This window comes from Corallococcus sp. EGB, from assembly GCF_019968905.1.
Taxonomy (GTDB): Bacteria; Myxococcota; Myxococcia; order Myxococcales; family Myxococcaceae; genus Corallococcus.
Genome location: NZ_CP079946.1, coordinates 4,910,990 through 4,968,660, shown reverse-complemented (window position 1 = coordinate 4,968,660; position 57,671 = coordinate 4,910,990). Strand labels below are relative to the sequence as shown.

Here is a 57,671-nt window from a genome sequence, read left to right as displayed (position 1 = left end):
GGTCCGTGATGAACACCTCGCCCTCCGCCACCGACACCCGCGCGTGCTGGCGGCTCACCGACGCGTCCTCCACCACCACGTCCACCCCCGCCGCGCGGCCAATCACCACCTCCCCCTCCCGGGGCAATGGCACCACCGTGGAGGTGTTCCCCTGGAAGAGCAGCAGGTACAGCCGGTCGTTCGAGGCGGCGCGGGAGGGCCCCCGGCGCGAGTCCTCGGTCTCCTTCGGGTCGCGTGGCTCCATTCCCTCAGAGAATGCACGGACCGTTGAATTCCGGGCAACACCGGGAGCACTCATTGATTTGCGGGTCAGGCCACGCGCGGTCCATGCTCCCACCCCGGAGGCGAGGGACTTTCATGGCCAAGATGCTGAAAGAAGGGGACGCGGTTCCGGATGTCACCCTGCAGGGGCCTGGCGGCGTGCCGGTGCGCCTGCGTGACCTGTTGGGCGACAAGGCGCTGGTCATCTACTTCTACCCGCGGGACGACTCCCCGGGATGTACGGTCCAGGCCTGCAGCCTGCGCGATCAGTACCAGGACTTCACGGACGCGGGCGCGGACGTGGTGGGCATCAGCAGCGACTCCGCCGAGTCCCATGAGAAGTTCGTCGCCAAGTACCGGCTCCCCTTCCGTCTCCTCAGCGACCCGGATGGCGCGGCGCGCAAGGCCTTTGGCGTGCCCACCAACTTCCTGGGGTTGTTGCCCGGGCGGGTGACGTTCGTCACGGACAAGGACGGCACCATCCGCTACGCGTTCGAGTCGCAGATCCAGGTGAAGAAGCACGCCGAGCACGCGCTGGACGTCGTCCGGTCGCTCACGGGTCAGGGGGCCGCTCCCACCCGTCCTGCCTGACAGGCGCGTTTGCCACGCGTTTCCCGGTAGACTGATTCCTGACGTCCTGGCCGTGGGAGCCGGGACGTCGTCCCCCTGTCGCGAGCAACATCGGGACACGTCGGGTGGGCCGGAGGACACGCCATGCGGTTGCACTGGTTGCTGGGACTGTCGTTGTGCGTCGGCGGCTGCACGAGCCTGACGAAGGACCTCCATGACGAGGGCCCGGGGGACGAAGAGGTGCCCACCGAGGAGACGGTGTACCTCGTGCCGCTGGACGAGGCCCTCTTCACCATGCGGCGCGTCTTCGAGGAGCAGCGCTACGACGTCTTCGAGCGCGCGGAGCAGCACGAGCTCTACACCTCCGCGCACGAGCCTGGGCTGAACCTCCCCGGCAACCGCACCTTCGAGCGCTACTTCGTGAAGGGCGCGGCGTTGGGCCCCCGCCAGTCCGTCATCCGCGTCTTCCGGCTGCGCTACCGCGAGCAGGACACGAACATCGAGGTGAAGCCCAAGTGGCTCAACGAGCGCATCCAGGACGAGGAGAAGTACCTCGCCCGGAAGACGTTCGAGCGCTTCACGTTCGACGGCGTGCCGGACATGGAGGGCTTCAAGATGGTGCGCGGCACGCGCGACCTGCCCGTGGAGCGCAAGCTGCTGGCGAGGCTGGAGATGGTGCCGTCGCTGGAGCTGGTGGGCGGCAAGACGTCTGCGCCCGTGCGCGCCGTCAAGGTGGAGGGCTGGGAAGACGACGCGCCCCAGACGCCACCCGTGCAGTGCGGCGAGCCGTTGCAGGGCGTGGAGCCGCTCATGACCGCCGGACATACAGTCCTGGTGGGTGATCCGCTGGGCACCCGTGAGCTGCCGGAGGTGGCCACGCGGATGCTGTGCGACGCGGTGGAGAAGAAGCTGCCGGTGGCGCTGGCGCTGTCCATGCCGTCCGAGGACCAGGGCGCGCTGGACGACTATCTGGCCAGCGAGGGCCACGGCCCGGACCTGGAGCGGCTGCTGGTGGTGAGCTCCTTCTGGCGCCGCGTGTACCAGGACGGCCGCAGCAGCGGCGCCCTGCTGCGTCTCATCGAACAGGCCCGCCGGTTGCGCGCGCAGGGCAACGCGGTGGCGGTGCTCGCGTTCGACTCGAACAGTGCCTCCGGCAACGCGCGCGAAGCCGAGATGGCGAAGAACCTCATCGCGTACCGCCAGGCGAACCCGGACACGTGGCTGCTGGCGCTCGCGGGCGACGTGCACGTGCGCACGAAGCCGGTGAGCTGGAACAAGGACTTCGAGCCCCTGGGCGCACGGCTGACGAAGGCCCTGCCCTCCTCGCCGGTGAAGGCGCTGGAGGTGGGCTTCGCGCGAGGTTCGCAGTTCTCCTGCCGCTTCAACGTCTGGGAGCAGGTGGACTGCAACGTCTTCGCGCTCAGCCCGACCCCGGAGCTGCGTCAGGAGCCGGGCACGCCGCGCAAGGTGGCGCTGTTCGACGGGCCCAGCGACAAGGGCTTCCACGGGCGGCTCTGGGTGGGGACGCTCAGCGCCTCCCCGCCGGTCATCCACCGCACCGCGCCGCCCGTGGCCCAGCAGGACTCCGACAAGCCCGAGCACTGACCCGGCAACCGCGCGGGCCCCGGACACACCGGAGCCCGCGCTCGAACATCCGTGCTCGGCTACGGCTGATTCGCCGTGACCTGCACGCCGCTCACCACCAGGGCGTAGTCGGCGTCCACCGCCGGGGTCTCCGTGTGGGCGTCCTGGACGATCTCATCCGCCAGGACCTCCACCTTCCAGGGGCCCGCGGCCGGGTTCGCGAGGAAGACGTTCTCCACGGTGTCCACCTTGTTGGACACGCCTCCGGACGTGGACACGTTGCCCGCAGTCAGGCCGTTATTGCCCCAATACACCGTGCCGTCCGGCGCCGTCACGCGCAGCGACAGGTCGTTGATGCGCGCCTGGGCCGCGCCCACCGTGCCCATCGGATCCGTGTAGACCATCGTCACGTTGAGCTCCGGCTCGCCGCTCGCCACCGTGAACGTGTACGTCTTGGAGGAGAGCGGCGTGAGCAGGTCCGTCTCGTCCACGACGAACGTCTTCGGCGCGCGGTCGTACAGGCGCTTCAGGTCGGACGTGCCCCAGCCCTGCTTGTTGCGGTCGATGTCCGCGTTGGCGCCGCCCGCCAGCCAGTTGTACCTGGCCGCGCCGTTGATCATCAGCGCCTTCGCCGTGGCCATCTGCGGACGGCTGGTGAAGACGTCCGCCTTCTTGCCGTGGCCGGCCCACACGCCCTCGTGCCACATCTGGTGCAGCAGGCCGAAGTGGCCCGACGTCTGCGGCGTGGCGGAGCTGGTGCCGCTGAACTCCGTGTACGCCGAGTCGGACGAGCCCGTCGCGCCCCGGATGCTGTCGTAATAGAACGCCAGGTCCGGCTTGATGCGGCCGTCCGCCGCCGGCCCGATGCTCGCGCCCGTGGCCCAGCGGTCATCCGTGCGCGTCTGCGTGTTGTAGTGCCGGATGCCGCCCACGGAGACGATGTTCTTCGCCCACGCCTGCGGCCGGGAGTTGCGCGTGCCGCTGTTGCTCTGTGACTGCGTGCTCAGCAGGGGCGCCTTGAAGAGGTAGTCGTCCACCTCCGCGGAGAGGGTCGTGTACGCCGTCGTCAAGGTGCTGCCCACGCTGGAGGTCTGGAACACCGCGCGGTACGGACCGCTCGGGTCGAGCAGCTCCTGGTTCATCGCGAGGCGGGACTTCGTGCCGCCGAACTGCGTGGACTCCGAGTAGAGGAAGAAGATGCCCTGCCCGCCCGGCAAGAGGCCCCGGGCCAGCGGATCCACGCCCTTGGCGAAGTTGTGGCTGTAGCAGCTCGTCCCGTGCAGCGAACCGGACGACGTGCCGGTGCTGTGGATGATGGGCGCGGTGGGCCACTCGCGGTGCGTGGTGCGCAGCTCGGTGTCGAAGACCTCGCCGCGCACGCCCTGCCCGTTCCAGCCCTTGAGCCCCTCGATGTAGTTGGCGCCGCCCGTCTCCCGCACGATGTCCATGTCCACCTCGCCGGGTCCACCCCAGCGGTCGATGAACTGCACCTCGTTGGCGCGCACCAGCTGCGCCAGCTGCGCCTGGTTGAGCGTCGCCTCCACGCGCAGGCCCGCCGGCTCCACCAGGTCCACCTTGCCGCCCAGCCGCTGCACCAGCGCCGTCACGCGGGCCTGCCGGGCCGCGCCGGGCTCACCCAGCATGATGGAGTAGCGCTGGGGCTCCAGCGCCGCCGCCCGCCCGAGCAGCGCGTCCCGGAGCACCGGCTCCAGGCGCCACTCCGGGTGGTAGTCCCCCACCCAGCGCACCGCCGGGAGCTGGGCCACGCGCGCGCGGACCTCCGACGGCATCTCCACCAGGTACGTGTGGTCCGACAGGAAGCGCAGCACCTTGCCGCCCGCGTTCTCGATGGTCTCCCGGTACTCCGGCAGCGGCGTGGCGTGGAACTGCACCAGTGACAGGGTGTTGTCCTTGTCCGCCACCAGCGCGTTGCCCAGCAGCGGCGCGGTGCGCGCCAGCGGATCGAACGACGCCTCCGCCAGCCGGATCAGGTACTCCTCCTGCTGCACGCGGCCCAGGAGCGCCGTGCCGCCACGCGTGTATGCGGAGTAGGACCGCTCCGTGCCGTCCGCCTGCCGCTCCCGCCAGACGTGCAGCTGCATGCCGGTGCCCCGCTCCACGTCCAGCGTGCGCAGGGCGCTGACCGGCCGCGCCGTCTGGTGGAACACCAGGCCCGACGCCGTCGCCAGGGTGGCGCCCCCGGACTGAAGCGCCGTCGCCACCGCCGCGCCCGGCGCCGCCTGGGCCCGGGTGGCCACTGAAGGGGGGCGCTCCGCCGCGAGCGCTCCAGCAGGAACCGCCAGGGTGCAGCCCAGCACCAGCGCCGTCACAGGCCGCCAGCCACCACGAGACGACGAGAACCGCTTCCGCATGTTCTGCATATCGTGCACTCCCTTCAAAGTGAGAAAAACAAGTAATACGTATTAAGCTAGTATTTCAAGTCCTTGCCACTGAGTTACAACAGGGCATGCATTTTTGCGGCGGGAGCGTCCTCCTTGGGTGGGTTTGAGTGGGTTTGAGTGGGTGGAGATCCTGCGTTTTCAGAGCGCGAATCCTACACCCCGAGTGGAAACATTCCGTCGGGTAGCGCGATAAACTCAATACACATGACTTCCATCAATTCGAACCGTCCCACTTCGTTCCAGCCGACGCAGTCGACGGTCCCGACCCCGCGCCCGGCGAGCGCGCCGCAGACGCAGGCGCCCGCCGAGTCCCCGGCAGCGCAGGCCGCGACGGAGCGCAACCGGGACTCCTTCATGCTGCGCCCCGAGGGCCGCGCCCGCGTTCGGATGGAGGGCGACAACTTCGTCCTGGAGGCCCGGGGCCAGGTGGGCAACCGCGGCTCGACGCCCCGGGGCGGCGTGCCCACGCGGCTGGGGCCGGTGAGCGCGGGCGGTTCCTTCGGGGTGCAGGGCAGCCTTCGCGTGGAGGTGCCGCGCGGGGCCGCCACGGACGCCATCCGGAACGGTCAGATGCCCGACCCCGCCTCCCCGGAGACGTGGCCGGTGGGCACGCGCGCCAGCACGGAGGTCCAGGCCCAGGCGGGCTTCAACGTGGGCCTGCGCGCGGGCCCGGGCAAGCTGGGCGAGCGGCTGGGACTGAGCACGTCGTACGACCTCAGCCACACGCAGCGCTACGAGTTGCAGCGCACGTCCGAGGACACGGTGCGCGCCACGGTGACGAGCCAGGGCCGCCAGCAGGACGGCGCCACCATCCGCGGCCTGGAGGGCCGGCAGGATCAGCGCCTGGGGCACACGGACTCGGCGGACTTCAACATCCGCACGCCCGAGGGCCGCGCGGCCTACTCCGAGTTCATGCGCACCGGCCAGCTGCCCCGCGCGAACGGCCCGGGGGTGAGCAACGTGCAGCGCACGGACTCGCTGGATCAGACCCGCGAGGGCCGCGTGCTGGGCCAGCAGGTGGCCACCACCGAGCGCCAGACGCGGCTCACGGCGGACGGCGCGGGCAACCAGACCGTGCGCCAGACGGACCGCAACGTGGCGGGCAGCACGCAGACGACGGAGATGCAGGTGGGCGCGGACGGCAACGGCCGGGCGCGCACGGCCATCAACGACTCCGTGGTGGCGACCACCACGACGCGTCCCGGCCAGCCCGCCGAGACGAACTACGAGCTGACCTTCACGGATCCGACCGCGGCGGCCCTCGCGCGCGGCGCGTTCTCCAGCGACGACGCGGCGGCGTCCAACACCGCCCCGTACACGGTGCGCCTCAACGAGCAGCAGGCGCGCGCGCTGGTGGAGCGCACCCTGGGCCCGGGCCTGCAGGGCGGCCAGCAGGCGCTGGACCGCGCCTTCCGCACCCTGTCCACGAACGGGCAGCAGACCTTCGCCACGACGCTCTACAACTCCACGGTGGACACGCAGCACCCCAACGCCGCGCGCCGCCCGCTCGAGTCCACGCCGGCCGAGACCGCGCCGATCCCGTAGTCCCGCCGTCCCGGACGGGGTAAGGGACCTCCTGTCGATGAGGTCCCCTCCCCGCCCCTCGGGTCCGCATGCATGACCTGAACGCCCTGGTCGGCACGCACGACCTGGTCCTCCTCACGCTGGACACGCTCCGCTACGACGTGGCGCGCGAGGAACTGGAAGCAGGCCGCACCCCCACCCTGGCCGCGTTGCTGCCCGGCGGCCGGTGGGAGGAGCGGCACAGTCCGGCGAGCTTCACCTACGCCGCGCACCAGGCCTTCTTCGCGGGCTTCCTCCCCACCCCCGTCACCCCGGGCCGCCACCCGCGCCCGTTCGCCCTGCGCTTCGAAGGCAGCGAGACGACCGGCCCCGGCACCTGCGTGCTGGACGCGCCGGACCTCGTCACGGGCCTGGCCGGGCGCGGCTATCACACGGCGTGCATTGGCGGGACGGGGTTCTTCAACCAGAAGAACCCCCTGGGCCGCGTCCTCCCTGGCCTCTTCTCCGAGGCGCACTGGGACCCCTCGCTGGGCGTCACCGACCCCCGATCCACGGAAAATCAGGTATCACTCGCGGTGAAGATCCTGGGCTCGCGGCCCCGGGAGCAGCGGGTGTTCCTCTTCATCAACGTCTCCGCGCTGCACCAGCCCAACCGGCACCATGTGCCCGGGGCGGCGGAGGACTCGAAGGCGACGCACGCGGCGGCGCTGGCCTACGTGGACCGCCAGCTGCCGCCCCTGTTCCAGGCGCTGCGGCGGCGCGGCCCGGCGTTCTGCATCGTGTGCTCGGACCACGGGACGGCGTATGGCGAGGACGGCTACTCGGGGCACCGGCTGGGGCACCCGGTGGTGTGGACGGTGCCCTATGGCGAGTTCGTGCTGCCGGTAGACTCCGAGCCATGACGCGCCTGGAGTCGATGCTCGAAGGCACGCCGTACGTGGCGTACCTCTACGGCTACCCGCACAAGACGGCCTACCGCCCGCTCACCCCAGCGCTGCCGCTGGAGGATGTCTGGGCGAAGGAGCGGCGGGACGCGCTGTTCCTCTACCTGCACGTGCCCTTCTGCGAGATGCGCTGCGGGTTCTGCAACCTCTTCACCGCCGCGGGTCCGAAGGAGGACGTGGTCCAGGCGTGGCTGGGGGCGCTGAAGCGCGAGGCCCTCCGGGTGAAGGAGGCGCTGGGCCCGGCCACGTTCGCGCGGGCCGCCATCGGCGGCGGTACCCCCACCTTGCTGGAGGTCGCGGGGCTGGAGACGGTGTTCGATCTGGCGGCGGAGCTGGGCGTGGACCCGCGCGACGTGCCCATGTCCGTGGAGGTGTCTCCGGAGACGGTGGACGCGGCCAAGGTCGCGGTGCTGAAGGCCCGGGGCGTGGACCGCGTGAGCATGGGCGTGCAGAGCTTCCTGGAGTCGGAGGTGGCCGCGGTGAAGCGGCCGCAGAAGACGGCGCAGGTGGCGGCCACGCTGGACCTGCTGCGGAGCGCGGGCTTTCCCACGCTCAACCTGGACCTCATCTACGGCATCGAGGGGCAGACGGTGGAGACGTTCCTCCACTCGCTGGAGGCGGCGCTGCGGTACGCGCCGGAGGAGCTGTACCTCTACCCTCTCTACGTGCGGCCCCTCACCTTCCTGGGGAAGAAATCGCGCGCGTGGGACGACCTGCGGCTGTCGCTCTACCGGGCCGGCCGGGACTTCCTCCTGTCGCGGGGCTACACGCAGGTGTCCATGCGGATGTTCCGCGCGGCGCATGCGCCGGCCGCACGAGGCGCGGTGTACCGCTGCCAGGAGGACGGCATGGTGGGCCTGGGCGTGGGGGCGCGCTCGTATACGGGGGCCGTGCACTACTCGTCCGAGTACGCGGTGGCCTCGCGCGAGGTGCGCGGCATCATCCAGGCGTACATCGAACGGGACGCGGCGTCCTTCGGTGAAGTGCGCTACGGCTTCGTGCTGGACGCGGCCGAGCAGCGCCACCGGCACCTGGTGCTGTCGCTGCTGGCCGAGGGCGTGGACGCGGGCGTGTACCGCCAGCGCTTCGGCACGGAGGCGATGGCGGACTTCCCGATGCTCGCGGAGCTGGAGGCGCACGGGCTGGCGCGCGACGTGGACGGCGTGTTCCAGCTCACGGCGGCGGGCGTGGAGCGCTCGGACCTGATTGGCCCGTGGCTGGACTCCGAGGCCGTGCGCGCGCGCATGACGGAGTACGCCTGGCGATGAAGCTCACCGTGCTCTATCGGGGCCCGCTGTCCGGCTGCAACTACGGCTGCGAGTACTGCCCCTTCGGCAAGTGGAAGCAGAGCGAGGAGGAGCTGACGAAGGACCGCGCGGACCTGGAGCGCTTCCTCCACTGGGTGGAGTCGCGCACCCAGGACACCGTGTCCGTGTTCTTCACGCCGTGGGGCGAGGCGCTCATCTGGCCCTGGTATCAGCAGGCCCTGGCGCGCCTGACGCACCTGCCCCACGTGGAGCGCGCGGTGGTGCAGACGAACCTCTCCTGTCGGCTGGACTGGCTGGAGGATTGTCGCGCGGAGAAGCTGGGCATCTGGGCCACGTACCATCCGGAGTGGATGAAGCGGTCGCGCTTCCTCGCGCAGTGCCAGCGGCTGTCGGAGCACGGCGTGCGGCACAGCGCTGGCATGGTGGGCTTCCGGCGCTTCGCGGACGAGGCGGAGGCCCTGCGCCGCGAGCTGCCCGAGGACACGTACCTGTGGATCAACGCCGTGAAGGACGGCCTGGATGCGTACACGGCCGAGGACGTGGAGCGCTTCACCCGCATCGACCCGCTCTTCCCGGTGAACAACACGCGCCACCCCAGCCGGGGCCGCGCGTGCCGGGGCGGCGAGTCCGTGCTGTCCGTGGACGGTGACGGCACCGCGTACCGGTGCCACTTCATCAAGGAGCCGCTGGGGAACCTCTACGCGCCGGACTTCGACGCGGCGTTGAAGCCGCGCCCGTGCTCGAAGGACACGTGCGGGTGCCACATCGGCTACGTGCACCTGGAGTACCTGGAACTGGATCGCGTCTTCGGGTCCGGGCTGCTGGAGCGCGTGCCGGCGACCCGGCTGTGGACGGGCGGCGCTCAGCGCAGTGCTTCGCGGATCTCCCAGTCGTAGACGGACAGGCCGTCGCGCGTGAGGCCGGGGAGCAGGTCCCCGAAGGCGTTCGCCTCCAGCACGCGGTGGCCGTGGAAGAAGTCCTCGAACATCAGGTCGATGCCCACGTGGAGGCAGTCATGCGCGCGGGCCACGGCGCGGCAGCTCTCCAGCGCGGCCTCCAGTTCGCGGGGGGGCACCGCCGCGTGGAAGGCGTCCAGGTCGCCCCGGTAGCCGCCCAGGTGCAGGTTGGTGATGGGCAGGCGGCTCTGGCGCACGACGGTGAAGGCGGGGTCGCCGCGCACCATGAGGATGCGGCAGTCGAACAGGTCCCCGCCCAGCCGGGCCTTCGGCCGGGACTCCTCCACCTGCGAGCCCTCCCGCAGGAGGAAGGACAGCACCGCGTCCACCTCCCGCGCGTCCGTTGCGCGTCGCACCTTGAGGGAGTTGAACCAGCCGGTGGCGCCCCGGTGCAGGCTGGTGAGCAGCGAGCCCGCGTCCCCTTCCGTCCGGCCCGGCCGGTACATGGCGAGGCACGACGCGGATGAGCCGCAGGACAGCTTCACGAACGCCTCGCGGAAGCCGGCTTCCCGCAGGGCGTGGCGCAGCGTCTCCGGTGTGGCGCCCGGGGCCACGTCCAGGAACGGCGGCACGGGGATTCCCAGGGACGCGTACCGGCGCGACGTGATGCGCTTGTCGAACAGGTCCGCGATGGCGCCCGGCGAGGACAGCACGCGCCAACGGGGGCGCTGCGCGAACCGCGCGGACAGGTCCTCCAGCACGCGCAGGAAGCCCAGGTGGTGCTGCCGCGGACACAGCACGCGGCCGTGTTCATCCGGCAGCGCCTCCAGGTGGTCGGGCGTCACGACGTCGCAGCCCGCGCCGAGCGCATCCGCGTAACCTCGCTGGAGGAAGGCGCGCTCCACGGCCGCGTCCTCCCCGGCCGCGTCGATGCGCACGAATCGCTCCGTGTCGGGCAGCTCCAGGAGGACGTCGGGCGTGCGGGCCACGGTCTCCCACGCCACCACTTGCGCGGGTGGCAGCCCGGCGCGGACAAGCGCCTCCTGGAAGAGCGTGACGCGCCGGTTCCCGGGGTTTCCGATGGTCAGGAACGGCGGCACGGTGACGGGTTACTCGCCCACGGCGGCGTAGCGCGACTCCTCGTCGTAGGGCTCGCGCTGGTTGCCACTTGCGACGGTCCTGGCCACGGAGGCCACGGCCTTCTGCCCCGCCTTCGTGAGGAAGTTCTGGGTGACGTCGAGCGCCTTGAGGTGCTGGAAGGCCTTGGCGTTCGCCGCCAGCGTCTCCGCGCCCGCGTCGCTCATCGTGCCCATGGACAGATCCAGCTCTTCAAGCTGGGCGAGGATCTTCGACTGGGGCAGCGCCGCGCACAGCGCGTCGGTGAACTCGGCGTTGCGCAGCCCCAGCTTGCGCAGGGCCGGCACGCCCACCGCGTCGAGCAGGGGCTTGAGCTCCTTCACTCCGCCGCCCGCGCCGTAGTTCTCCTGTCCGAACCAGACCTCCAGCGACTCCAGCTTCGGCCACTTCGCCTTCGCGATTTCCTTCACCGCGCCCTCGTGAAGCCCACCTGTCTCCACGGTGAACGAGCGCAGCTCCGGCAGGTCGATCTTCCCGAACCCGATTTCACCGCCGCGTACACGCAGCTCCTGGAGCTGGGGATAGACCTTGTAGAGCGGCTGGAGGTCGCCCACCTGCGTCCAGGAGATCTCCGTCTCATCGGGGAACTCGAAGTCGCCGATGAACAGCGAGCGCAGCGGCGGCGCGGGCTTCGCCTTCGCGAGCACGCCCAGCGTGTCGTCGTAATCGTTCTCGCCGTCGAAGCTGGCCATGCCCAGTGTCAGACGGCTGAGGAACCGCGCGGACGGATGGGCCAGCAGCTCGGCCAGCAGCTCCGGGATGTCCGCCGTGGAGTCGTAGTCCACCTGACCCAGGCGGGCCTCGCGGATGTAGCCCAGGTGCCACTCCAGCTTGAGGGTCCGGTCGGAGACGGCCTCCGCCAGCGACTCGCCCAGGAACTCACCCGCGTGCTCCTCGATGAACTTCGCCACCTTCTTGCGAGTGGCCGCGGCCTTGTCGGCGGGAACGTCCATTGCGGAGTGCTGGAGCCGGATGAGCTCGGCGCGAGGGTCGCCTTCCCCCTGGAGCCAATCGGCATACGCGAGATAGCCCTTCACGTCGTCGGGCTTCGCGAGGATGGCGGCCTCCAGGTCCGGGTGGACGGCGGACTCGGCGGTGGCCTCTTCGCCGTCGCTGTCCCCGCCTTCAGCGAGCGTGTAGCCCTTGCGCTCCTTCTCACGGACCTGCGCGTCGTAGGCTTTCCTGGCCTCGGCCTTGGAGTCGAACTCCTCGACCTTCTCCTGGCCGTCGGTGCCGATGCGGCCCCAGCGCTTGGTGAGCGTGGTGCCTTCCAGGGTGATCTCCCAGAACTTGCTGGAGCTGCCTTCCGTGAACTCGTAGCGAGGCATCGCGCGCGTCCCCTTGGCGAAGAACGCATGCGACGCTAGAGGAGCCCTCCTGCAACCTCAAGGCTCAGGGCCGCAGCAGCACCAGCTCCACGCGGCGGTTGAGCTCGCGGCCTCGCGGAATCAGGTTGGGGGCCTTGGGGTTGCGGTCGCCCAGGCCCACGGCCTCCACCCGGGACGGGGCCACGCCCGCGCGGATCAGCATGTCGGCCACGGCGCGGGCGCGGGCGTCGGAGAGGCTCTGACGGGCGGGCTCGGGGACCTCGCGCGCGTCGGTGTGGCCCTCGACGCGCAGGCGGGCCTTGGGGTCGCGCACGAGCAGGTCCACCGCCAGGTCCAGGCCGGACAGCGTGGCCTTGGTGGGCACGGGCTTCTTCTCCTCGAAGCTCAGGGGCTCGGGCAGCTCGATGCGGCCCTCCTGCACCTTCGCGGCCTTCGCGGCCTTGGGCGCGGGCACCAGCGTGAAGGCCAGCGACGCATCCGCGCCGGCGGTCAGCTCCACCTGTCGCGTCTGCGCGAGGAAGCCGTCAGCGATGAGGTCCACGGTGTACGCGCCCGCGGTCAGCACCACGTCCTGCGGCTTGCGGCCCTTGGCGGTGGGGACCGTGAGCTTCATGGGCTCGCCCGGGCCGCGCACGAAGGCGGTGGCGGAGGTGGGCTTCTTCGACGTCACCTGAAGGCGCAGCCGGCTGGGCGCCACCGGCGGGCGCTCCACGGGCGGCGTCACGGAGACGACGGTCGTCTGGGGCTTCACGCCCGCATCCGGCACCGCCGCGGGCTGGGCGACGTGCACCGGGGCGCCCGCATCCACCGGGGCCGGCTTCACGGGCGGGGGGGCGGCGACGACGGCGGGCTCGTCCTTCAGCGGCTGGATCATCTCCGCGGTGACGGAGTGGGAGAGCTTGAGCTTGAGGCGCGGATCCGGCGCGTTGGGCACGACGCTGGGGGACGCCTTCACCACCACGCGCAGGCCGCGCTGGGTCTGGAAGCCGACGGAGGCGGTGATCTTCCAGAGGAAGCCGTTGGTCTCGCTGAACAGGCTCCAGGAGCCGTTGGTGTACGTGACGCGCGAGACGAGCGTGTGCTCGCCGGGTTCGACCTTGAGGTTCGCGAGCCGGTGGACGCCGGGCGCGTTGAGCTCCTCCAGCGACGGGACGGCGAGCGGTTCGCCATCCAGGAGGAAGTCGGTCTCCACGAGCCGGTAGCCGTCCTCCGGTTTGAAGCCCGCGAAGAGCACCTGCACTTCCGAGGGGGACTCGGGGACCATGTCGCGCAGCTGGCGTTCCAGCTCCGCGCGCACCAACTCCTCGCGCGTCGGTTCGGCCGCGAACGCGCCCGGGGCGAGGAGTCCGGCGAGGACCAGGGACCCGAATCTGAGCAAGGAGGAATCCACGGGGCGCACGCAGCATGGCACAAGGCGCTCCGGGACGATGCAGGGATACATCCCTGTAGGCCGGGCAGGCAGGCGGGGCCGTCAAGTTTAGGAGCCCGGTTGAGGGCTTCGCGGTGATTCCCGCGTTCCAACCAGTCCTGGCGCGAGGAGGCGGGGATGGATCATCCTCGGTGGCGCATGGATCCGCGACCCGAGTCTCCTCCAACGTCCGCCCCCAACTCTCCCGAGGCAACGTCCCGCTTTTCGCGGCGGGCGTGGGCCTGGAGCGCGGTGGGCGCGGTGCTGACGCTGGCGGTGCTCGCGGGGACGGTGCGGGTGGACCGGGTCGCGCGCGGGCCGGTGCTCGTCCAGCGGGGCGAGTGGGTAGACGTCCCTGCCCCGGCGGCGGGGCAGGTGATGTCGGTGGACGTGGGGCTGGGCCAGCAGCTCAAGGCCGGGCAGGTGGTGGCGCGGCTGGAGACGGCGTCAGGGTCCGCGGAGGTGGTGGCGCCCCTGGCGGCGGTCGTGAGCCAGGTGACGGTGACGAAGGGTGTGCGGGTGGAGGCGGGGCAGCCGGTGGCGGCGCTGTTGAACCGGGACGTGCTGCCGTCGCTCTCCGTGCTGTTCGCGGAGGACGCGCGTCCGGAGCTGGCGCCGGGGATGACGTTGTCGTTCGAGCTGCCGGACATGCCCCACCCGCTCGAGACGGTCATCGAGCAGGTGGAGGGGCCGGAGGAGTCGCTCCAGTTCGCGAAGACGCGGCGGCGGAGCGATGTCACGTACCAGAACGGCGCGGTGCTGGTCCGGGCACACGTGCCGTCCCGGAGCTACGAGCGGGACGGCAAGCAGCGCATCTTTCAGGACGGCGAGTGGGGCCGGGCCTCGGTGAAGCTGGGGACGCAGCGGCTGCTCGTCTCGTGGTTCCCGGGCCTGCGTGATGCGCTGCCCTGAGGTTGCCTGATGCTCAGGCCCCCTGACGCGACAGCCGGCGCTCCAGGCGCTCCAGCCGGAGCTGATGGTCCTCGGGAAGCTCCACGGGGGCCGCGAGCCTGGCGTGATACAGGGCCCGGGGCAGGTCCTTGAGGGAGTGCTCGTAGAGCTTCGTCAGCGACAGGTGCAGCACCGCGCCCTGACCGGGCTTCGCGAACGTGAGCGCCCGCTGCAGGTGCGCCGCCGCCGACTGGCAGTCACCGGAGCGGCGGCAGAGGCGCGAGGCCAGCATCAGCGCTTCGATGCCCACCGGGCCTCCGCCCTCCGCGGCAGCCTTCGCGAAGGACAGCGCCCGCTCCGCGTCCCCTGCCCTCTCCGCCACCTGCGCGAAGCCCAGCAGATCCCTCGGGTCCTGCCGCTCCGTGCCTTCCGCCTGGAAGCGGCGCACCAGGTCGCCCAGCAGCGCCGCCAGGAGCAGCAGATCCTTCTGGTTGTGCTCCAGCACCGGCACCAGCTCCGAGCCGTCCGTGCCTCGCAGGAAGCGGAAGTACAGCTCCGGGATCAGCGAACCATCCACGTCCCCCACCCGGTGATGTCCCAGCACCTTCGACTCCAGGTGCACCAGCCTGGCGCCCTCGCCCCGGTGCTTGAAGACGCGCCGCGCGCAGTGCAGCAGGTCCAGGTGCGGCAGCTCCTTCGGCACCGGCACCCGGTTGAGCACGAAGCGCGTGCGGAGCAGCGGCCAGTCGAAGCTCTTGCCGTTGTACGTGACGAGGCAGGATGACTCCGCCATGCGCTCGGCCAGCAGGCGCAGCATGGGCGCTTCCTCTCCCATGCGCCGCAGGAAGAGCTGCTGCACGCGCAGCGCGCGGTCCTCGAACCAGCCCAGGCCCACCAGGAACGGCACCGTGCCCGTGCCTCCCGCGAGCCCCGTCGTCTCCGTGTCCAGCAGCAGCATCCGCGTGAAGTCCACCGACTCCAGCGCGGGATGCAGCGCCAGCCCCGCGACCAGCCGCGCCTCCACGTCGAGCGCCGCCGCCACCGGCGCCGTACCGTGCCGGTGATCCGGTGCGTACACCTGCTCGGCCACGTGCACCGTGCCATGGGGCGTCGACCGCGCCTCCACCGGCAACGCCCGGGGCTCGGGGACCGGCGCCACCGCCTTCCGAGCCGACGCCGTGCCCTGACGCTCCGCCCAGAACGACAGCATCTGGCGCAGCGCCTCGACCCGGGGATCCGCGGCCCCCTCCGTCGAGCCGCCCCGCTTCGCCGCGAACCGCCGCCGCGCCTCCTCGCGCAGATCCACGAGGCCGTCCGCCCGCGCGGCCTCGCGGGCGCTCTCGCGCTCGGCCACCTCCTCCTGCACGCTGCCCTCGGGCGCTCCCTCCCCGTCCATCGACATGCGCTTGCGCAGCGCCTGGACCAGCACCTCCGCGATGGTGGTCGTCCCCGCCTCTTCCACCGGCGGGACCCGGGGCTCCTCCGGCGCCTGCGTGCGAGCCTCCACCGCCGGTGTCTCCACCACGGCGTTCACGGGCGCCCGGCCCTGACTGCCGGGGCCCGCGCTGGTGAGTCGAGACAGCTTGCGCTTCAGGTCCATGCCGCGCCCGTGCTCCTCACTGCACCCCGGCGACGCCGAGCGCCGCCAGCAGGTCCAACGCCAGCCGCTTGCGCGGATGCGACCCCGACGGCGCGCTCCCCGGCTGCCCGCCCGCCGCGGGCCCGATGCACGCCGGACATCCGTCCTCGCACGGGCACGACTCCAGCAACTTGCGCCCGCGCAGCAGCAGCTCCTCGCGCTGATCGTACAGCCGCGCCGCCAGCCCCACGCCACCGGGCACGTTGTCGTAGAGGAACAGCGTCGGCTCGAAGCCCACGCCTCCGTCCTTGCGCGGCGGACCGTCCGGTTCGTCCCGGCTGCCCAGCGTCCGGCCCAGGTCGCGCGGGTCGCTCATCAACCCCACGCACGCCACCGTGCGCAGCGCGGACCCCAGGCCTCGCAGCGCGTCGATGACCGCGGGTCTCGGGGCATCCATCGAGCGCACCACCGCCTCCGGCACCGTCAGCCACAGCGCCGACGTGTGCATCTGCATCTCCGGCAGGCGCACGTCGCCGTAGCCCACGTTCTCGTGCGTGTGGAACTTGATCTTCTTGTAGCCCACCACCTTCTCGATGACGGACACCTCGCCCAGCCCCGCGTGCAGCGAGGGCCCCAGCGGCGCTCCCTGGTCCTCCTGGATGACGCTCACGCGCACGTTCGTCATCGCGTCCGTGAAGTAGTCCGGCGCCACCTTGCGCACGAACGCCTTGTGGTTCTCCAGGTCCAGCAGCTCCACCTGATACTGCTCGGAGTCGTGCTGGTAGATGGCCTGCTCGTGCAGCTGTGTGTGCGCGGACCGGAAGTCCATCTCCGCCAGCGTCTTGTCCGTGCCGCGCTCGATGACCACCACGTTGTCCCAGCCCACGCTGCGCAGGGACACGTGGTGCGCAGGATACGCGTCCGACGACCAGTGGAACATCCGCCGTCCGCCCTCGGGCGCCTGCGACGGGTGCACCACCTGGTGCTGCGTGAGGAAGTCCAGCGCCTCCGCCGTGTTCTCCACGGGCACGTCGCCGAACGCGTCCCCTTCCTCGAAGGGCAGCTCGAACGCCGCGCACTTCAGGTGCTGGACGAGGATCTCCACGTTGTCCGGATCAATCCGCGCGTGCTCCACCGGAGCCCCCGTGAGCGCGCGCGGATCCGCCGCGAAGTACTGATCCAGCGGCGCGCTGGACGTCACCAGCAGCGCCAGACTCCCCATGCCGCGCCGGCCCGCACGCCCGAAGCGCTGCGCCAGCGCCGCGACAGAGCCCGGGTAGCCCGCGCACACCACCGCGTCCAACGAGCCGATGTCGATGCCCAGCTCCAGCGCGTTGGTGGCCACCACGCAGCGCACCTCGCCCGCGCGCATCGCGGCCTCCGTCGCGCGCCGGGTGCCCGGCAGGTAGCCGCCCCGGTAGCCCTGGATGAGCGACGGGTCCAGCTTCTCCTCCACGAACCGGTCGCGCAGGTACTTGAGCATCACCTCCACGTTGTTGCGCGACTGACCGAACAACAGCGTGGACACCCCCGCGCGAACCAGGTCCGCGGTGAGCCGCACCGCGCTCTTCAAGTAGCTGGCGCGGATGCCCAGCTCCGCGTTCACCACCGGCGGGTTGTAGACCATCACCCGCCGCTCGCCGGACGGCGCGCCGCTCTCCGACACGAGCGCCACCTCGCGCCCCAGCATCCGCTCCGCATGCGCCTTCGGGTTGCCGATGGTCGCCGACGCCAGGATGAACGTGGGCGAGGCCCCGTGGAACCGGGCCACCCGCTGCAACCGCCGCAGCACGTTCGCCAGGTGCGAACCGAAGACGCCCCGGTACGTGTGCAGCTCGTCAATCACCACGTAGCGCAGGTTCGCGAACAGCCGGGCCCAGTTCGCGTGGTGCGGAAGGATGCCCGTGTGCAGCATGTCCGGGTTGGTGAGCACCACGCCCGCGCGCTCCCGGGCTGCCCGCCGCGCATCCCCCGGCGTGTCGCCGTCGAAGGTGATGGCGCCGTGGCCCAGGCCCGCCTCGCGCATGAAGGCGCGCAGGGACTCCTCCTGGTCGCGCGACAGGGCCTTGGTGGGGAACAGGTAGAGCGCTCGCGCTTCCGGCTCGCGCGCGAAGCGGTCCAGCAGCGGCAGGTTGTAACAGAGGCTCTTGCCGGACGCGGTGGGCGTGGCAATGACCAGGCTCTCCCCGTCGCGGGCCCGCTCGAAGGCCTCCGCCTGGTGGGAGAAGAGCCGCTCCACGCCCCGGCGCTGGAGTGCGTCCCGGACCTGCGGGGACAGCCCCTCGGGCAGCGGCGCGAAGACGCCCGCGCGGGCCGGCGTCACGGCGTCGTGGACGATGTTCGGCCACACCTGCCGGTCCGACTTCCAGGCCTGGAGGACCGCGTCCAGCCCGCGAGCTCCCGACCACGGCGTGCGGCGCGGGCCGGAGAAAGCCTCGGTTTCCTTCTCGGGCTTCATAGGGCCGGGCACTGTACAGACGTGTACCCGGAAGGACAACGCACGTCAGGACCCGCCGCGCCGGTTCCCCAGGGACCGACCGCCCCCGTTCCAGCCGGGCGGTAGCGCAGGCGCGGAAGTCCTGCCGGGAGCGGCGGCGCCAGAGGACTCGACGCGCGTCCAGGCCGGGGCCTAGTGTCCCGCGCCCGTGGCGCTCGCGATCTTCCTTTTCACGTACATCTTCATCGCCGGGGCGAGGCTGCCCTTCATCAAGCTGGATCGTCCCGGAGGCTCGCTCCTCGGAGCCACGCTGATGGTCGTCGCCGGGGTCGTCACCCCCGCGGAGGTCTTCGGCCACAGCACCGAGCGCAGCCACCAGGCCATCGACATGGACACGCTCGTCCTCCTGCTGGGGATGATGCTGCTGGCCGTGTACCTGGCGCAGGCGAACTTCTTCCGCGCCGCGGGGGCCAAGGCGCTCAAGGTCGCACACACGCCCCGGCTGCTCCTGGTGGCCGTGACGCTCGTGAGCGCGTTCCTGTCCGCGTTCCTCGTCAATGACACCGTGTGTTTGTTCCTCACGCCGCTGGTGCTGGCGGTGGTCGAGGACGCCCGCCTGCCGCCCGCGCCGTACCTGCTCGCGGTGTGCATGGGCAGCAACAGCGGCTCCGTGGCCACCTTCACCGGCAACCCGCAGAACATGCTCATCCAAGGTGCGTCCGGCCTGAGCTACGCGCGGTTCGCCGCGTACATGGCCCTGCCCGCCCTGCTCTCCACGCTCATCGTCGCCGTGGCGCTGCTCTACCTGTTTCGCAAGGAGCTGCCGGCCGCGCGCTTCGAGACGCACCCGCCTCCGTTGGAGGTGAACCGCCGGCTCCTGACGCTGGGACTGGGCGGCCTGCTGGGCGTGGTGGTGGCGTTCTTCGCGGGCCTGCCCATGAGCTGGAGCGCGCTCGCGGGCGGCGTGCTGGTGATGACGCTGTCCGGGCACGACTCGCGCGAGGCGCTGGAGCGCGTGGACTGGGTGCTGCTGCTCTTCTTCGCCAGCCTCTTCGTCGTCGTGTACGGGGTGAACAAGGCGGGCTGGGCGGAGGAGATCCGCCAGGTGTTCTCCCCGCTGATGGCCGGGCCGCCGTGGCGCGAGACGCTGGGCTTCGCGGCCCTGACGCTGGTGGCGTCCAACATCTTCAGCAACGTCCCCTTCGTGATGCTCGCGCGAGCGTGGGTGCCGACGATGCAGGAGCCGGAGCTGGCGTGGCACGTGCTCGCGCTGGGCTCCACGCTCGCGGGCAACCTCACGCTGGTGGGCAGCGTGGCCAACCTCATCGTCTTCGAGGCCGCGCGCGGCAAGGTCCGCATGGGCTTCATGGACTACCTGCGCGTGGGCGTGCCCGTGACGCTGATCAGCTTCGCCGTGGGCCTGGGGGTTCTCCTGGCCGAGCACGCCCTCCTCTAGGGATCAGGGATCCGGATCCGGCAGCTCGCCCGGGGGCAGCGGATGCTCGGGCGGCGCGGGGGCGACCGCGGCCGCGGGAGTGACGGCGGAGGGCACCGTGTCCGGCGCGGTGCTGCCCGAGGGGACCGCGCCCTTGCGGTTCTTGGGCGTCAGGTCCTTCACGAACATGTCCGCCACCTTGTCGAGCAGATCCGTCATGGCCAGGCGGAAGAGCTCCGGCTCCTTGCCGACCTTGAACGGATCCAGGTGGGGCGCGCCCTGCTTCACGCCGTCCATGTCGAACGGCCGGCGCCACAGCTCCGAGCGCCCGGCGAGCTTGAACATGCGCCCGTACCCCTTGAGGTAGGCCCCGGCGCGCCCGTCCTCGCTGCGCATGCCGTAGTCCTGGATGACGAACTCCACGATGGTGTCCGCGCCCAGCGGGGCCATCAGGTCGTAGTCCGGCGCGTTGGCGGGCACCTCCTCCACGAGGAAGCTCTCCAGCGCGGAGGCCACCCGGGCGGGGTCCACCGTGTCCGTCCAGGGGGCCTCCTCCGGCAGGCGCGACAGCGTGGTGACGCGCAGGCGTTCAGAGAGCTCGAAGCGGGTCACCGCCTGCTGGAGCTTCACGGTGAGCCGGCGATCCGCCTCCTTGGGCTCCAGCTTCTTGAGCTTGTCCGCGTAGGCGTCGTCCTCCTGGAACACCTTGCTCTTGGGCCCCGCGCCGTCCTCGATGCGGGAGATGAAGGCGGGCCGCTGGACCCGGTCCAGGTCCGCGCCGGACAGGCGCTGGGAGGCGCAACCGGCGGTGAAGGCCACGAGGACTGCCGCGAAAAGGAGGCTTCGGCTTCGCACCATGGGGCTCAGGGTATCCCATCCCCGCCCGCCTGGCCTGTTCGTGACCCACCGGGGGCCTGGGGAGTGTCCGGCGCTGATATGCTGCCCGGCCGTGAATCCTCCCCCTTCTGTTCCTCCCGGCCCGGGCCCCAACCGCAAGCGGCGGTTGGGAGAGATCCTGATGGACGCCGGCCTGCTCACCGAAACCCAGCTGCGCACCGCGCTGGCTGAACAGCGCAAGTGGGGCGGCCGGCTGGGCCTCACCCTGGTGCAGATGGGCGTCGTGGACGAAAGCTCCATGGTGCATGCCCTGTCGCGGCAGCTGGCCATCCCCACCGTGGACCTGGACGCGCACCTCCCCGTCCCGTCCGCCCTCCAGGCGCTGCGCGTGGACATCGCCGAGCGCTACACCGTCTTCCCCATCGCCTACGAGGCCGGCACCAAGATGCTCACCGTGGCCACGTCGGACCCCACCAACGTGGAGTCCCTCCAGGAGCTGGCCTTCCACTCCGGCCAGAAGCTCCAGGTGGTGGTGGCGACCGCGTCCTCCATCGAGCGCGCCATCCGGCACCACTACCACGGTGAGATCACCTCCACGGCCGCCACGCCGCTGAGCTTCGGCATGGAGGAGTCCACCTTCGAGCTGGCCCCGCCGCAGCAGCCGGAAGCCGCGGCGGCTCCTCGGACGCCCACGCCGCCGCCGGTGGTGCGAGACCTGGAGCTGGCGAAGAAGGTGGAGGCGCTCACGCAGCAGGTGGCGGACCTGGAGCGCATGGTGGCGCAGCAGGCCCGCGTGATGCGCGCGATGATGGACGCGCTGGAGGCCCGGGGCGCGCTGACGCGCGAGGAGGTCCAGGCGAAGGCCCGGTGAACACGCCATGGCGCTCCCCTTCTCCGACAAGCTGAAGCTGGAGCTGACCGTGATCGCGGGGGAGCAGGCCTTCGCCATCCCCGGCGGACAGGTGAAGGACTTCTCGCTGCGGATGACGCCCACCGGCTTCCGCTGCGAGCTCACGTTCTGGACCGCGCTGGAGAAGGCCGACGCGGCGCTGTTCACCGCGTTCTGCAAGCCGGACCTGGTGCGGGTGCGGCTGGCGTTGTCCGGTGTCTTCGACCCGCCGCCCGCGCCGCTCGTCGTCCAGGGCCTCGTCACGGAGAGGCGCGTCAGCGGCACCGCGCACGGCAACAAGGACTCGGTGGCGGTGGCCTTCCGCCAGTACACCGTCACGTTCGAGGACGCCGCGCGGGTGCTCTGGAAGCAGCACCGCCCGGTGGAGCTGCACACGGCGAAGAAGCTGTCGGAGCTCCTGGACGCGCACAAGCCCGGCGGCCTGTTGCTCACCTACGACTGGGACGCGCTGGACACCAAGCACGCCCTGGTGTGCCTGGGCATCGGCGACGACCACCCGGCCGCGAGCTTCTACGACTTCGTCCTCTGGTACGTGGACACGCGCGGCGGCGTGCTCACCTACGACAGCCCCAAGGACACGTACACCTTCTCCGCGAAGAAGCCCGCCACGGGCACCGTCACCGGGCTCAGCTGCAAGCACGTGGCGCGCGTGGACGTGGAGATGCCGCCGGTCATCCGGCACAGCGCGCGGGTGCTCAACGGCTTCGGGGCCGGAGCGACCACCGTGGCGCTGGAGCAGTCCCAGGCGGTGGCGGGCATCCAGCACGACGTGCTGGTGCGCACGCCCCTCGCGACGGTGTCCGAGCAGCGCCAGGCGCTGGAGAAGGAGCGCCTGCGCGTGCGCAAGCGGCGCCTTCGGTTGACGTTCCTCGATGTGCCGCCCATCGCGATGCACCCGGGGGCGTTGATCAAGCTGGACGGCGGGCGGTGGAGCCCGGACCTCACGGGTCTGGGGGAAGACCACCGCGTGGCGGAGCTGGCCTTTGATGGCGTGGGGCTCCAGGCGGGCCCGCACGACGGCCAGCAGGAGACGATGCAGGGCTTCACCCTGACCCTGACCCTGCTGCTGGAGCAGAAGTCGGATCCGGTGCCGGAGCTGCCCGCGTACCGCCCTCCCCGCTACCCCATCTACGTCGAGGGCAAGGTGCACAGCCCCGGCGGCGAGGCCACGGACCGCATCTACCTCCAGGTGGATGACGAGAAGACGTCGGTGACGAACTACCGCGTGACGATTCCGCTCTGGAACAAGACGGTGAGCGTGCCGGCGGAGCCCGGTCATTTCCCGGGGACGTTCTACTTCCCGCCGTACAAGAACGAGCGGGCGCTGGTGGCGCTGCACTTCGACCACGCGGAGCTGAACCGCTACCTGGACTGGGGCGAGGGCGTGCGCACGCCCCAGGACGGCCAGGGCGATCAGATCCTCTTTGGCAAGAACGGCAAGAACCAGACGGCGCTCACGCACGACTTCCAGGACAACAAGCCGGTGTGGAACCTGGGGCGGGTGAACGCCAACGACACGGAGACCATCCGCCTTTCGGAGGGCCACCTCCTCATCCAGACGAAGGAGAACCCCGGCGGCGCCACCACCACGCCCACATACGACGTGACGCCGCAGGTGGAGACGGCCAAGGGCGACCTCACCGCGGGTGTGGACGGCGCGGTGAGCGACGCGACGGCGGCGTACAAGGAAGCGTCGGCGGCGGTGAACGCGAAGCTGAACGCGGCGACGGAGGAGACGGGCGCGGCCCTCGCCGCCGCGGAGGCCCAGGTCAAGGGCAAGGCCGCGGAGTCCCGCGCCAGACTCACCGGCGCGCTCAACGGCCTGGATGGGCAGACGGGCGCGCTCTCTGGCGCCGCCGCTGAAGCCAAGGCCGCGCTCGCGGGGCTGAAATGAACGACCTGCGCGCCACCGTGGCGAAGCACAAGGCGTCCGTGGAGGGCTTCGGCTCCGGCATCACGCCCCGCCTTGCCACCGCGAAGGGCGAGGTGGAGGCCCTGGCCCAGGGGATCGTGGAGCAGGTCGCCGCGCTGCGCCCCTCCATCAGCGCGACGCTGGGTGCGCTGCTCACGCAGGTGAACGCGGCGAACGTGAAGGTGGCGGACCCCTCCCCCCGCTTTGATGCACTGGCCGCGCAGGTGAAGGGGCACCAGCAGTCGCTGACCGCCTCCAGCGAGACGGCGCGCACGAAGGCGGAGTCGCTGGGCCAGGAGGCCACGGCGAAGAGCCAGGGGCTGGAGGCGCAGGCGAAGTCCTCCGCGGAGGCGTCACAGGGACAGCTCGCCGCGCTCCAGCAGCAGGTCGCCCAGAAGTGCGACGCGGACAAGAAGTCCTTCGACGCGAAGCTCGCCAGGCGCAAGGGTTCCAAGGAGGAGACGGAGGCCCGCCGCGCGCAGGGCTACGCGCTCATCGACCAGACACGCTCGCAGCTCACGCAGGACCTCACAGGCGTGGGGTCCACCCTCACGGCGGCGCTGTCCGCGGTGCTGGTGCGGCTGACCACCTCCCGCGACGCGGCGACGGGCCGGAGCACGCAGCTGACCGCCACGTTGGACGGCGCGGTGAAGAACCCGGTGAGCGCGCTGGCGACGCTGCACCAGGAGATTGTCAACGCGGGCAGGACGACGAAGGACGCCCACCAGCAGCAGCAGTCCGCGCTGGAGGGCCAGCGCAAGTCGCTGGTGGATCAGCTGATGGCCGCGGCCGCTGCGTCGGCCGGCATCGTGGATCCGCTGGACACCCAGGTGGCCCCGTCGCTCTCGGCGGGCAAGACGCAGGCGGATGGGGCACTGGACACGCTGGGCAAGACGATTGCCGGCCAGGTGGCCAGCGTCACCGCGTCGCTGACGGCGGTGGAGAAGCTCATCGACCAGGTGCAGAAGCAGGTGGAGACCGCCATCACCACGGTGAGCGGCACCATCGACGGCCTGGTGCACGGCGCGCTCACGGCGGTGGAGACCGTCAAGGCGCCGCTGAAGGCCACGCTGGACGCGGCCTTCACCACGCTGGACTCGCTGGTCGCGACCGTCAGCGCCCTCAAGCAGCAGGTGATGGCGCTGTTCGAGTCGCTGCCGCAGCTGCTGGAGCAGCTCCAGACCCTCTTCCAGCAGATCGTCGGTTCGCTGGAGTCGCTGCTGGAGCGGGCCATGGGCCTGCTGGACGCCATCCCGGCCGCGGACCTGCCCAAGCCGCTGGTGAGCCCCGCGGTGCAGGGCATCAGCCAGGTGGTGGGGCAGATCACCACGCAGCTGGGGACCCTCTCCTCACAGGTCGGCCCCCAGCTCCAGGCGGTGCAGAAGACCATCGTCTCGCAGGTGGAGACGGTGCAGACCCAGGCGCAGACGCAGATCGACACGGCCACGACCCAGGCCGTGACCCAGATGGGCACCCTCACCGAGTCCATCCTCCAGGGCATCGAGCAGGCCAACGCCCAGGTGGGGCAGATCATCGCCGCGGCCGTCACGCAGATCGGCACCGTGAAGGACCAGGGTGTGCAGCAGATCGAGGCCATGAAGCAGCAGGTGGCCGCGCGCGTGACGCCGCTGGACACGCAGGTGCCGCAGCGCCTGGAGGCCCTGGACGCCCAGGTGGGCGCCGGCATCGACGCGGCGGTGCAGGGCCTGCAGACGGCGCGGGACTCGGCGCAGGGCCAGGTGACGTCCGCGAAGGGCCGGCTGGACACGCACCTGGGCACCACGAAAGCGTCAGTGACGACCGGGCTGACGTCGCTGGAGACGGCCCGCGCCAGCGCGGAGACGTCCCTCGGCTCCCAGGCGGAGTCGGCGCTCGCGGCCTTCCAGCAGCGCGCGGAGGGCCTCAAGTCCGGCGCCCAGGCCCAGGTGGACTCGGTGTCCACGCAGGCCACGGGGCAGAAGCCTCAGCTCCTCTCCCCGCTGGATGCGATTGGCGCCCAGCTCCAGGCGGGCGCTTTCGCGAAGCCGGTGACGGCGGCGAACGGCCGGGTGACGTCCGCGCTCAACGCGCTGGGCCCCAAGCTGGACGCGCTCGCGTCCTGAGCGGGGCCCTCCTCCCCTACTTGGGAGACGCCACGGACACCGGCGGCTCCGGGGCCTTGGGCGCGGCCGGGGCCTTGGGCGCTTCTGGCGCGGCGGGACTGGACTCCTGCGCGGGCACGCTCTTGGGCAGGTCCGTGCGGATGCGGCTCTCCTGCAGCTCGATGTCCACCGTCTTGGGCACCGGCACGTCCAGCAGCGCCTGCCATGCGCCGTTGGGCGTGGTGAAGAGGAAGCTCACCGCCACCGCCTGCTCGGGTGGCAGGGGCACCTTCACCTGCTTCGTGCGGCTCGGGTAGATGACCACCGTCTGGAGCACGGACTCGTCCGGGCTGATGACCTTGGCCGCGACGTCCGCGTAGCCCTCCGTCATCGACGTCTTCGACACCGTGCGGATGAGCATGTACAGCGGCCGGCCCTGATTGGTGCCCGCGGGCGCCTTGACGTTCACCGTCAGGCTGGGCGCCGCGCAGCTTCCCGCCACCACCGCCGTCACCAGCCCCGCCGCCAGCCTCATGCCTCTGCCCTTCATGGCACCACCCCACGGAATGGCGCCCAAGGCTCGCCGCGCAACCCGAAGCTGATCTCCAGCACCTTCTCGTTCGCCGCCAGCCCGCGCCCCGGCAGCACCCACACCACGTTGGACTGGTCCGTCAGCGTCGCGGACTCCAGCAGGCGGAAGCAGTTCCACGACGACTCGGACATCTCCATGGAGCGGTAGCGCTTTCCATCCTTCGACGGCGACCGCAGCTCCACGCCGATGGACGACGGCTGTGGGCTCCACCAGTTCAGGGGGAAGTCTCCCCACGCGGGCCGCTGGTTGAACCCGAACGACGCGGCCCCGCCGCACTTCAGGTACGACAGCGTCACGAAGCTGTCTGGCGTGGGCGCCGTCGGCAGCGGCAGCGGACGCACCTGCATCGCGATGGGGCGCGCCTTGCCCTCGTCATCCCACAAGAGCTTCGACAGGCGGCCCAGCTGCCCCAGCGAGGTGAGCATGCGCGGCGGCAGCAGCAGCCGGGACTTCAGCGGATAGCGCAGCGACCAGTCCGCCCCGCGCTCCTCCACCACCGGCGACAGCACCTGCGTGACGAAGGCCCAGAAGGCCCCGTCCTTGCGGCGCAGGACCTCCAGCTCCACCGGATCCACTTCCTGCGACGCGCTGGGGTTGAACGGGTAGCGCTTCACCAGCGGGTCCAGCGTGCGGCGAGCCTGGTAGGCCCACTGCTCCGCGATGACGCGCTCCAGTTCCGCGCGGCCCCGGTTGCGCACGACGATGAAGGGCTGGCGGAACGGCGCCCGGAACTCGCCCACCAGGCCGTGCTGATCCAGCCACGCGTCCACCCTGCGCAGGTACGAGTCCTCCTCCTCCAGCAGCATGCTCAGCGCCACCCGCCCCACCGGCGACAGCATCTCCGCCAGCTGCGAGCCCGCCGACGAAGCCGTGGCCCCTGCCGCGCCGGGCGCCGCCGCGTCCTTGGGCGCCGCCGCGGGCTTCACCCCGGACAGCTCCTGCTGCAGCTGCGACACCAGCGTGGTGTAGGCCGCCAGCTCCGCGAACGCGCCGTTCTTGTCCGGCTGCATCAGCTGCACCACCGGCTTGAAGGGCGCCACCGCGTCGCGCATGGGCGCGTAGTACTCGCTCTCCAGCGGGCCCACGCCGGCGCGGCTCGCCACGTCGCGCAGCATCGCCTCCAGCGGCGACGATGGCTGCAGCAGCACGGACAGGTCGCTGGCCAGCGAGCCCCGAGGCGTCGTGCGGAAGCGGTAGCCACGGTAGGTCGCGAAGAGATCCTTGCCGTAGCGCTTCGCGAAGTCCTGCACCTTTCCCTGTACGAAGGTGGCGCGCTCCACCGCCTCCTCGCGCGACAGGCTGGACTTGGCCAGCCGCGTGGTGAACTCGTCCACCAGCGGGGCCAGCTGCGCGTCGAAGGCGGCCTTGCCCAGCACGCGGCCCACCACCGGGGCCTGCCCGCTGGCGAACTCCGTGTCGTCGTCCCCCACCCCTTCGTTGGCCACCTCTGACGTCGTCTCGCCCGTGCGGGGGTTGAACGAATCGGCGTTGAACGGCGTGCGGCCCGTCTCCTTCAACGTGCGCAGCACCTTGTCCAGGAGCTGCCGGGACACGTCCATGGGGCGGAACTCGAAGTCACGCCGGAGGACCTCCACCTGGTAGCGCGCGTCGCCGTCGCTGGGGGCGAAGAGGCCGTCCGCGCGGGTGAGCAGCTCCGCGGGCGTCATGCGGGCGGCGGCGCGCAGGGCGGCGTCCGCCTCGTCCTCCATGCGCAGGATGGCCTCCAGCGTCTGGCGGTTCTGGCGCAGCCAGTCCAGCGAGTCCAGCAGGTGGCCCACCCCCTTCAACTGGCTGGCGTCCGGCTCCGCGTCCGAGGCGTTGATGAGGTCCATCACCTTGCGCGCGGAGTTGTACGGCGCGCTCTCCGCGAGCGAGGTGCGCAGGCGCTCACGCTCGTCCGCCAACGCGGCCCACCGGGCCAGCTCCAGCTCCTTCGCGCCCAGCACGTCCTGCAACCGCATGAAGTGCTCGCGCCACGGGCCCAGCAGGCCGTCCATCGTCAGGTACGCGTAGGGCCACCGCGTCCAGGGGACGTCCTCGTCGAAGGGCTTGTCGCTGGCGATGACGTAGTTGGCGACCATCGGATCCGCCAGGCCCATGGCGTCCAGCCAGTTCTTCTCCGGCTCCGCGCCCGCCAGGCTCAACCCGTAGGCCTCCGCCGTCCAGCTCAGCTGCTTCCTGTACGCCCCGTGCACGCTGCGCAGCACGAACTGGCCCAGGTCCTCGTTGCGAGAGCTGTACAGCACGCCCAGCGTGTAGAGCGTCTGCTCCGGCCGGCAGAGCGTCTCCAGGTGGCAGCTGTCGTCCACCGCGGGCGCCGGGGTCAGCGGCGCGGCGCGGGTGGCGCGGCCGGTGAACACGGGCGCGGGCTGGCAGCCGGGAATCTGGCCCGGGCAGCGCCGGCACTGGGCCTGGCACCTCTCCAGCATCGGCTTCAGGTAGGACATCCGGATGCTGCGCGCGAGCCGGGCCCGCAGCTCCTCCCGCTCATCCGTGAAGCTGTGGGCCAGCGGCGGCCAGAAGCGCGTGGCGTGCCAGAGGTCCTCCATCGCCCGCACCGCGTCGTTCGTCTGGGACTCCACCACGGAGCCGGACACGCTCTGGTTCCGCTCCTCCAGCCGCTGCACCGTCACCTGGAACGCGTCCAGCTTGTCTCGCGTGCGAAGGATCAGCTGGTAGAAGTGCGCGTACGCCAGCAGCACCGGCAGGCACCCCACCGCGAGGATGACCGCGCACCGGCGCAGGTGCGTCCAGCGGTAGTCCCTGGCGAGCAGCGCCGCAGGCTGATCCGCGTGCACCGCCAGCGCCCCCGTGGGCTCGGCCTTCGGGCCTCCCGCCGACAGGTAGACGCGCTGGAGGCGCAGCGGGTACGTCAGCGAGCCGCCCTCCATCAGCGTGGAGACGAAGCGCCCCAGCGCCGCGAACGCGTCGCCGCCGCGCGAGTAGAAGTTCGCGAGCCGCTCGAACGCGTCCTGCGTCAGCGACGTGAGCCCCAGCGCCAGGTACTTCTCCATGGGATGGAGCGCGTCCGCCAGCTCCCCTTCCCTGCCGGGCGGCGGCACCTCCAGCTCCAGGGGAACGCCGTGCTTGCGCAAGAGCTCCGCGAAGTCCGCGTAGCCCTCCAGCGCGTCCATGCGCGTGAGGACCAGCCTCGTCTCCACGGGCGCCTGGCACACCTCCGACAGCAGGTTCACCTTGCCGCGCAGGAGCTGGGTGACGCGCTTCTGCTCGTCCGGCGAGGTCTCCAGCAGCCACTTCGCCTGCAGGACGATGACGGCCCGGCCCACGTGCCGGCGCCCGAAGGTGGCCTTCCACAGCCGGCGCAGCGCGCGCCGCGCGTGGAGCGAGTCGTCCTCCAGCACGGGCGAGGCCAGCTCCTGCACGACGACCTCGGGCCCCAGGAAGATGTTGAGGAGCGGGTCGTCCGTGTGGCTGGGCATGAACTGGCGCTGCTGCCGCTCCCAGTCCACCTCCGACTTGATGAGGTCCGACTTGCCGTTGCCCGCCGGCCCCATCACCACCAGCGTGGGGAAGTCCCGCACGGACGCGCGGAAGCGCCACGGCAGCTTCGCCAGGAACTTCTTGCGGATGGCCAGCAGCTGCCCCGACGCCAGCGGCTTCTGCCCGCCCGTGAGCGCCGGGCCGCCGCCCTTGCGCCTGCGCCACCACAGCGCCACGCCCACGCCAATGGCCGCGAGCACCACGCCGATGCCCAGCACGAGCACCCAGTGGGCCTGCAATGCCGCCAGGATGGACTGAAGCGCGCCCACGGTCAGCCGCCGCTCCTTCCGCCCGGCTTCACGGCGAGTTGGAGCGCCTCCAGCACGTCCTCCGCCTCCTCCAGCGCGGAGTCCAGCTTCGCGCGCAGCTTCTGCTGCTCCTGGGGCGACGGCAGCATCCCGTCCCCGGGCGGATCCAACGCCACCAGTCCCTCACGCACGGTGTCCAGGAGCGGCCGCACGCCCTCCTTCAGCGAGCCCAGCTCCGCGCCCACCCGCTGCTCCAGCGCGTCCAGCAGCGCGAGCGCCCTGGGGGGAGCCTTGGGGGCTGGCGCGGGAGTCCGGCTGTCCTGCGTCGGGAAGGGCCTCAATTGGAGACCCACCACAAGAAGACCGGAAGCCCCAGGACGATGAGGGCTGTCGCGACGTAGTAGTGCATCGGGAAGTCGTAGACGGTGGGCACCGCCGGCGGCAGCACGGGCGCGGGCAGCGGGACGGACGCCGGCTGCGGGATGCGCTGGGAGATGCGATTCGTCACGTCGCGGATGCGCTCGGGCTGCCCCACGAGGCGTCCGGTGAAGCCCGCGGCGAGGCAGAAGCGGATCATCTCGAAGACGATGGGCGGGGTGTCGTTGCGACGCAACTTCTCTTCCACGAGCTCGTAGAAGAGATCTCCGCCGGAGTCGACCTTGAACAGGTTCTGCTGCAGGAGCGGCCAGAGATGTTGCTCCGCGTCCGCGAGCCGCCGGAGCACCCACTCGTCCAGGAGGTACACGAAGGGGCGGATCAGCTCCTCCACCTCGTCGGGCGTCATGTCCGCGCCGAACGCGGCGCGCAGGCGCTCCTGCTCGACGATCAGCGCCTGCTCCAGGTGGCCCAGGGCCTCCTGCCCCACCCTGCTCTGCGGCCGGCGCGCGCCCGCGGCGGGCTCGGCGGGCAGGGTCCGGTCCAGGAGCTGGCGCACGCGCCGCTGCGTGGCCAGGAGTGTGTTCCAATGCTCCAGTTTCATGAACGTGTTTGTCTATGTTGGGAGCTGTAGCGGCCCCAACCCCGCTACCGAGGCCTTGAGATCAACGGTCGCCTCGTTGTTCCAAGCATCAAGCAGGTCCCTCAGCTGCTCAAGAAAGCAGATGACGACAGGCTCGAAACTCTGATCGAAGGGCTCCATCACGGCCTCGTAGGCGTGGCGGATCCCCGAGCCCTTGAGCGCGCTGTCGGGGACGACACTGAACTTCAACTCCTTGAGCCACGGAAGGACGCGGCGGAACGGGCTCTCCGCCGGGGTCCCCAGGTGACCCAGCAGGGCGACCACCTCGTCACGTCCCAGCGTGGGCTTCGCCTTCCACGCGAGGAATTGCGTCAGCGCTTCGACATCATCCCGTAGCACGCTGTCGCGGTGGGGCTGGAGGCTGCCCACCGTCTGCCAACCCAGGCCCTCGATGTGACGGCCCGGGATGGACACCTTCACCCTGCCCGCCGCCTGCGCGGAGAACTGCGGCTGGTGCCACAGCGCCTCCAGCACGATCTTCCGGGGCGCGGTGAACGCCTCCGGCATGCGGACAATGAGGCTCTGCCGCGAGGCGAGCTTCTCGTCGAAGGTCTCGTCCACCTCGTAGCTGGGCCCCTTGCCGGGCAGGAACGCGGGCCGCAGCGGCGCGAGCCCCGCCTTGGTCATCTCGTAGACGCCCGTCACCGAGTGCAGGCTGAACTCGCGCCCCGCGCTCATGCTGAGGATGGGGTGCTCCGCGCGCGTGCCGTCCGCCACGATGACCTGCGCGGGCTCCGCCTTGAGGTTCACCACCGGCACGGTGAACAGCTGGAAGAAGTCCGGGTGCAGCGAGCGCCCGACGTTCCAATCCTTGTCCAGGTCCAGGCAGAGGCTGAACCGCATCCAGGAGCTGTTGCGCTGCGGCGGCACCTTCACGTGCACGAAGAGCTGCTGCTCCGGGAACTGGAAGAACGCGCGCAGGCGCTGGAACGGGTGCGAGTAGAGGCCGCTGTCGTCGGGCGCGGGCGGGTCGCGGTTGAAGGAGACCTCGCAGGGGCTGCCCACGGAGTGCTCGTCCGCCTCTTCGTCATAGACGACGCTCACCTGCTTCAGGTGCTTGCGCAGCGCGTGGAACACGGCCAGCGACGAGCGGTAGTCGTCCAGGTGCCGCACGTGCAGGCTGAGCACGTCGATGGCGTCCTTGCGCGGGAAGCGGGACTCGAAGCGCATGATGAGCCGGTGGCCGCTCCTCACCTGCGGCACCACGTCCGTGCCCTTCAGGGAGATGGGCAGCACGCGCAGGTCGCGCTGGAGGCGGAAGGAGCCCGCCACGCCCTCCGCGGGCGTCAGGCGCAGCTCCGTGCCCCGGGTGAGGAGCACCGGCTCCGCCATCTTGTCCGAGGGCACGGCCTGCGCCATGGCGGCGGCGGGCACGGGCTCCAGGAGGAAGTCGAAGAAGCCCGCGAACAGCCGGCGCCAGGTGGAGCGCAGGTTGTGCAGCGTGGCGTGCCGCGTCTGCACGGAGAAGAACGCCATCGCCTCGATGAGGCGGCGCACGTCCGGGTCCTCGCGGTCCAACGGGGCCGCCGGGTGCCGCTCCTGGAAGCGCTGACGAAAGCGCTCCAGCCCGTCCAGCTCCGCCAGGAAGTCCAGGTAGATCTTCTCCGAGAAGTCCTTCACCGCCCGCTCTCCCGCCGTACGTCGATTGTCGCCATGTGAGTCGGTCTTCAGCCCAGCTTCACCAGGGCGCCGCCCACGCTGGTGATGGAGCCCTTGAGGTTCGCCATGCCGGAGCTCTCCAGGTCGAGCTTCCCGGTGCCCGATACCTTGGTCATCGCGCCGGACATCTCCGCCTGCGACTTGCCGGCGAGCTTCAGCGTCACGCCGTCCACCTTCGCCTCGCCGCCGGAGGTGACCATCTCCGCGCCCATGTTGCCCTTCATGGCCAGCTTGGACGTGGCCTCGATGTTCACGTTCGCGCTGGAGGACAGCTTCGCGTCGCTGGTGGCCGTCTGCGTGAGCTTGGCGCTCGTCTTGAGCGTCATGTCCTTGGTGCTCTCCACCGTGAGCGTGTCCTGGCTGGTCCACTTGGACACGCCCTTGGACTTCATCGTGAGGGTGTCGGTGTCGAAGGTGAGGTCCTTCACCGTGACGACGATGCTGTCCTGCTTCTGGACGATGGTGCTCGTCTCCTGCTGGCCCTTCACCGTGATGGTGATGCTGGTGCCGTTCATCACGAGGGTCTGCGTGATCTGATCATCCGCGTTGTCGACCTGGACGGTGATGCCCTTCTCCTTGTCCAGTTCGATCTTGCAAACCAGCGTGCCCATCGGTCCCTCCCGCCTAGGCGGACTCTTCCTTCACCAGGATGAGCAGGTTGCCTTCCTTGAGCTCGATCTTCTCCGTGTCGCTCTCGTTGGTGCGCTGGAGGCGCCACAGCGGCTTGTTGTCCTCGTAGAAGTGCCTCATGGACGTGCCGCTCGTCGTGGTCTTGCCGACGAGCAGGTGCACGCCCTGCCCGTCCGAGGGCAGCCGCGCGCCGGCCCGCCAGTCCAGGTGGCGCTTGAGCCACGCGCGCAGGAAGTCCAGCGCCACCAGCACCCGGGCGCCCTTGTACGCCGGGAAGTAGAAGTGCCCCGGCAGGAGGTTCGCGTTGAAGGGCACCTGGATGATCTGGTTGGCGAACAGCGGCAGCTTGACCTTGTAGCTGTCCAGCGAAGTGGCGTCGTCGGTGTACGCCTGCCAGGTCTCGTCCTTCTGCTCGCCCACCTCGCTGACGATGAACCCCTCCACGAAGCGCGGGTACACCGGCGCGGTGAAGGGCGGCAGGTCCACGTGCAGCTCGCCCTTCTTCTCCAGCCGCGTGGTGAAGGTGAGGAGGAATCGGCCCTCCGGCTTGGGCCGGCGCACGGGCTCCTCGGCGGGGCCGGACCCATCGCCGCCGGGCACCTCCCCTTCCTCCACGGGCAGCGGCTCCGCGCGCAGGCTCATCCGGCGCACCCGGAAGTCCTCCGTGGAGGGCACGCCCGCGGCCGTCCACCCGGCGGTGGAGGGCAGCTTCACCAGCGCGCCCGGGGCGAAGGCCACCGCCGGGAAGCGGTTCCAGTCCAGCTCCACCTCCAGGCCGCGCACCTTGAGGCGCGCCGTCTCCAGCGTCACGCGGGCCTGCACGTCGTCCGCGATGTCCGTGCGCAGGAGCACGTCCTGGCGCACGCCGGTGACGGCCTGGGCGTTGGTGATGGCCTGGTTCTTGGGGCTCTCCGCGGCGGCATTGAGGATGGCTACGTCGTGCCGCACCACCTCCGGGAACACCACCGACACGCGGTCCACGTCCGCCGCGCGCAGCGTGATGGGCGTGGGGGTTGCGTCCTTCGCCGCGCGCAGCTGGTAGCCCTGCGCCGTGTAGTCGTACGCCAGCACACCGTTGCGCGTGTGCACGAACCAGACGACGAAGTCGTAGAAGCTGGCGCCGGACTCCGGAGACAGGCCCAGGAAGATGAGCGGCAGCGCCTTGGCCAACTGCGTGTCCCAGTCGTTGGCCAGGGCGATCTTGTCGCCCTTGTGCGCGTCCAGCACGTCCTGCAGCGTCTTCTGGGTGTAGAGCACGCACGGGTGGTGCTGCGTCCAGAGCAGCCGCGCGGGGTCCACGAAGCGCACGGTGTAGTGCCGGTAGGTGATGCCCGCGCCCCGGGCCTGGGCGACGGCCTCCTCCGTGAGCGCCTTGTCCTGCACCAGCCCCTTCACCTTCAGCGACGTGAAGGTGGGCTGGGTGGCCGTGTCGGAGTGCACGGCCTTCAGCTCCAGCGACACCTCCGCCAGGTCCGGCTTGAGGAAGTCCGCCAGCACCTTGTCCTGCTTCTGTCCGCCGTGCGCCGTCTCGTCGAGCACGCGGAACTCCACCCTGCCCTCGTGCCCCCAGCCGTGCAGGTCCAGCTCGAAGGCGAGCACGTCCGCCGAGGGGATGGCGTGCGCCTTCCCGCCGATGGTGAGCGTGAGGCCCAGGTCCAGGCGGTCGGCGAAGGGCATCAGGTGTCCTCCGCCTGGACGCGCACCCGGCCGGTGGTGGCGTGGAACATCAGCGACAGGTGGCAGGGCTGCCCGTCGAAGGTGCCCTTGCAGTCAAAGTGGAGCCAGAGCGCGCTGTCGCGGCCGCGCAGCTTCACCTCCGGATCCACCAGCCGGGGTTCATGCCGGGTGACCTCGTCCTGGATCTCAGCGGTGAGCGACTCCACCAGCTCGCGCGTGCCCAGCTTCTCCGTGTACCCGCCGAGCCCGAAGTCGTGCATGAAGAAGCCGTAGCCCTTCTTCGTGTTGAGCACGGCTTCGATGTTACGCATCACGTGCTCCAGGCTGTCGCGCGTGTTGGTGCGCTCCGCTCGGGCCGCGAACTTGTCCAGGAACGGTGCGCGCCCCATGGCGTCTAGCTCCTCCGCCAGAACAGCGACGTCTGGGCGCCCCGCAGCGCCGGCGTCACGTAGAAGGCCAGGCCGTCCTCGCGCAGCGCGTGCTGCCACTCCTCGCCCTGGCTGAGCAGGTACCAGTCAATCTCCGGCCCCAGCGCATGCGGGAACGACGGATATGGCACGTGCTTGAACGGCACGCCCTTCAGGGCCTGGCGGCGCACCAGCGGCAACCGGGACGGGCTGGCCAGCTTCACGCCCTCCAGCGGCGTGCGCTCCCCGGGGTTGGTGCGCTGCACCAGCAGGTACGCCTCGCTCGCGGAGCGGATCTCCGGCGGCAGCGGCGACATCTGGAACTGCCCTTCCTTCGCCTGGAAGGCCTTGTGCGTGGAGCGCGTGGCCTCCGGCTGGAAGTTGCGCGTGAGCAGGCGGATCCACCCTCCCAGCGACTCGTTGAGCTGCTCGTGCTGGTACACCGGCATCTGCTCGTCCGGGAGCATCTCCAGGTAGCAGCACGCCTCGAAGTACAGCCGGCGAAGCGCGTCGAACAGGTGGTACGGGTGCACGTACACCTGCCGGAACATGTCCCGGCGCATCGCGATGAGACGGTGCACTTCAAAGAGCGCCCGGCGCGCGTTGGTGAGCCGGTCCGTGCGCAGGTACGTGTCGGAGATGTTGGTGAGCAGCTGCTGGCGGACCTGATCCAGCAGGTCATCCAGGGTGGTGAGCAGCCGCTCCAGGAAGGGGTTGGGCCCCACGAGCATCAGCGCGGGCACCCAGTCCGGGGACGTGTGCCACGCGCCGTCCTCGTCCTGGGACACGGCGGCCAGGCCCATGGAGGCGACGGTGCCATCCAGCACCGGCTCCGTGGACAGCTGCAGCTTGTGCAGCACGCGCTGGAGCACCGGCGGATCATCCGCGTACAGGCGGATGCCCTCCGCGCTGACGGTCTCCTTCAGCACGTGCAGGTAGACGATGAACTCCGTCTTGCCGACGGCTTCAAGCGACAGCGGCGAGATGACGGAGTTGCCCGGGACGTCCAGCAGGTCCCCGGACTTGGTGACGACGGTGAGCGCGGAGATGGACAGGCTGCCGCTCTGCAGGAGCGACTCGTTCCAGGCCAGGTTCGCGACGCCGTAGGACGGCAGGCCGGACAGGGTGGCATGGAGGCGGATCTCCGCGTCCAGCGCGTCCTCCTGCGCGACGAAATGCTCCGGAAGAAGCGTCTGGCCTACGTGCCAGCGGACCCGTGCGAGCTTGTACCGCTGCATGCGCCGTTCTTTCCTTCCACCCGCCGAAAACAGGCCGGGAGCCCATGTTGCTCCCGGCCGGTTCTAGGCGCAGACCGCGGCCAACGCTACTTGGCGGCCGCCTCGGTGATGCCCCACTTCTTCGCGATCTTCTTCGACGAAGAGGTGGCCAGGTTCAGCGACTGCTCGGTCGCCTGCGGCTTGATGCCGATCTGGAACGTGAAGTTCTTGGGCGACTGCACCTCACGCGACTCGTTGTCCGCGATGGACATGTTCAGGTCGTCGCCGTTCTTCTCCAGCAGCCCCTTCATCTCCGCGTCCAGGAAGTTGGACTTGAAGTACTTCTTCCCGATGGGGTCGTACTCGTAGATGACGTACTTGAAGTTGACCTCGATGTTGCTGAAGTTGCCCAGCAGCATCTCCGCCACCTTCTGCTTGTTCGCCACGGACACCTGGCCGGAGAAGTACATGGCGTCCGTCACGCCCGTCTCCCACAGGTAGTGGTTGAGGACCGCGACGACCTTGTCGCCAATGGCCGCGTCCGGGTTCTCAGGATCCTTGATGGTCTCCTGATCCGGCGCCAGGGCCTGACCGCCAATGGTGATGGCGGTGATGTAGCCCACGGGGGTCTGCTTGTCCTTCTTGAAGTTGAAGCCCTGATACACGTCCAGGTTCCGCGAAAACTGGGGCATCTGTCACTCCAGGGTTGGGGGGCAGGCTCGCACCTGCCCCAAGTGGGATGCGGCTCAACCGAGCCGCGACTCGAGCATCAGCTCCACGTTGAGGCCTTCGAACTGGATGTGCGGGAGCACGGCCAGCTTGCAGTCGTACCAGCCGATCTCACCGGGGCGCGGGAAGACGGTCACGCTGCTCGCCTTGAACGGGAAGCGGCGCACGGTGAGGTCGTCCGGGTTGGCCACGGTCGTGACGTAGTTGGACAGCCACGAGTCCAGCTGCCGCTGGATGTAGGGCGCGTCCGCCGTGTTGCCGATGTTGTCGCGCATGATGCACTTCACGTAGTGCGCCAGCCGCGTGATGGAGAACGTGTAGGCCAGGTTGGTGACGAGCTGTGAGTTCTCCGAGTCCTTGGGGTCCTTGAAGGTCTTGGCGACCTTGGCGGACTGGGTGCTGAAGAACGTCGCGTCGCTGGACCCCTTGCGGTACACGAGCGGGATGAAGCCGCTCCTCGCGAACTCGTACTCGCGGTAGTCCGGGATGGCGATCTCCACGGGGGCCTTGATCTCCTCCTGGCCGCGCAGGGTGAAGGTGTCCACCGGCAGGCCGGAGATGAGGCCGCCGCCCTTCGGGCCGCGGATGGACTGGCACCAGCCGGAGATCTCGAACGCCTTCACCATGTTGCGCGCGAGCAGGATGGCGGAGTTGCCCCAGAGGTACTTGTCGGAGTCGCCGCTGGCCGTCTCGGTGAAGTTGAGGACGTCGCAGGGGTTCTTGTCCGGGTGCCAGGGCAGGCGCAGCACGTAGCGCGGGAAGGTCAGGCCGACGTACGCGGCCTCCTCCGTGTCGCGGAACGCGTTCCAGCGGCCGAACCGCGGGTGGGCGAGCACGCCCTCCAGGTTCTTGATGGCCTCCATCTCCTCGATGCTCTCGCAGCCGAAGAACTTGTGGTTCACGGCGGAGATGAACGGCGCGTGCGCGGCGTTGGAGATCTTCGCCATGCGCTGCAGCCAGGTCAGGTCCGCGGGCGACGAGGAGAAGTCGTACAGGCCCACGATGGCGCCGAAGGGACGGCCGCCGTACTGGTCGTACTCCTGGATGTAGACCTTGTCGAACAGCGCTCCGGCGAAGATGTTGCTGGAGTTGTTCTCGAAGTCCTCGGCCAGCTCATCCTTGCCGACGTCCAGGATGTCGATGGCGATGTTGGCCTTGAAGTTGGTGTGGTTGACCAGGTCCTCCAGGCCGCGCCACGTGGACTCCAGCTTCTGGAAGGTCTCGTTGTGGAGGATCTCGTTCATCTGCGCGTCGATCATGCGATCGATGCGGCTGATGACGTCCAGCACCTGGCCCTTGTCGAAGCGGGGGGCGGCGTTGTCCGGGCCCTCGACGGGGGCCACGTTCTGCAGCAGCGCGGCGACGCTGGAGAGGAAGCGGCTCTCCAGGGTGACCTGCTGCTCGTCGACGGCGGGCGCGAAGTTGGTGGTGATCATCGGCGCCGATTCCTGGGGCGGATCGAGCCGGACGCTGGTGAACAGGCGCTTCAGGTAGGTGGTCTCAGCCATGGCGGAGTCCTTTTAGAAGTCGAAAGTGTGGGAAGGCGGATCAGGAAGCGGCCGGGGGCTTGGCGCCCGCGGCGACGGTGGCGGCGACCGCGGCCGTGGCGGCGGCGGCACCCGCGCTCGGCTTGCCCGCGGCGGCGGCACCGGCGGGCGCCTCCGTCTTCGCGGCCTCACCGGCGGGCAGACGCATGGTCTCGTAGCCCTTGAGCTCGTTGAGCAGCTCCTTGAGCGCCTCCGGCTTGGAGAACAGGTCGTAGAGCTCGCGGCGCAGTTCCTTGCGGTTGTCGATGTTCGACTGCATCTCCACGAGGAGCGTCTTCAGGAGCAGCAGCGCCTTGAGCTTCGGCACGTGCTTGACGATCTCATCCGGGTGGAAGGACTTCATCCGGTCGATGGGGAGCGTGACGTTGAGCGCCGCCTCCACGTCCGGGTTGATGCGGTTGGGGACCTCGAAGCTGGCGGACATCTTCATGTCCTTCATCAACTCGTCGAGGTTGCGGCCGTCCACGGACCGTAGCTTCCGCGTCTCCAGGTCCTGCTTGCGGTCCTCGGAGGACTTCAGCGAGAAGTCGCCCATGACCAGGAGGCGCAACGGCAGGTTCACCGTCTCCTGCTCGCCGTTGATGGTGGTGCGGTACGTAAGGGTGATGCGGGATTTGGGAAGCTGGTCCTGAATGGCCACGGTGACTCCCTGACAGTCGCAGTGCGCTTCTTCCCCCCGTACTGCTGGAGCCGCCCCGGGAGTACGCCCTGCCGAGTGAACATTTACAGCCTAGGCGCGATCAAGAAATCCCGTCAACCAGCGGACATGACAGGTCTAGCGGGGTTCAGTTGATCGCAATTGCGCGGTGTCCCCCGTGAACAGGAGGACCTCCTGCGTCTGTTCCGGTCCGCCTACCAGAGGCTCGTAGCCCAGGTGGCTGCCGTCCTGGAGCCGGGCCCAGCTGCTCTGATCACGCAGGCAGAGGATCACGCCGAGCGCGAGCGGGGTCTCCGCGAGGCTCGGGAGGATGCGGGTGTTGAGGCGGCGGCGGGCTTCGACGGCCCAGGGGACGCCGGTGCCGGAGTGGGGCTCGTTGAGGAAGAGGCGCACCTCCACCCCGCCCGTGGGGACGGTGGCGAAGCCGCCCACCGCGCTGCCGTCTCCGAGCGCGGCGGCGCCCAGGCGGATGCCCTTGGCTTCGATGCGCTGGCGGCGCGTCTCGCGGCGCACCACGACCTCCGCCTCCGGGAAGACCTTGGCGAAGAGCCAGTGCAGGCTGCTGGGACACGCGAGGCGCAACAGGCGCAGCCGGTGCGCGGTGGAGTGCTCCCAGCCGGGCAGCAGGGACTCGTCGCGATCCGGGAACTGGCCCGCGAAGCGCGTCCGCAGCAGCAGGTGGTCGAAGTACCCCAGGAAGTCAGCCATCGTGTCCTGCTCCAGGCGATCCATGGCCTGGAAGAGGAACGAGGGCAGCGGCGTCTGGAGGCTGAGCAGCCCCAGGTTGACGGTGATCACCACGCGCTTGCGCGGGTGGCGGGTGAACTCGATGGCATGCACCAGGTGGGGCTGGTGCACGGTGCTGCGGTGGCTGCGGAACTCCACGTCCGCCTCGCCGTAGCCTTCCTTGGCGAGCAGGTCCAGGAGGGCCGGCACGTCGAAGCTGCGGATGCGCTCGCTGATGCGCTCCTCGACGGTGAGCTTGCGGCCCGGCTGTTCGCGCTCCAGTGCCATGGGGGCTATTCGTCGTATTCCGAGCCGCCGCGTGACGGCTGGCGCTGCTGGGCCACGAGGAACGCGTCCAGGTCCACGCGGTAGAGCTGATCCATGGCGCGGAAGGACAGCGTCTCCGTGTTGTGCAGCATGGGCTCGATGGCTTCCGCGTGCTGTGCCAGGCCATTGAAGAAGCCGGAGAAGAGCTGCGGCAGGTACACGCGCGGGTCGAAGCGCTCCACGGTGGCGAGCACGTCCACGGCGATGACGCTCGCCTTGGTGTAGTCCTCGCGCTCCACCAGCGCCTCGAAGGCGGACAGCTTGCGGACCAGCTGCGCGAGCGCGGGCGACATGGGCACGCGCGGGCCTTCGTCGTGCGCTTCCGCGTGGGCGGCCTTCTTCGCCTTCGCGCGCGCGGGGCGGACCTCCTCTTCCTCCTCCCCTGCTTCGTCGTCCTCCTCGTCGTCGTCCGGGGCGGCGGCGAGCTCCGGCGCGGCGTCCGCGGGCTTGGGCTCCTCCGGCGGGGGCAGGAAGGGTACGGCCTGGGCGTGGGCGCGCAGCGCGCCGAGCAGCGTGCGCATGGCGTCCATGCACGCGCTCTTCTGCAGGATGGCGAGGGCGGCGATGAGCGGGTCGCCCATGGCCAGCGCCTCTTCCATGGGCTCGCGGTTGCCGGGCGCGCTCCATGTCTGCCATTGCGCGTCCTTGAGGCGCGAATGGTGTTCCAGGTGCTTGCCCATCATCTTCAGCAGCCAGCGCAGGCCGGTGTCCGCGAAGACGAGCTTCTTCTCCACCGGGCCGAAGAAGTCCCAGTTCTCCGTCAGGGTGCGCTTGAGCGAGCGGAAGACGGAGGGCAGCGCCTTCATCCCGTCCGCGGCGAAGTGACCGAAGAGGTAGGGCCCCACGATGCGCACGTCGCGCACGCCCTCACGCAGGAGCGCGGCGGCTGCGCGGGCGGCGTCCGCGTACTCGCTCCGGGCGACGAGGCCGGTGATGGCCTCCAGGCGCGGATCCGGGCCCTCGGACTCGTCGAGGAAGACGGGGGCGGTGGTGAACTCCGTGTCGAGCAGCGCGAAGTCGACGGGCTCCAACACCAGCGCGGGGCTAGCCATCGATGGCCACCATCTGTCCGGGCATGACGACCTGGATGACGCCGCCCCAGTTGCACATGCACTTGGAGTTGCTCTCCAGGGCCGGCATGTTGCCGATCAGCACCTTGGGGCACCCGGGCATCCAGGGGGCCGCGGTGGCGGGGATGCAGGGCATGGGGGTGAGGACGCCGAAGGCCGCCGCCGTGGCCGCCGCGACCATGGGGTTGGCCAGGGACTGGCACATGCCGAACGGCAGGATGTTCATGAACGGCTTGTTGTCCATGATGTTGGCCGCGGGCGTGGTGGCCATCACCCGGTTCGCGGGCAGGACCATCAGCGACGATGGGGCCACCCCGAAGCTGCATTGGAGCATCGCTCCCATCACGACCTGAGCACCCATGTGCCGCTCCTTTTTCAGCGCGCTGGCGACGGGCCATCTTCGCCCGAAGCCGCGGCGCTTTCCAACAGCCGACCCCGCAGGGCCGTGAGGGCCTGGAACATCGGGTCCTTCGACTTGCGGTGCAGCGCGCCGGTGAAGAACTGCGAGGCGCACCACGCGTCGTCGACCGCGCCCTTCACCCTGTGTGGGACGAGCGGAAAGAACTCGATGCGATCGGGCAGGAAATCCCCGCCCAGGAGCATTTCGATGCGCCGGGTGATCTCCTGCTCGCCGGACGGGGGAGCAGGCGTGGCGCCCGTGAAGGCCAGGAGGGTGAAGCGGGAGTGACTGGCGAGGCCGCCGGTGGACACCGGCACCACGCTGGTTCCCGCGAGGAACGGCAGGCCCTCCAGCGCGGCGGTGACCTCCTTCGCGGAGTAGGTGTGGCCGTCGCGCCGGAAGCCCAGCGTGCCCCCGTAGTGGTAGCGCTGGCGGATCCGCGCGAGCAGGACGTGGCCCGGCGCGTAGTCCTTGTCCGGCAGCAGCGTGAAGACGCCCACGTCCGCGGGCGCGCCCTGCCCGCTCTGGTTCGGATCCTTCAGCGTCCACGCGCGGCCCGGGACGGGGAAGACGTCCGTGTGCACGTCCGTGTGCGGCTCCGTCACGCCGCGCGACGAGATGAGCACCGCGCCGCCGGCCGCCGCGTCGATGAGGATGTTGGAGGACTGCACGGCCTGGAGGCCGCACTGCTTCACCCACGTGCGCCACGCCTGGGCGTCGTAGGGCTCCTCCGGGTTGCGGAACCAGTGCTGCACGTTGCGCAAGGAGGCGCGGTGGCGGAGGAGCAGGTCGCGCAGCTTCGGCGTGACACCCAGGGCGCGCAGCGGGTGCTCCAATAGCGGGGCCGGGTTGAGCGCCAGGTCCGCCATCTCCAGGTGCAGGTAGGTGGCGCCGCGCAGGAACGTGGCGAAGAGGAGCGCCGGCAGGTGCTGGAGCACCGGGAAGTCCGGCGCCGCGAGGATGTCCCCCGGCGACAGGCCGAAGGTGATCAGCCCGTCGCTCAGGGCGCCCCTCCACGCGTTCTCCGCGGTGAGGGGCACCGGCGTGTGCGGCGGATCCACCAGCGGCGAGAAGAGCAGCCCCACGACGTCCGAGGGCTTGTACGTGTGCGACGTGAAGCCCGGTGCTCCCCTGCCCTGGCCCTTGAGCAGGAGCTGCTCGTGGCCCTTGAGGAGCGGGAGTTGATGGGGCTCCGCGGCGATGAAGTCCGGCGCCAGGGCCTCCAGCCGTGTGGCCATCGCGCGAGGGCCCAGGGGCGGCAGGAGCGTGAAGCAGCCTCCCAGCTTCAGCGTGGCCAGGAGCGACACGAGCAGCTCCTGCCCCACTCCGTGGACCAGGCACACCCTGGCGCCCGGTTCGACGCCTTGATCCGCCCACTCGCTGGCGCGGCGCGAGGCCAGGTCGTGCAGGGCGCGGTAGCTCAGGGCCTGCGCGCCCTGGATGCGCTGGTGCGTGCGGAACGCGGGGCGCTCCAGCGAGACGTGGCGGACCATCAGGTCATGGAAGAAGTCATACTGCTGGCCAGGGCGGCTCTTGGGGGGCGGGACGCCCCGGCCCGCGTGGGCCTCCGCGAGCGCCACGGCGAACCCGTCCGGATCCTCCCAGCTCTCCTGCCACCACCTCGGGGCTCCGGACTCCGGAGCGAACCCGGCTTCCACCTGCCGGAGGATGTCCTTCACGTCGAAAGGCATGGGTGTCTACCGCGAGGGAAAGTCGAAGCCGACCTTCACCATGAAGCGGACCTTGGAGCGCACGGTGCTGTCCGTGGGGAGGGGCGGCAGCGGGGTCGCGCCGCGCTTCTGCTGCATCGCCTGTTGCGGCGCGCGTTCAATGGACGAGGGCTCCACGGCGCGCACCAGCGGGTTGCGGGCCTGGAGCGGCGGCACGTGCATGTCCACGTCCCGGCCGAAGAGCCACGCGCCGCAGCGCCAGAGGACATCGTGGCGCCGGATCAGCAGCGTCCAGAAGCGGTCGCGCAGCTCGGTGGCTTCGAAGAGCAGCGGGGAGCTCGCGTCCTCGCGGGCATCCCCCGGGGCCGCGAGCAGGGCGCGCAGTTGCTGCGCCACGCGCTCCACCTCGTCCACGTCCTCGGGCGTGACAGGGGAGCGGCCGGCGAGCTTCGCCTCGTGCCTGCGGAACAGCGCCACGAGCCCCAGGCAGTCCCCCACCACGTCGCGGTGTCCCTCGCCGTGGGCGGCCGTCACGTCCGCGGGGGCGAGGAAGGACGCCTCCGCGAGCGCCTCCGCCGTCTTGAGCAGCTTGCGGCGCAGCTGTTGCGCACGGTCGAAGAGGGCTCCAAAGGCGCTGGCCCGCATGTCCCGCTGGACGCGCAGCGCCGCGTGGGCCAGGGCCTGGGCGAGCAGTGGCAGGTCGCGCAGCTCCTCCAGGTTCACGCCCGGGAGCGCGCCGACTTCCGCTTCACGGGCGAGGACGCTCTCCACCCCGCGCTTCGTGTTGTGGAAGGCGAGCGCGATGTTGGAGCGGCACTCCTCCATGGGGCCTGCGAGGGCACGCGCGGGGGCCAGGAACACGTCATAGCCGGGCTCGGAGCCAAGGGCTTCCAGCTCGGCGATGTCGTCGGGCCCCAATCCCGCTGTCGCGTGCTGGCCTCCAGCCATGCCGTACAGGATAGCGGGCGCTTTCCGGTGTCACAACATGACGCCCTCCCCCGCTTCGCGGCGAGCCTGCCGGGTCGTCCGGGCGAGGCCGACCGGCGGGCCACGCCTCCCGTGTCCGGGGGCGGCGCGTGACTCGCGGGATGGGACACGGGCCTGGGACCCGCGAGGGCGTCAGACGAGGATGAGGTCTTCCTCTTCGTCGTTCATGGCGGCCCCCGGCCGGTCGTCCAGCGCGTCCTGCGTGCGGCGGAGGCGTTCATCGCTCAGGTCCGCGACGAGCATCAAGACCTGCGGGTGGCTGGAGATGAGCGAGTCGAAGTCCTCGCGCGGCAGGCGCAGCAACGTGGTGTGGCGCGTGGCCTCCACGGTGGCGGTCGCCGGGGTCTTCCGCAGGAGGGAGATCTCCCCGAAGAGCTCCCCTTCCTTCAGGGTCGACAGCCGCTGGCCGCCCTTGTGGACCTCCACCTCGCCGGAGAGGACGACGTAGAGGCCGTCGGTGGCGTCGCCTTCGCGGATGATGAGGGCGCCGCGCTCGACGTCGCGGGCCCGGAAGCGCTCCACGAGGTTGCGGCGGTCCTTGCGGTTGAAGGGGCGGAACAGCTCGGAGCTGTTCATCACGTTCGCGAGGAGGCGCTCGCGGCAGAACTTCTTGAGAGCCCTGGCCACGGACGGGTGGCTGCGCGAGAGCGCGGCGAGCACGGTGGCGGAGATCTCGAGCACCTGCGTGTCGTCGGCCGCGGACTCCACGGAGGCGGCGCGCGGGGCGCCGGACAGCAGCGCCATCTCGCCGAAGAAGGCTCCGTCCTCGAGCGTGGCCAGGTCCTGGCGGTGGCCGTTCTCTTCCCGGAAGACGCGCACCCGGCCTTCGCAGATGACGTAGAAGGCGTCGCCCCGGGTGCCCTGCGCGAGGATGCGCTCGCCGGGGCCGAAGCGGCGCAACGGGCAGCGTTCGAAGAGCTGGATGAACGCGTCGCGCGGCAGGTCGCTGAAGAGCGGGATGGAGGGCAGCGCGTCCAGCGTGCTGGCGGCGGGCCCGGCCTCCCCGGTCAGCTCGTGGACGGGCTCTTCTTCCGGCGCGTGTTCGGCCAGGCCGCGCTGGGCCGCGAGCTCCACCGCGTGCAGCAGCGAGTCCGCTTCGAGCTCCAGCTCCGTGAAGCTGGAGACGCGCAGGGACGCGCGCCAGGGCTCCGGGGCTCCCACGGTGGTGGGCACCACGGAGGCGCCAGCGGCGGGCGTGGCCGCGGGCTGGGAAGGCGCTTCGGTGCGGCGCGGGCGCAGGCCTGGAGGCGCGGCCTGGGTGGGGGCCTTCGGCTCCGTCGCGACCGTTGGGGTGTCGGGGCCCGTGATGGGCGGCGCGAGGGCCCGCCAGCGTCCGCTGGGCGTCCGGGTCTGGGGAAGCGAAGGCATGGGGGATGGGGACAGCGGGGCTGCGCGCGAGGTCAGGCCCGGCGGCGCGGACGCGGCGGAGGACGGGGTGACGGGGGGCGCGGCGGATCCGGGCGCCTCGGGCGCAACAGGGGATTCGGACGTCACGGGCACCGTGGGCGGCCTGACCGTGGCGGCGCCGGACGCCGTGACGGCCACGGGCGTGGGTTGCGTGGGCTCCAGCTCCACTTCGACGGAGAGGACGACCTCGCCGTCGTCCGGCGCGGATCCGGGACTGGCATTCGCGTCAGCCGCGGGCGCGTTCGACAGGTCCAGCTCGGGCGGGAGCGAAGCCGACAGGTCCACCGGTGCCCCACCCGCCTCCAGGGGCTTGGGGGGCGCGGCGGGTGGCGCTTCGCGCTGCGTGACGAGGCTCGCGGGAGTCGCCGGGGGCGCCGCGTCCTTCGGCTTCACCCTGGGCGTGGCCGGCGTGCCCCTTCTCGCGTACAGGTCCGCGAGCATCTGCTGCACGCCCTGATGGGACGGATCCAGCTCGAGGATCAGCTTGCTCGCGGCGATGGCGCGCGGCAGGAAGCCCTCCTTCGCGAAGCCCTCCGCCGCGGACTGGTACGCGGAGACGGCCCGGTCACGCTGACCGGCCTTGGCCCACGCGTCCCCCATGCGCAGCCGGCTCTGGTGATCCTTCGGATCCGCCTGGCAGTAGTCCTCGTACAGCTCGGCGGCTTTGGCGAAGCGGCCCTTGCTGAAGGCCTCGGTCGCCTTCTCCTTGAGCGCGCGCGCCTCCATTCACTGCGCCCCGCCGGCCGCCGTGCCTTCCTTCGTCACGGTGGCGCCCGCCGCGACGCGGACCTCGCGGAAGTAGTCGCTCTTCAGCGCGTCCAGCGCCTCGGCCACCGCGCCCGTGTTCATCTTGCGCAGCGCCGTGGCCGCCGCGGCCCGGATCTCCGGCAGGTCGTGGTACAGGTCCCGCCCCACCACCTCCGCCGACTTCGCGTCGCCAATGGCTCCCAGCGCCAGCAGGACGTCGCGCCGGGCCACGCTGTTGGAGTCATCCAGCGCCTTGAGCAGCGTGGGCACCGCGTCCTTCGCGCCCATCCGCCCCAGCAGCTGCGCCGCGAGCGCCGCCTCCGCCCCACCCTCCTTCACCACGACCTGCAACGCCTCAGACGCGGACGCCGGCGGCGCCCCCACGCGCGTCAGCGCATCCAGGACCACCAGCTTCTCGCCGCCCATCTTCGGCAGTGACGCCACCAGCGCGAGCTGGCCCGCCTCGCCCTGCTCCGCCAGCGCCAGCGCCAGCGCCTTCTGCAGCTCGCGGTCGGGCTCCAGCATCGCCGTGCGCGTCACCTCGATGCCCTCGGGCCCGAGCGACGTGAGGCCCACCAGCGCCGCCGCGCGCAGCGCCGGGCTCGCGTCGTCCGCGTAGCCCTTGAGGATCTCCAGGGCCCCGGGCGCCTTGAGCGCGCCCAGCGCCGTCAGCAGCGTGGCCAGCGGCTGCAGCTTCGCGGGCTCCACGTCATCGCTCAGCTCCGAGGGGACTCGCGGCGGCACCACCACGCGCCCGGCCTCCTTGGCGCGGGCCGCGTTGAGCGCCTGGAGCCGCTCGAAGAGCTGCGCGTGCTTGGCGGACCGGTTGTCGTCCTTGCCCTTCACTTCCGGCCGCGGCGCGGACGGATCCAGGGCCGCGCTGTACTTCTGCGGCAGCGCCTGCGGGATCCAGTCCGCGCGCAGCGCCGCGAGTCCGGCGACCTCCTGATCGTAGAGCTTCTGGATGACGGGCACCACGGAGGCGTCGCCCACGTGCGTCACCGCCTCGACCGCGAGCGTGCGCAGGCCCACGTCCGGCTGGTTGAGCCACGGGGTCACCTTGGGCAGCAGGGACTGCGCGGCCGGGCCCAGGCCCGTCACCGCCTGGAGCCCCGAGGCCGCGGTGGCCGGACGCGCCAGCCGGTCCGCGATGGGCTCCGCCGGGCAGCCGCCTCGCGAACGCATGGCGCGGCCGGCGTCCAGGGCCTCGTCCCGGGCGCCGTCGAGCGCGATGGCGCACAGCGCGGCGTCTGTCGCGGGCGTGCGCGGGAAGGTCAGGATGGCGTCGGTGGCCAGCGGGCTCACCGAGCTCTTCTCCACCGCCACCGCCTGGAGCTTCGCCGCGGCCATCGGGTCATTCAGCTTCATCAGCGCGCCGATGGCGGACTCGCGCAGCTCCGGGAAGCTCTCGTCCAGGAGCAGCGCGATGGGGGCCACCGCGCGGGTGTCGCCTGCATCGCCCAGCCCGCGCACGGCGGCGGCGGCGAGGAGGACCTGGCTGTCGCGCACCATGGGCAGCAGCCGGTTGACGGCCTCCGCCCGGCCGCTCTTGCCCAGCTCCTCCGCGGCGCCCACGCGCTCCGGGAGCGCGCCCTCGGTGAGGGCCAGGAGGTTGCGGTCCCAGAGGCCCTTGGACTCGGCCGCGACGACGGAGGCCATGGCGCCGGGGACGTTGGCGCTCTTGAGCGCCTGGACGATGACCTGGCGCGTGGCGCGGCCCCGCCGTCCGTACTGGAGCGTGAGGTATGCCTTGGCCTTGTCGTTCTTCACCTTGGCGAGCGCCAGGGCGGCCTGCCCCTGGACGGTCTCGTCGGAGTCCTCCAGCAGCTCGCCGAGCAGATCCACGACGCGCGGGTCCTGGCTCTCTCCGAGCGCGCTGGCGGCCTCGCCGCGGACGATGGCGGAGAGGTCCTTGGCGGCACGGGTGAAGAGGACCAGGTCGTCCGGATTGTTCTGCGCGGCCAGCTTCCTCACGGCCGTGGCGCGGATTTCGGGGCGGGGGTCCTGGATCTCCGCGAGGAGCTGATCCCGGTTGCCGTTGCACCCGACGAGCAGGGTCAGGGCGAGGAAGAGGGGGCGCACGCGGATTCGCATCGTTCTCCCGGAGCGGCGGACGGTGGAGGCAGGCGGCGGTTATATCAACGGCCTCCCGGGCCGCCCACCGACGGCACGACCCGGGAGGATGGGTGTTGCTTCAGCGCGAACGGCGGGGGCCACCACGAGGAGCCGGGCGGCCTGCCCCTCCCCGAGGCGCCTTGCTGTTCCAGCGCGGCTCGGAATCGCGCGTCTTGCGCTCTTTCCAGTCCTGGAAGCCGCCGCCCTCACCCGGGGGGCCCTTCTTCACGCCCGCGCGGACGATGCGCTCGCCCGAGGCGCTGGACGACACGCCACCGCCGCGAGGCCGGCTGCCGGAGTCCTCACCGCGGGGCTTCCACTCGCGGCGCTCGGGGCGGCCCGAGGACTCGCCGCGCGGCTTCCATTCGCGGCGCTCCGGACGGTCACCGCCGGCGCCAGTGGGCTTGCCGAAGCGGCCGCGAGGGGCACCGCCCTCGTCACCACCACGCCCCGCGGGCTTGCCGAACCGGCCTCCCCCGCGAGAGGCGCCGCCCTCGCCACCGCCGAAGCGGCTCGAAGGCTTGCCGAAGCGACCACCACCACGAGGCGCACCGCCCTCTTCACCGCCGAAACGGGACGCGCCGCCCGCGGAACGACCCGCACCGGCGGGCTTGCCGAACCGGCCGCCGCCGCGAGGAGCACTGCCCTCGTCACTGCCGAAGCGGCGCGCAGGCTTGCCGAAGCCGGCACCACGAGGTGCGCCACCTTCGTCACCACCGAAGCGGCTTGAGGGCTTGCCGAAGCGACCACCCCCGCGAGGGGCATCGCCCTCGGCGCCCGCCCGGGCCGGCTTGCCGAAGCGACCACCGCCACGCGAAGCCCCACCCTCGTCGCCGAAGCGGCCGGCGGGCTTGCCAAAGCGACCACCGCCACGAGGCGCACCGCCCTCTTCACCGCCGAAACGGCTCGTCGGCTTGCCGAAGCGACCACCACTACGCGCGGCGCCGCCTTCGTCACCGCCACGACCCGCGGGCTTGCCGAACCGGCCACCGCCACGAGGGGCACTGCCCTCTTCACCGAAGCGGCCGGCAGGCTTGCCGAACCGGCCACCGCCACGAGGAGCACTGCCCTCTTCACCGAAGCGGCCGGCAGGCTTGCCGAACCGGCCACCGCCACGAGGAGCACTGCCCTCTTCACCGAAGCGGCCGGCAGGCTTGCCGAACCGGCCACCGCCACGAGGAGCACTGCCCTCTTCACCGAAGCGGCCGGCAGGCTTGCCGAACCGGCCACCGCCACGAGGAGCACTGCCCTCTTCACCGAAGCGGCCGGCAGGCTTGCCGAACCGGCCACCGCCACGAGGAGCACTGCCCTCTTCACCGAAGCGGCCCGCGGGCTTGCCGAACCGGCCACCGCCACGAGGAGCACTGCCCTCTTCACCGAAGCGGCCCGCCGGCTTGCCGAACCGGCCACCCCCGCGAGGAGCATCACCCTCGGCGCCCGCACGGGCCGGCTTGCCGAAGCGACCGCCACCGCGCGACGCACCGCCCTCGGCGCCGAACCGGCCACCCGCGCGCGCCGCGGTCCCTTCGGAACGCCCCGGACGCGCCGGCCTGCCAATCGCAGCGGCGCCCCGAGGAGCGCGCTCACCGTCAGCCTTGCCGAACCGGCCCGCGCCCCGCGCGGCCTTGCCGTACGTGGCGCCCTCGGCGGCGTCCGACTCCGTCACCTCATCACCTTCGTCATCGAACGTCGGCACGTCCTCATCCAGGTCCGCGTCGTCGTCCGCGGCCAGCGTCGCCCCGCGCTTCGCGAACTTCGGCGGACGCGTGCCTCCGTCCTGCACGCCCTTCCACTCCTTGCGCTCCGGACGCGCTTCGCGGGTCTTCGGCCCGGTCGGGGCCTTCTTCGCCGCGCGCTCCGTCTTGCGCGGCGCCACCGGAGCGTCGTCGTCCATCGACAGCTCGATGTCGTCGTCATCCGCCTCGCTGAAGCCCGGCGCCGAGCGCCCGTGACGGCGCGGCGGCAGCTTCAGGTCCGCGGCGGACGGCTGCGCACGGCCCTCCGCCACCTCCGTGAGCTGATTCACTTCCGAGACCTTCAGCGGCCGCAGCTCGCCGGGGCGCAGCCCCTCCACGCCCACGCCCGCGTAGTTCGGACGGAACAGGCGCACCACCGGGTGCCCCACCGCCGCGCACAGGCGCTTGATGAGGTGCGGACGGCCCTCCGCCACGACGATCTTCAGCCAGGTGTTGCGCTCGGCCTTCTCGAAGATGTCCACCGACACCGGCGTGGCCATGCCGTCTTCCAGCCGCACGCCGCCGCGCAGCTTCTCCAGCGTGGGCTGGTCCGGCGTGCCCTTCACCTTCGCCAGGTACGTGCGCGGCACCTGGAAGCTCGGGTGCGTGAGCTTGTGCGCCAGCGCGCCGTCATCCGTGAAGAGCAGCGCGCCCTCCGCGTCGTAGTCCAGACGGCCCACGGGGAACAGGCGGCGGCCCGTCTCCTCCACATAGCTGGCCACCGTGGGCCGGCCCTGCGGATCCGACAGCGTCGTCACGACGCCCACGGGCTTGTACAGCAGGTAGTACGACGATTCCTCCGGCGGCGTGACGAGCTTCCCATCCACGGTCACCAGGTCCACCCCGGGCTCCACCCGGCTGCCCAGCTCCGTCACCGTCTCATTGTTCACTCCGACGCGACCGGAGGTGATCAGTTCTTCCGCGTGCCGGCGCGAAGCCACTCCCGCGCGAGCCAGGTACTTCTGCAAACGTTCCGCCGCCATTCCGTGCCTTCTTCCAGTTGCCGCCCATCACTCGGGCTTGGGCCCCTCGCTATCACCCTTCTCGGGCGAAGGGGGGCTTTCCAGGATGCCGGCACTGACCTTCTGGCTCCGCTCCGCGGCCGCCATGGCCTCCTCCAGCTCCTCCAAGGCGGCCTCACTGGCCGCCTCGTTCTTCTCCATCCGCTTCGTGAACCCCGGGTCCGACAGCGCCGCCACCGTCCCCGCCGCCACAGGGGCCGGCGGCGCCGCCTCCTTCTCCACGATTTCCCGGTGCTCCTGGGTCAACTCATGGAACTCCCGGAGCGTGGGCAGCGCGGAGAGGTCCTTCAGCGCGAAGAACTCCAGGAACTCGCGCGTGGTTCCATAAAGAATGGGGCGGCCGACTTCTTCCCGCTTGCCCAGGATCTTGACGAGCTTGCGGTCCATCAGCGCCTTGAGCACCGCGCCGCAGTCCACGCCGCGGATGTCCTCCAGCTCCGGCCGGGTGACGGGCTGGCGGTACGCGATGATGGCCAGCGTCTCCACCGCCGCGCGGGTGAGCCGCTGCGGCTTCACCCGGAGGTAGCGCCGGACGTACTCCGCGGAGTGGGGGTCCGTGCGGAACTGCCACCCGCCCGCCACCTCGTAGAGGACGACGCCGCTGATGCCCTCGCGGTGGATGCCGGAGAGCTGATCCAGCGCCTGGAGGATGGCGTCCCGGGGGATGCCGGTGGCCTGGTAGAGCTCGTCGACGTTGAGGGGGCGCTCGGCGACGAAGAGCACGCTCTCCAGCACCGTGCGGATGCGGTCCGGGGAGAGGTTGCGGCTCTTGGAGACCAGCTTCTCGAAGGAGGATTGCAGGTCCGGGACGCTGTCGTCCGAGTCCTCCTCGATGGCGGCCGGCTCCACCCCGTCCAGCTCCGCATCGTCCGGGCCGGGGCCGGTGACGGCGGCGATCTCCTCCTCGGAGAACTGTCCGGGGCCGCCGGGCGTGCCGGGGGCGGGCGTCTCGTCAGCGTCGTCGGGACCGTTACCGGTAGTCACTCTCGTCGACCTCCGTGGGGACGAGCTTCTCCAGCGCGTCCCCGTTGGGCGTCACCTGGATGGGGCCCAGGGGCTCCTCCTGGAAGACCTTGATGAGGCGGCGCTTCACCATCTCCAGCATGGCGATGAAGGTGATGACCACCTCCTGGCGCGTGGCCGCCTCAGTGAACAGCGCCTCGAAGACAACCTGTCCGTCCTTCTTGAGCCGCTCGGCCACCCGGAGGATGGCCTCCGACAGGCTGACGCGCTCCAGCACCACCTCGTGCGTCTTCTTGGGCGTCAGCCGCTCGAGCACGCGGTCGAGCGCCTCGACCAGCTTGAGGACGCTGATTTCCTGCAGCCCCACCTCGTCTTCAGGGATGGGGACCGCCTCCACGGGCACCTTCCGGGCGAACACGTCCCGGTCCAGGATGTCCTGCTTGGCCAGGTGCTCCGCGGCCTCCTTGTACTTCTGATACTCCAGGAGCCTTCGCACCAGCTCCGCGCGGGGGTCCTGCGCCTCCTCCACCGCCGCGAGCACGTCCGCGCCTTCCGGCACCTGCGCCGCGTCCTGCCGGGGCAGGAGCATGCGGCTCTTCAGGTGGGCGAGCGTGGAGGCCATCACCAGGAACTCCCCGGCGATGTCCAGGTTCAGCTCCCGCATCCGCTCCAGGTAATCCAGGTACTTGGCGGTGATCAGCGCCAGCGGGATGTCGAAGATGTCAACCCGGTGCTCCTTGATGAGGTGGAGCAGCAGGTCGAGAGGACCCTCGAAGTTGGGCAGCGCCACCCGGAACGCGTCTCCGGGCGTGCGCGGCAATCCCTCCCCGTCGGGGTCTGGCGGGAGGTCGTCGGGCGGTGGGGGCTTGCGACCTTCGCTCACCGGCCGGCGTCCTTCTGGGGGGATGGGAACTTCGTCATGCGAAAGGGCCCGAAAATCCGGCCTTTAGCGGGCGCCGGGGGGACAGACCTCCTTAGCAATGCCTCCCGGGGGGGTCAAACATTTGAACAGGAACGGGTGTTCAGGGGATTCCCACGGCCTTGCGGACCCGGTCCATCAGGCGGGTGGCTTCGGCCCGGGCGCGCTCGGCGCCGTCCGCGAGGATGCGCTCCAGCTCTCCCGGGTCGTTGAGCAGCTCCTGGCGGCGCTGGCGGGCGGGGCCGAAGGTGACGTGGAAGGCCTCCAGGAGCTTCTTCTTGAAGTCGCCGTAGCCCTTGCCGCCGGCCTTCCAGGACGCGTCCACGTCGGAGAACTCGCCGGGCGGGAGCATCAGCTTGAGCAGGTCATAGAGCGGCGCGTCCGTGGTGGGCTTGGGGGCGTCCACCGGCGTGGAGTCCGTCTTGATGGACATGATGCGCTTCTTGATGTCCTTCTCGTCGCCGAACAGCTCCAGGGTGTTGCCGTAGGACTTGGACATCTTCTGTCCGTCGATGCCGGGCACCGTGGCGGCGTTCTCCTGCACGAAGGCGGACGGCAGCTTGAGGATGCCGGGCGTGTGCCCCCGCTCCTTCCCTTCCGGATCCGCCGGGTCGTAGCCCGGGACGTACTGGGTGTTGAACTTCACGGCCCAGTCGCGCGCGAACTCGATGTGCTGGATCTGGTCCTTGCCCACCGGCACCTGATCCGCGCTGTAGAGCAGGATGTCCGCCGCCATGAGGACGGGGTACGCGTAGAGGCCGAAGTCCGGGCTGATGCCCTTGGCGACCTTGTCCTTGTAGCTGTGGGCGCGCTCCAGGTGGGCCTGGGGCACCACGGTGCCGAGGATCCAGTTGAGCTCCAGCACCTCCTTCACGTCGCTCTGGCGGAAGAGGACGGCCTTCTTGGGGTCCAGGCCCAGGGACAGGTACGTGAGCGCCGCGTCGCGCGTGAGGTCCAGGGCGAGCTTGGGGTCCCGGACGGTGGTGAGCGCGTGGTAGTTGGCGATGAAGTAGTAGGCCTCGCCCTGGTCCTGGAGCTGCACGAACTGCCGCAGGGCCCCGTAGTAGTTGCCGATGTGCAGCCTTCCGGACGACTGGACGCCTGAGAGAATCCGCATCGCGATTCGCGCTCCGAATGACGGGTGGAGGACACGGTTCGTTCGCATACCCGCCGTCACGCTGCAACCTTCCGTTGGGACCGGTGCGCCGTTTCAATGGCGGACATCCGCGCGCCATGCCTTCCTGGAACATTGCGGTCCGGCAGGAAAAGCCCAGCAGTTCCGAGGGGTTGAGGGGCCTCCGGTCTCCCGCTACCCTGGTGGTCGGCAGAGCACGTTGACCCCGCCTTGGAGGGCGCCCACGGATGGAAGCGTTCACGGGAAACCTGGCCAGCTACCGGCTCCAGTTGGTGGTGCCGCCCCTGTTCACGACGCCGGGGGTGGAGGGGACGCTGCGGGTGGAGCGAGGGGCGGTCCGCCGGGAGTTCCACCTGCGGGACGGGCACCTGGTGGGGGTGGCCTCCACGGATCCGCGGGAGCACCTGGCGCAGGTGCTGGTGAACCTGCGCATCCTGGACGCGCCCCGGGCGGCGGCGGCGTTCGAGGCGGCGGAGGGGGCGAACCTGCCCTACGGCACGTTCCTCGTGCAGCGCTGCTTCGTGGAGCTGTCACAGCTCACGGAGGCGATGGAGCACAAGGCACGCGAGGCGCTGTTCGACTGCTACGCCTGGGAGTCCGGCGAGGTGGAGTTCACGCCGGGGCTGCCGTTGCCGGGGCGGGCGGTGGGCCTGCGGCTGCCGTTGGCCACGCTGCACCGGGACGCAGTGGCGCGGGTGCAGGAGTGGGCGCAGTTCCGGGAGATCTTCCCGCGCCTGGACACGACGTTCCGCGTGTTCCGCGAGTTCGCGGTGGAGACCTTCTCCGAGGAGGAGGACGTGCTCCTGGACCTGGCGGCCAGCGGCGCGACGCTGGGCGAGCTGCTGGCGAGCGCGAAGGAGGCCCCGCTGTTCGCGGCGCGCTGGGTGCTGCACCTGTACCGGCGTGGGGCGCTGGCGCCGCACCGGTCCACGGGCCCCACGGTGGGCGAGTCCACGGAGTTCACGGAGCTGCTGGCGCTGGTGCGCGCGTTCCTGTCGTCGCGCAAGTACGACCTGGCGGTGGCGCTGGCGGCGCAGGTGCTGGAGCGGGGGCCGGTGCCGGAAGCGCACGCGCTCTACCGCGAGGCGGAGGTGGGGCTGACGCTGGCGCTGAGTGACGCGCTGTTCGCGTTGGACGGAAGGCTGGTGTTCGAACCCATCCCCCGCCCCACCCCACCGGACCTGACGGCGGATGACCTGTACTTGTACTCAAAGCTGAGGGGCAGCCGGAGCATCCGCCAGGCGCTGCGCACGGCGGCCATGGGAGAACTGGCCGCGTCACGTTCCGTGGAGCGACTGAGGGCCGCGGGGCTGCTCCGCGTGGCCCCGGTGGCGCCCGGTACGCCGGAGCCCTCGCCGAGGCGGACGACGACCGAGCCCTATGGGTTGAACCTGGGGGACCTCGCCGGGAGCTGAGCGACGGCCTCAACGCATGGCCTGCGGTTTCCTAAACCGCAGGCCATGGGTATCCGAAGTCGTGAGCAAGGTCTTCGAGAGTCCCGTGGCGGGCTTCGTGCGCCGAGAGAGGATCAGCCCTGCTCGCCGGGCATCTTCTTGTCGGACACCAGCACCCAGACCGAGTTTGTCTTCTCGCTGTAGAACAGCGTGATGGCCACGTGGCGCGCGCCGTGCGCGAAGCGGAAGACGAACCCGAACGTCTGGTAGAGCTTCTTCGCCCGCACGCCCTCCTGGAACAGGCCATAGAACTGCCGAACGCGCGTGCACGGCGCCACGTCGTAGAAGAAGTTCTTGCCGATCTGCTCGCGCGCCTGGATGCGCGCCAGCGAGGCCTCGGTCTTGTTGAATTTGAGGATCCGCCCCTGCCCGTCGAGCTGGATCATCCCCAACGGCAGATGGTCCAGCTCCACCTCCGACATGCCATCCACGCGCTGGATGAGCGCATCGAGCGACTCCTCCGAGGACGCTTGAAGGGGGAACGGTTCGCCAGTGGGGGGAGTGTTCGGGGTCGGCTTCATGCGGACACGGTAGAGAACTCCCGACCGGCACGTTCGTGCGATGGCCGTATCCACCGGTGGAGCGTTGGCTGCCATGTGTTCCCGTCCCCCCAACCCTCCGCTTTCGGACGGAACGGCTCAGCTCGCGACGCGCAGCGGCGTGCTCGCGGTGCGGGTCGCCGCGTCCACCCGCCCGAGCCACGCGCTCAAGCGCCCGCGCCGCTCCACCTCCGCGCCCTGCCAGGGCGTGAGCGGCGTCCGCAGGCTGTGCAGCTGTCCGAAGAGGGCCAGGTCCGCCACGCTCAGCGCGCCGTTCAACCAGAAGCCGTGCACCGGCGCCCGGGCGTCCAGTTGATCCAACAGCGCACCGAACCGGCGCCAGCACGCCTCCGGCCCCGCGCGCCAGACGTCTCGCGCCACCAGCCTCTCCACCTGCTTGCGCCGGATGAGCGTGGGCACGACCGCGCGCACCGGCGCCGGCATGAAGTGGAAGAACGCGGCGCGCGTCCGCGGCCAGTTGCGGTCATCCGCCCAGCGCGACGCGACGAGGAAGCCGTTGAGGGCCGTGTCCGCCAGCTCCTCCCAGAGCAGCGCCTCCGGCGACGCGTCGATGCGGCCCGGCGCCAGCTGCTGGATGCGCGCGAGGATGGCCGTGGAGTCGGGCACCGCCTCCTCCCCCACCAGCAACACCGGCACCTGTCCGGTGGGGTTGTGCTTGCGGTGTGAGGCCGGGTTGTCCGCGCAGACGCGCGCGTACGGCAGCCCCGCGTACTTCAGGGTCCGGTGCACCTTGAGGCAGTAGGGAGAATAGCTCTCGAGGCCAGGCAGGCCCGGGTCGGCCAGCTCCAGCAGGGTCAGGGAAGGCGAAGCGTTCGGAGTCATGAAGCCACAATGGGCCCAGGTCGTGACAGCCGTATGTCAGGATAGTGAAGGCTCAGTCCTCCCGGAGAATGTCCGCCCACCCCAACGTAGAGATCTCCACCTGGAAGGGCGCGAGCATGAGCTTCCGGTAGTCCATCACCACCTGCGTCATCTTCTTCTCGAGGAACGTCCGGACGTCCTCATGTTCCTTGAAGTACTTGTCGATCTTCTTCAAGGCGGCCTGGATGCCCGTCACCTCGCTCCCGCTGTAGCCGTTGGTGAACTCCTCCCGCGTCCGCACGCGCATGAGGAAGGAGGTGAGCTCGTCCGCGACGACGGGCGGAA

General features: G+C 70.6%; 46 protein-coding genes (2 of these 46 running past the window's edge). 12 read left to right on the top strand and 34 right to left on the bottom strand.

The window, feature by feature from the left end:
- Positions 1-244: the start of a sigma 54-interacting transcriptional regulator gene (locus tag KYK13_RS20635; RefSeq protein ID WP_223631853.1), read on the bottom strand. It extends 1,553 nt beyond the left edge of the window; the window shows 244 of its 1,797 coding nt (coding positions 1-244); its start codon is at positions 242-244; its stop codon lies off the left edge, out of view.
- A gap of 113 nt (positions 245-357) precedes the next feature.
- Between KYK13_RS20635 and KYK13_RS20630 the strand changes: the two genes are divergently transcribed.
- Both KYK13_RS20630 and KYK13_RS20625 read left to right on the top strand, forming a co-directional pair.
- Positions 358-852 carry a peroxiredoxin gene (locus KYK13_RS20630; protein WP_223631851.1) on the top strand — a complete coding sequence of 165 codons (495 nt, stop codon included), beginning with the start codon at positions 358-360 and terminating at the stop codon, positions 850-852.
- Between the two features lie 123 nt (positions 853-975).
- Positions 976-2,436, top strand: coding sequence for a hypothetical protein (locus tag KYK13_RS20625; RefSeq protein WP_223631849.1), 1,461 nt, complete (start codon positions 976-978; stop codon positions 2,434-2,436).
- Between the two features lie 59 nt (positions 2,437-2,495).
- Here KYK13_RS20625 and KYK13_RS20620 read toward each other — a convergent pair whose 3' ends face one another.
- Positions 2,496-4,787: a S8 family serine peptidase gene (locus KYK13_RS20620; RefSeq protein ID WP_223631847.1), complete on the bottom strand. Its 2,292-nt coding sequence runs from the start codon at positions 4,785-4,787 to the stop codon at positions 2,496-2,498.
- Positions 4,788-5,021: 234 nt separating this feature from the next.
- Here KYK13_RS20620 and KYK13_RS20615 point away from each other — a divergent pair, with 234 nt between their 5' ends.
- The 4 genes from KYK13_RS20615 (at position 5,022) to KYK13_RS20600 (ending at position 9,449) form a co-directional block, all read left to right on the top strand.
- Positions 5,022-6,362: a hypothetical protein gene (locus KYK13_RS20615; RefSeq protein WP_223631845.1), complete on the top strand. Its 1,341-nt coding sequence runs from the start codon at positions 5,022-5,024 to the stop codon at positions 6,360-6,362.
- Between the two features lie 68 nt (positions 6,363-6,430).
- Positions 6,431-7,243, top strand: a complete 813-nt coding sequence (locus KYK13_RS20610) for an STM4013/SEN3800 family hydrolase (protein WP_223631843.1) — start codon at positions 6,431-6,433, stop codon at positions 7,241-7,243.
- Positions 7,240-8,553, top strand: a complete 1,314-nt coding sequence (locus tag KYK13_RS20605) for an STM4012 family radical SAM protein (protein ID WP_223631841.1) — start codon at positions 7,240-7,242, stop codon at positions 8,551-8,553. The genes KYK13_RS20610 and KYK13_RS20605 overlap by 4 nt, the downstream gene beginning before the upstream one ends.
- A complete protein-coding gene (locus tag KYK13_RS20600) occupies positions 8,550-9,449 on the top strand; it encodes an STM4011 family radical SAM protein (RefSeq protein WP_223631839.1) in 900 nt (299 codons plus the stop codon). Before KYK13_RS20605 ends, KYK13_RS20600 begins: the two co-directional genes overlap by 4 nt.
- Here KYK13_RS20600 and KYK13_RS20595 read toward each other — a convergent pair.
- From KYK13_RS20595 to KYK13_RS20585, 3 genes are all read right to left on the bottom strand, one after another.
- Positions 9,416-10,549 (bottom strand): STM4014 family protein, encoded by a 1,134-nt coding sequence (locus KYK13_RS20595; RefSeq protein WP_223631838.1) that lies wholly within the window; start codon positions 10,547-10,549, stop codon positions 9,416-9,418. The genes KYK13_RS20600 and KYK13_RS20595 overlap by 34 nt on opposite strands.
- Before the next feature lie 9 nt (positions 10,550-10,558).
- Positions 10,559-11,914 (bottom strand): WGR domain-containing protein, encoded by a 1,356-nt coding sequence (locus tag KYK13_RS20590; protein ID WP_223631836.1) that lies wholly within the window; start codon positions 11,912-11,914, stop codon positions 10,559-10,561.
- 64 nt (positions 11,915-11,978) lie between these two features.
- Entirely contained in the window at positions 11,979-13,292 is a 1,314-nt protein-coding gene (locus tag KYK13_RS20585) for an OmpA family protein (RefSeq protein WP_223631833.1), read from the bottom strand.
- Between the two features lie 168 nt (positions 13,293-13,460).
- Between KYK13_RS20585 and KYK13_RS20580 the strand changes: the two genes are divergently transcribed.
- Positions 13,461-14,234 carry a biotin/lipoyl-containing protein gene (locus KYK13_RS20580; RefSeq protein ID WP_223631831.1) on the top strand — a complete coding sequence of 258 codons (774 nt, stop codon included), beginning with the start codon at positions 13,461-13,463 and terminating at the stop codon, positions 14,232-14,234.
- 13 nt (positions 14,235-14,247) lie between these two features.
- Here the strand turns inward: KYK13_RS20580 and KYK13_RS20575 are convergent, their stop codons facing one another.
- Both KYK13_RS20575 and KYK13_RS20570 read right to left on the bottom strand, forming a co-directional pair.
- The gene (locus KYK13_RS20575; protein WP_223631830.1) at positions 14,248-15,813 is read right to left on the bottom strand and encodes a ribonuclease H-like domain-containing protein; all 1,566 of its coding nucleotides are present in this window, start codon (positions 15,811-15,813) and stop codon (positions 14,248-14,250) included.
- 16 nt (positions 15,814-15,829) lie between these two features.
- Positions 15,830-18,250, bottom strand: coding sequence for a DEAD/DEAH box helicase (locus KYK13_RS20570; protein ID WP_223631828.1), 2,421 nt, complete (start codon positions 18,248-18,250; stop codon positions 15,830-15,832).
- Between the two features lie 187 nt (positions 18,251-18,437).
- Here KYK13_RS20570 and KYK13_RS20565 point away from each other — a divergent pair, with 187 nt between their 5' ends.
- Complete coding sequence (locus tag KYK13_RS20565) at positions 18,438-19,685, top strand: SLC13 family permease (RefSeq protein WP_223631826.1); 1,248 nt, start codon at positions 18,438-18,440, stop codon at positions 19,683-19,685.
- 3 nt (positions 19,686-19,688) lie between these two features.
- On the opposite strand, the gene KYK13_RS20560 is transcribed toward KYK13_RS20565, so the two are convergent.
- Positions 19,689-20,522: a hypothetical protein gene (locus tag KYK13_RS20560; RefSeq protein ID WP_223631824.1), complete on the bottom strand. Its 834-nt coding sequence runs from the start codon at positions 20,520-20,522 to the stop codon at positions 19,689-19,691.
- A 91-nt stretch (positions 20,523-20,613) separates the two neighbouring features.
- On the opposite strand from KYK13_RS20560, the gene KYK13_RS20555 reads away from it, so the two are divergent.
- From KYK13_RS20555 to KYK13_RS20545, 3 genes are read left to right on the top strand one after another with little or no spacing between them, the layout of a single operon-like run.
- Positions 20,614-21,372 carry a general secretion pathway protein GspE gene (locus KYK13_RS20555; RefSeq protein ID WP_223631822.1) on the top strand — a complete coding sequence of 253 codons (759 nt, stop codon included), beginning with the start codon at positions 20,614-20,616 and terminating at the stop codon, positions 21,370-21,372.
- Between the two features lie 7 nt (positions 21,373-21,379).
- Positions 21,380-23,305: a hypothetical protein gene (locus tag KYK13_RS20550; protein WP_223631820.1), complete on the top strand. Its 1,926-nt coding sequence runs from the start codon at positions 21,380-21,382 to the stop codon at positions 23,303-23,305.
- Positions 23,302-25,425, top strand: coding sequence for an apolipoprotein A1/A4/E family protein (locus KYK13_RS20545; RefSeq protein WP_223631818.1), 2,124 nt, complete (start codon positions 23,302-23,304; stop codon positions 25,423-25,425). The genes KYK13_RS20550 and KYK13_RS20545 overlap by 4 nt, the downstream gene beginning before the upstream one ends.
- Before the next feature lie 16 nt (positions 25,426-25,441).
- Here the strand turns inward: KYK13_RS20545 and KYK13_RS20540 are convergent, their stop codons facing one another.
- The 23 genes from KYK13_RS20540 to trpS form a co-directional block, all read right to left on the bottom strand.
- On the bottom strand, positions 25,442-25,939 hold the full coding sequence (locus KYK13_RS20540) for a hypothetical protein (protein WP_223631816.1): 498 nt from the start codon (positions 25,937-25,939) through the stop codon (positions 25,442-25,444).
- A gap of 11 nt (positions 25,940-25,950) precedes the next feature.
- On the bottom strand, positions 25,951-29,766 hold the full coding sequence (locus tag KYK13_RS20535; protein ID WP_223631814.1) for a type VI secretion IcmF C-terminal domain-containing protein: 3,816 nt from the start codon (positions 29,764-29,766) through the stop codon (positions 25,951-25,953).
- A 2-nt stretch (positions 29,767-29,768) separates the two neighbouring features.
- The gene (locus KYK13_RS20530) at positions 29,769-30,086 is read right to left on the bottom strand and encodes a hypothetical protein (RefSeq protein WP_223631812.1); all 318 of its coding nucleotides are present in this window, start codon (positions 30,084-30,086) and stop codon (positions 29,769-29,771) included.
- Positions 30,083-30,724: a DotU family type IV/VI secretion system protein gene (locus KYK13_RS20525; RefSeq protein WP_223631810.1), complete on the bottom strand. Its 642-nt coding sequence runs from the start codon at positions 30,722-30,724 to the stop codon at positions 30,083-30,085. The genes KYK13_RS20530 and KYK13_RS20525 overlap by 4 nt, the downstream gene beginning before the upstream one ends.
- 12 nt (positions 30,725-30,736) lie before the next feature.
- Positions 30,737-32,383 carry a type VI secretion system baseplate subunit TssF gene (locus KYK13_RS20520; RefSeq protein WP_223631808.1) on the bottom strand — a complete coding sequence of 549 codons (1,647 nt, stop codon included), beginning with the start codon at positions 32,381-32,383 and terminating at the stop codon, positions 30,737-30,739.
- A gap of 47 nt (positions 32,384-32,430) precedes the next feature.
- Positions 32,431-33,033 carry a hypothetical protein gene (locus tag KYK13_RS20515; RefSeq protein ID WP_223631806.1) on the bottom strand — a complete coding sequence of 201 codons (603 nt, stop codon included), beginning with the start codon at positions 33,031-33,033 and terminating at the stop codon, positions 32,431-32,433.
- Between the two features lie 13 nt (positions 33,034-33,046).
- The gene (locus KYK13_RS20510) at positions 33,047-34,729 is read right to left on the bottom strand and encodes a hypothetical protein (RefSeq protein ID WP_223631804.1); all 1,683 of its coding nucleotides are present in this window, start codon (positions 34,727-34,729) and stop codon (positions 33,047-33,049) included.
- Positions 34,729-35,118, bottom strand: a complete 390-nt coding sequence (locus KYK13_RS20505; RefSeq protein ID WP_223631803.1) for a GPW/gp25 family protein — start codon at positions 35,116-35,118, stop codon at positions 34,729-34,731. Before KYK13_RS20505 ends, KYK13_RS20510 begins: the two co-directional genes overlap by 1 nt.
- Positions 35,119-35,123: 5 nt before the next feature.
- A complete protein-coding gene (tssK, locus tag KYK13_RS20500) occupies positions 35,124-36,374 on the bottom strand; it encodes a type VI secretion system baseplate subunit TssK (protein WP_223631801.1) in 1,251 nt (416 codons plus the stop codon).
- Between the two features lie 86 nt (positions 36,375-36,460).
- Positions 36,461-37,045 (bottom strand): hypothetical protein, encoded by a 585-nt coding sequence (locus tag KYK13_RS20495; protein WP_223631799.1) that lies wholly within the window; start codon positions 37,043-37,045, stop codon positions 36,461-36,463.
- Positions 37,046-37,099: 54 nt separating this feature from the next.
- Positions 37,100-38,590, bottom strand: a complete 1,491-nt coding sequence (gene tssC, locus KYK13_RS20490; RefSeq protein ID WP_223631797.1) for a type VI secretion system contractile sheath large subunit — start codon at positions 38,588-38,590, stop codon at positions 37,100-37,102.
- A gap of 40 nt (positions 38,591-38,630) precedes the next feature.
- On the bottom strand, positions 38,631-39,269 hold the full coding sequence (tssB, locus tag KYK13_RS20485; RefSeq protein WP_223631790.1) for a type VI secretion system contractile sheath small subunit: 639 nt from the start codon (positions 39,267-39,269) through the stop codon (positions 38,631-38,633).
- A gap of 135 nt (positions 39,270-39,404) precedes the next feature.
- The gene (locus tag KYK13_RS20480; RefSeq protein WP_223631781.1) at positions 39,405-40,301 is read right to left on the bottom strand and encodes a hypothetical protein; all 897 of its coding nucleotides are present in this window, start codon (positions 40,299-40,301) and stop codon (positions 39,405-39,407) included.
- Between the two features lie 5 nt (positions 40,302-40,306).
- Positions 40,307-41,392, bottom strand: a complete 1,086-nt coding sequence (locus KYK13_RS20475; protein WP_223631779.1) for a type VI secretion system protein IglI family protein — start codon at positions 41,390-41,392, stop codon at positions 40,307-40,309.
- The gene (locus tag KYK13_RS20470) at positions 41,385-41,771 is read right to left on the bottom strand and encodes a DUF4280 domain-containing protein (protein WP_223631777.1); all 387 of its coding nucleotides are present in this window, start codon (positions 41,769-41,771) and stop codon (positions 41,385-41,387) included. The genes KYK13_RS20475 and KYK13_RS20470 overlap by 8 nt, the downstream gene beginning before the upstream one ends.
- 14 nt (positions 41,772-41,785) lie before the next feature.
- The gene (locus KYK13_RS20465) at positions 41,786-43,501 is read right to left on the bottom strand and encodes a long-chain fatty acid--CoA ligase (RefSeq protein WP_223631775.1); all 1,716 of its coding nucleotides are present in this window, start codon (positions 43,499-43,501) and stop codon (positions 41,786-41,788) included.
- Positions 43,502-43,507: 6 nt separating this feature from the next.
- A complete protein-coding gene (locus KYK13_RS20460; protein ID WP_223631773.1) occupies positions 43,508-44,428 on the bottom strand; it encodes a hypothetical protein in 921 nt (306 codons plus the stop codon).
- A 171-nt stretch (positions 44,429-44,599) separates the two neighbouring features.
- Positions 44,600-46,600 (bottom strand): cyclic nucleotide-binding domain-containing protein, encoded by a 2,001-nt coding sequence (locus tag KYK13_RS20455; RefSeq protein WP_223631771.1) that lies wholly within the window; start codon positions 46,598-46,600, stop codon positions 44,600-44,602.
- Entirely contained in the window at positions 46,601-48,715 is a 2,115-nt protein-coding gene (locus KYK13_RS20450) for a HEAT repeat domain-containing protein (RefSeq protein ID WP_223631769.1), read from the bottom strand. It lies immediately after the preceding gene.
- Between the two features lie 100 nt (positions 48,716-48,815).
- Positions 48,816-51,455 (bottom strand): pseudouridine synthase, encoded by a 2,640-nt coding sequence (locus tag KYK13_RS20445; RefSeq protein ID WP_223631767.1) that lies wholly within the window; start codon positions 51,453-51,455, stop codon positions 48,816-48,818.
- A 27-nt stretch (positions 51,456-51,482) separates the two neighbouring features.
- On the bottom strand, positions 51,483-52,478 hold the full coding sequence (gene scpB / locus KYK13_RS20440; RefSeq protein WP_223631765.1) for an SMC-Scp complex subunit ScpB: 996 nt from the start codon (positions 52,476-52,478) through the stop codon (positions 51,483-51,485).
- Positions 52,465-53,277 (bottom strand): ScpA family protein, encoded by an 813-nt coding sequence (locus tag KYK13_RS20435; protein WP_370645434.1) that lies wholly within the window; start codon positions 53,275-53,277, stop codon positions 52,465-52,467. Before KYK13_RS20435 ends, scpB begins: the two co-directional genes overlap by 14 nt.
- A gap of 202 nt (positions 53,278-53,479) precedes the next feature.
- The gene (gene trpS, locus KYK13_RS20430) at positions 53,480-54,493 is read right to left on the bottom strand and encodes a tryptophan--tRNA ligase (RefSeq protein WP_223631761.1); all 1,014 of its coding nucleotides are present in this window, start codon (positions 54,491-54,493) and stop codon (positions 53,480-53,482) included.
- Positions 54,494-54,738: 245 nt separating this feature from the next.
- Between trpS and KYK13_RS20425 the strand changes: the two genes are divergently transcribed.
- Entirely contained in the window at positions 54,739-55,926 is a 1,188-nt protein-coding gene (locus KYK13_RS20425; RefSeq protein WP_223631760.1) for a DUF4388 domain-containing protein, read from the top strand.
- Positions 55,927-56,039: 113 nt separating this feature from the next.
- Here KYK13_RS20425 and KYK13_RS20420 read toward each other — a convergent pair whose 3' ends face one another.
- From KYK13_RS20420 to KYK13_RS20410, 3 genes are all read right to left on the bottom strand, one after another.
- Positions 56,040-56,486, bottom strand: coding sequence for a PAS domain-containing protein (locus KYK13_RS20420; RefSeq protein WP_223631758.1), 447 nt, complete (start codon positions 56,484-56,486; stop codon positions 56,040-56,042).
- Between the two features lie 117 nt (positions 56,487-56,603).
- A complete protein-coding gene (locus KYK13_RS20415; RefSeq protein ID WP_223631756.1) occupies positions 56,604-57,347 on the bottom strand; it encodes a glutathione S-transferase family protein in 744 nt (247 codons plus the stop codon).
- 52 nt (positions 57,348-57,399) lie between these two features.
- Positions 57,400-57,671, bottom strand: partial view of an NAD(P)/FAD-dependent oxidoreductase gene (locus tag KYK13_RS20410; RefSeq protein WP_223631755.1) — the final stretch only. It continues 1,654 nt past the right edge of the window; only the last 272 of its 1,926 coding nucleotides appear in the window; the start codon falls outside the window, past its right edge — the gene reads right to left on this strand; the stop codon is at positions 57,400-57,402.

Coding starts and splice junctions, on each gene's coding strand:
- KYK13_RS20625 (WP_223631849.1), top strand. CDS start 976: ATGCGGTTGCACTGGTTGCTGGGACTGTCGTTGTGCGTCGGCGGCTGC.
- KYK13_RS20550 (WP_223631820.1), top strand. CDS start 21,380: ATGGCGCTCCCCTTCTCCGACAAGCTGAAGCTGGAGCTGACCGTGATC.
- KYK13_RS20510 (WP_223631804.1), bottom strand. CDS start 34,729: ATGCCCTTCGCCGACCGCCTGGACCTGGGCCTCACGCTCACCATCGGC.
- KYK13_RS20580 (WP_223631831.1), top strand. CDS start 13,461: ATGGATCATCCTCGGTGGCGCATGGATCCGCGACCCGAGTCTCCTCCA.
- KYK13_RS20515 (WP_223631806.1), bottom strand. CDS start 33,033: ATGGGCACGCTGGTTTGCAAGATCGAACTGGACAAGGAGAAGGGCATC.
- KYK13_RS20465 (WP_223631775.1), bottom strand. CDS start 43,501: ATGCCTTTCGACGTGAAGGACATCCTCCGGCAGGTGGAAGCCGGGTTC.
- KYK13_RS20495 (WP_223631799.1), bottom strand. CDS start 37,045: ATGCCCCAGTTTTCGCGGAACCTGGACGTGTATCAGGGCTTCAACTTC.
- KYK13_RS20620 (WP_223631847.1), bottom strand. CDS start 4,787: ATGCGGAAGCGGTTCTCGTCGTCTCGTGGTGGCTGGCGGCCTGTGACG.
- KYK13_RS20525 (WP_223631810.1), bottom strand. CDS start 30,724: ATGAAACTGGAGCATTGGAACACACTCCTGGCCACGCAGCGGCGCGTG.
- KYK13_RS20540 (WP_223631816.1), bottom strand. CDS start 25,939: ATGAGGCTGGCGGCGGGGCTGGTGACGGCGGTGGTGGCGGGAAGCTGC.
- KYK13_RS20415 (WP_223631756.1), bottom strand. CDS start 57,347: ATGACTCCGAACGCTTCGCCTTCCCTGACCCTGCTGGAGCTGGCCGAC.
- KYK13_RS20455 (WP_223631771.1), bottom strand. CDS start 46,600: ATGGAGGCGCGCGCGCTCAAGGAGAAGGCGACCGAGGCCTTCAGCAAG.
- tssC (WP_223631797.1), bottom strand. CDS start 38,590: ATGGCTGAGACCACCTACCTGAAGCGCCTGTTCACCAGCGTCCGGCTC.
- KYK13_RS20460 (WP_223631773.1), bottom strand. CDS start 44,428: ATGGCTGGAGGCCAGCACGCGACAGCGGGATTGGGGCCCGACGACATC.
- KYK13_RS20470 (WP_223631777.1), bottom strand. CDS start 41,771: ATGGGTGCTCAGGTCGTGATGGGAGCGATGCTCCAATGCAGCTTCGGG.
- KYK13_RS20600 (WP_223631839.1), top strand. CDS start 8,550: ATGAAGCTCACCGTGCTCTATCGGGGCCCGCTGTCCGGCTGCAACTAC.
- KYK13_RS20630 (WP_223631851.1), top strand. CDS start 358: ATGGCCAAGATGCTGAAAGAAGGGGACGCGGTTCCGGATGTCACCCTG.
- KYK13_RS20545 (WP_223631818.1), top strand. CDS start 23,302: ATGAACGACCTGCGCGCCACCGTGGCGAAGCACAAGGCGTCCGTGGAG.
- tssK (WP_223631801.1), bottom strand. CDS start 36,374: ATGCAGCGGTACAAGCTCGCACGGGTCCGCTGGCACGTAGGCCAGACG.
- trpS (WP_223631761.1), bottom strand. CDS start 54,493: ATGCGGATTCTCTCAGGCGTCCAGTCGTCCGGAAGGCTGCACATCGGC.
- KYK13_RS20475 (WP_223631779.1), bottom strand. CDS start 41,392: ATGGCTAGCCCCGCGCTGGTGTTGGAGCCCGTCGACTTCGCGCTGCTC.
- KYK13_RS20590 (WP_223631836.1), bottom strand. CDS start 11,914: ATGCCTCGCTACGAGTTCACGGAAGGCAGCTCCAGCAAGTTCTGGGAG.
- KYK13_RS20445 (WP_223631767.1), bottom strand. CDS start 51,455: ATGGCGGCGGAACGTTTGCAGAAGTACCTGGCTCGCGCGGGAGTGGCT.
- KYK13_RS20480 (WP_223631781.1), bottom strand. CDS start 40,301: ATGGCACTGGAGCGCGAACAGCCGGGCCGCAAGCTCACCGTCGAGGAG.
- KYK13_RS20420 (WP_223631758.1), bottom strand. CDS start 56,486: ATGAAGCCGACCCCGAACACTCCCCCCACTGGCGAACCGTTCCCCCTT.
- KYK13_RS20575 (WP_223631830.1), bottom strand. CDS start 15,813: ATGGACCTGAAGCGCAAGCTGTCTCGACTCACCAGCGCGGGCCCCGGC.
- KYK13_RS20605 (WP_223631841.1), top strand. CDS start 7,240: ATGACGCGCCTGGAGTCGATGCTCGAAGGCACGCCGTACGTGGCGTAC.
- KYK13_RS20610 (WP_223631843.1), top strand. CDS start 6,431: ATGCATGACCTGAACGCCCTGGTCGGCACGCACGACCTGGTCCTCCTC.
- KYK13_RS20615 (WP_223631845.1), top strand. CDS start 5,022: ATGACTTCCATCAATTCGAACCGTCCCACTTCGTTCCAGCCGACGCAG.
- KYK13_RS20560 (WP_223631824.1), bottom strand. CDS start 20,522: ATGGTGCGAAGCCGAAGCCTCCTTTTCGCGGCAGTCCTCGTGGCCTTC.
- KYK13_RS20450 (WP_223631769.1), bottom strand. CDS start 48,715: ATGCGAATCCGCGTGCGCCCCCTCTTCCTCGCCCTGACCCTGCTCGTC.
- KYK13_RS20505 (WP_223631803.1), bottom strand. CDS start 35,118: ATGGGGCGCGCACCGTTCCTGGACAAGTTCGCGGCCCGAGCGGAGCGC.
- KYK13_RS20570 (WP_223631828.1), bottom strand. CDS start 18,250: ATGAAGCCCGAGAAGGAAACCGAGGCTTTCTCCGGCCCGCGCCGCACG.
- KYK13_RS20425 (WP_223631760.1), top strand. CDS start 54,739: ATGGAAGCGTTCACGGGAAACCTGGCCAGCTACCGGCTCCAGTTGGTG.